This window comes from Agromyces molybdatiresistens, assembly GCF_052748445.2.
The window spans coordinates 850,751-905,422 of sequence record NZ_CM188258.1 but is presented as its reverse complement, the minus strand read 5'-3'; the positions used below and the strand labels follow the sequence as shown (position 1 = coordinate 905,422).

The 54,672-nt window shown below is 71.1% G+C and carries 57 protein-coding genes (2 of these 57 only partly in view); 30 read left to right on the top strand and 27 right to left on the bottom strand.

Features of this window, described 5'->3' with window-relative positions; translation table 11 throughout:
* From ACULK2_RS04120 to ACULK2_RS04110, 3 genes are all read right to left on the bottom strand, one after another.
* A protein-coding gene (locus ACULK2_RS04120) for a phosphotransferase (RefSeq protein ID WP_445968837.1) crosses the window boundary here: on the bottom strand, positions 1 to 88 show its beginning. The gene continues 386 nt to the left of window position 1, outside the view; 88 of the gene's 474 nt are visible here — the first part of the coding sequence; its start codon is at positions 86 to 88; the stop codon falls past the left edge of the window.
* Positions 85 to 450 carry a putative glycolipid-binding domain-containing protein gene (locus ACULK2_RS04115; RefSeq protein ID WP_445968838.1) on the bottom strand — a complete coding sequence of 122 codons (366 nt, stop codon included), beginning with the start codon at positions 448 to 450 and terminating at the stop codon, positions 85 to 87. The genes ACULK2_RS04120 and ACULK2_RS04115 overlap by 4 nt, the downstream gene beginning before the upstream one ends.
* 159 nt (positions 451 to 609) lie before the next feature.
* Positions 610 to 813: a hypothetical protein gene (locus tag ACULK2_RS04110; protein WP_445968839.1), complete on the bottom strand. Its 204-nt coding sequence runs from the start codon at positions 811 to 813 to the stop codon at positions 610 to 612.
* 212 nt (positions 814 to 1,025) lie between these two features.
* Here ACULK2_RS04110 and ACULK2_RS04105 point away from each other — a divergent pair, with 212 nt between their 5' ends.
* Together ACULK2_RS04105 and ACULK2_RS04100 are read left to right on the top strand one after the other, a co-directional pair.
* On the top strand, positions 1,026 to 2,597 hold the full coding sequence (locus ACULK2_RS04105) for a peroxidase family protein (RefSeq protein ID WP_445968840.1): 1,572 nt from the start codon (positions 1,026 to 1,028) through the stop codon (positions 2,595 to 2,597).
* Positions 2,598 to 2,680: 83 nt separating this feature from the next.
* Positions 2,681 to 3,082 (top strand): hypothetical protein, encoded by a 402-nt coding sequence (locus ACULK2_RS04100; RefSeq protein ID WP_445968841.1) that lies wholly within the window; start codon positions 2,681 to 2,683, stop codon positions 3,080 to 3,082.
* A 61-nt stretch (positions 3,083 to 3,143) separates the two neighbouring features.
* On the opposite strand, the gene ACULK2_RS04095 is transcribed toward ACULK2_RS04100, so the two are convergent.
* Together ACULK2_RS04095 and ACULK2_RS04090 are read right to left on the bottom strand one after the other, a co-directional pair.
* Complete coding sequence (locus ACULK2_RS04095) at positions 3,144 to 5,720, bottom strand: hypothetical protein (RefSeq protein ID WP_501044958.1); 2,577 nt, start codon at positions 5,718 to 5,720, stop codon at positions 3,144 to 3,146.
* A 276-nt stretch (positions 5,721 to 5,996) separates the two neighbouring features.
* Entirely contained in the window at positions 5,997 to 6,686 is a 690-nt protein-coding gene (locus ACULK2_RS04090; RefSeq protein ID WP_445968843.1) for an ArsR/SmtB family transcription factor, read from the bottom strand.
* A gap of 63 nt (positions 6,687 to 6,749) precedes the next feature.
* On the opposite strand from ACULK2_RS04090, the gene ACULK2_RS04085 reads away from it, so the two are divergent.
* Positions 6,750 to 7,151, top strand: coding sequence for a hypothetical protein (locus tag ACULK2_RS04085; RefSeq protein ID WP_445968844.1), 402 nt, complete (start codon positions 6,750 to 6,752; stop codon positions 7,149 to 7,151).
* On the opposite strand, the gene ACULK2_RS04080 is transcribed toward ACULK2_RS04085, so the two are convergent.
* Positions 7,127 to 8,080: a helix-turn-helix transcriptional regulator gene (locus tag ACULK2_RS04080; RefSeq protein ID WP_445968845.1), complete on the bottom strand. Its 954-nt coding sequence runs from the start codon at positions 8,078 to 8,080 to the stop codon at positions 7,127 to 7,129. The genes ACULK2_RS04085 and ACULK2_RS04080 overlap by 25 nt on opposite strands.
* Positions 8,081 to 8,147: 67 nt before the next feature.
* Here ACULK2_RS04080 and ACULK2_RS04075 point away from each other — a divergent pair, with 67 nt between their 5' ends.
* The 4 genes from ACULK2_RS04075 (at position 8,148) to ACULK2_RS04060 (ending at position 11,743) form a co-directional block, all read left to right on the top strand.
* Entirely contained in the window at positions 8,148 to 9,287 is a 1,140-nt protein-coding gene (locus ACULK2_RS04075; protein ID WP_445968846.1) for an epoxide hydrolase family protein, read from the top strand.
* A 137-nt stretch (positions 9,288 to 9,424) separates the two neighbouring features.
* The gene (locus ACULK2_RS04070; protein ID WP_445968847.1) at positions 9,425 to 10,054 is read left to right on the top strand and encodes a dihydrofolate reductase family protein; all 630 of its coding nucleotides are present in this window, start codon (positions 9,425 to 9,427) and stop codon (positions 10,052 to 10,054) included.
* Positions 10,055 to 10,079: 25 nt separating this feature from the next.
* Complete coding sequence (locus ACULK2_RS04065) at positions 10,080 to 10,415, top strand: YciI family protein (protein WP_445968848.1); 336 nt, start codon at positions 10,080 to 10,082, stop codon at positions 10,413 to 10,415.
* Positions 10,412 to 11,743 carry an RNA polymerase sigma factor gene (locus tag ACULK2_RS04060; protein ID WP_445968849.1) on the top strand — a complete coding sequence of 444 codons (1,332 nt, stop codon included), beginning with the start codon at positions 10,412 to 10,414 and terminating at the stop codon, positions 11,741 to 11,743. Before ACULK2_RS04065 ends, ACULK2_RS04060 begins: the two co-directional genes overlap by 4 nt.
* 81 nt (positions 11,744 to 11,824) lie before the next feature.
* Here ACULK2_RS04060 and ACULK2_RS04055 read toward each other — a convergent pair whose 3' ends face one another.
* Both ACULK2_RS04055 and ACULK2_RS04050 read right to left on the bottom strand, forming a co-directional pair.
* Complete coding sequence (locus ACULK2_RS04055) at positions 11,825 to 12,178, bottom strand: SpoIIAA family protein (protein ID WP_445968850.1); 354 nt, start codon at positions 12,176 to 12,178, stop codon at positions 11,825 to 11,827.
* A 92-nt stretch (positions 12,179 to 12,270) separates the two neighbouring features.
* Positions 12,271 to 12,846, bottom strand: a complete 576-nt coding sequence (locus tag ACULK2_RS04050; RefSeq protein WP_445968851.1) for a TetR/AcrR family transcriptional regulator — start codon at positions 12,844 to 12,846, stop codon at positions 12,271 to 12,273.
* Positions 12,847 to 12,941: 95 nt separating this feature from the next.
* On the opposite strand from ACULK2_RS04050, the gene ACULK2_RS04045 reads away from it, so the two are divergent.
* Positions 12,942 to 13,544, top strand: a complete 603-nt coding sequence (locus ACULK2_RS04045) for a dihydrofolate reductase family protein (protein ID WP_445968852.1) — start codon at positions 12,942 to 12,944, stop codon at positions 13,542 to 13,544.
* A gap of 25 nt (positions 13,545 to 13,569) precedes the next feature.
* Here ACULK2_RS04045 and ACULK2_RS04040 read toward each other — a convergent pair whose 3' ends face one another.
* Positions 13,570 to 14,583 (bottom strand): alpha/beta hydrolase, encoded by a 1,014-nt coding sequence (locus tag ACULK2_RS04040; protein ID WP_445968853.1) that lies wholly within the window; start codon positions 14,581 to 14,583, stop codon positions 13,570 to 13,572.
* A 117-nt stretch (positions 14,584 to 14,700) separates the two neighbouring features.
* On the bottom strand, positions 14,701 to 15,690 hold the full coding sequence (locus ACULK2_RS04035) for an acyltransferase family protein (RefSeq protein ID WP_445968854.1): 990 nt from the start codon (positions 15,688 to 15,690) through the stop codon (positions 14,701 to 14,703).
* Between the two features lie 207 nt (positions 15,691 to 15,897).
* Here ACULK2_RS04035 and ACULK2_RS04030 point away from each other — a divergent pair, with 207 nt between their 5' ends.
* Positions 15,898 to 16,407, top strand: a complete 510-nt coding sequence (locus ACULK2_RS04030) for a hypothetical protein (protein WP_445968855.1) — start codon at positions 15,898 to 15,900, stop codon at positions 16,405 to 16,407.
* Between the two features lie 27 nt (positions 16,408 to 16,434).
* Here ACULK2_RS04030 and ACULK2_RS04025 read toward each other — a convergent pair whose 3' ends face one another.
* The gene (locus ACULK2_RS04025) at positions 16,435 to 17,376 is read right to left on the bottom strand and encodes a LysR family transcriptional regulator (RefSeq protein ID WP_445968856.1); all 942 of its coding nucleotides are present in this window, start codon (positions 17,374 to 17,376) and stop codon (positions 16,435 to 16,437) included.
* Positions 17,377 to 17,449: 73 nt separating this feature from the next.
* On the opposite strand from ACULK2_RS04025, the gene ACULK2_RS04020 reads away from it, so the two are divergent.
* Complete coding sequence (locus tag ACULK2_RS04020; protein ID WP_445968857.1) at positions 17,450 to 18,403, top strand: EamA family transporter; 954 nt, start codon at positions 17,450 to 17,452, stop codon at positions 18,401 to 18,403.
* Positions 18,400 to 18,774, top strand: coding sequence for a cupin domain-containing protein (locus ACULK2_RS04015; protein ID WP_445968858.1), 375 nt, complete (start codon positions 18,400 to 18,402; stop codon positions 18,772 to 18,774). Before ACULK2_RS04020 ends, ACULK2_RS04015 begins: the two co-directional genes overlap by 4 nt.
* A gap of 28 nt (positions 18,775 to 18,802) precedes the next feature.
* On the opposite strand, the gene ACULK2_RS04010 is transcribed toward ACULK2_RS04015, so the two are convergent.
* On the bottom strand, positions 18,803 to 19,315 hold the full coding sequence (locus ACULK2_RS04010) for a CGNR zinc finger domain-containing protein (RefSeq protein ID WP_501044957.1): 513 nt from the start codon (positions 19,313 to 19,315) through the stop codon (positions 18,803 to 18,805).
* A 144-nt stretch (positions 19,316 to 19,459) separates the two neighbouring features.
* Here ACULK2_RS04010 and ACULK2_RS04005 point away from each other — a divergent pair, with 144 nt between their 5' ends.
* Complete coding sequence (locus tag ACULK2_RS04005) at positions 19,460 to 20,293, top strand: alpha/beta fold hydrolase (protein ID WP_445968860.1); 834 nt, start codon at positions 19,460 to 19,462, stop codon at positions 20,291 to 20,293.
* A 107-nt stretch (positions 20,294 to 20,400) separates the two neighbouring features.
* Here ACULK2_RS04005 and ACULK2_RS04000 read toward each other — a convergent pair whose 3' ends face one another.
* Together ACULK2_RS04000 and ACULK2_RS03995 are read right to left on the bottom strand one after the other, a co-directional pair.
* Positions 20,401 to 21,195 (bottom strand): SDR family NAD(P)-dependent oxidoreductase, encoded by a 795-nt coding sequence (locus ACULK2_RS04000; protein ID WP_445968861.1) that lies wholly within the window; start codon positions 21,193 to 21,195, stop codon positions 20,401 to 20,403.
* Positions 21,196 to 21,363: 168 nt separating this feature from the next.
* On the bottom strand, positions 21,364 to 22,596 hold the full coding sequence (locus ACULK2_RS03995) for an MFS transporter (protein WP_445968862.1): 1,233 nt from the start codon (positions 22,594 to 22,596) through the stop codon (positions 21,364 to 21,366).
* Between the two features lie 217 nt (positions 22,597 to 22,813).
* Between ACULK2_RS03995 and ACULK2_RS03990 the strand changes: the two genes are divergently transcribed.
* Entirely contained in the window at positions 22,814 to 23,392 is a 579-nt protein-coding gene (locus ACULK2_RS03990; RefSeq protein WP_445968863.1) for a PadR family transcriptional regulator, read from the top strand.
* Positions 23,393 to 23,397: 5 nt separating this feature from the next.
* Positions 23,398 to 25,173 (top strand): ABC1 kinase family protein, encoded by a 1,776-nt coding sequence (locus ACULK2_RS03985; protein ID WP_445968864.1) that lies wholly within the window; start codon positions 23,398 to 23,400, stop codon positions 25,171 to 25,173.
* A gap of 43 nt (positions 25,174 to 25,216) precedes the next feature.
* On the opposite strand, the gene ACULK2_RS03980 is transcribed toward ACULK2_RS03985, so the two are convergent.
* Entirely contained in the window at positions 25,217 to 25,576 is a 360-nt protein-coding gene (locus ACULK2_RS03980) for a nuclear transport factor 2 family protein (protein ID WP_445969068.1), read from the bottom strand.
* Between the two features lie 203 nt (positions 25,577 to 25,779).
* On the opposite strand from ACULK2_RS03980, the gene ACULK2_RS03975 reads away from it, so the two are divergent.
* Positions 25,780 to 26,688, top strand: a complete 909-nt coding sequence (locus ACULK2_RS03975) for an alpha/beta fold hydrolase (RefSeq protein ID WP_445968865.1) — start codon at positions 25,780 to 25,782, stop codon at positions 26,686 to 26,688.
* Between the two features lie 112 nt (positions 26,689 to 26,800).
* The gene (locus tag ACULK2_RS03970) at positions 26,801 to 27,352 is read left to right on the top strand and encodes a TetR/AcrR family transcriptional regulator (protein ID WP_445968866.1); all 552 of its coding nucleotides are present in this window, start codon (positions 26,801 to 26,803) and stop codon (positions 27,350 to 27,352) included.
* 34 nt (positions 27,353 to 27,386) lie between these two features.
* Here ACULK2_RS03970 and ACULK2_RS03965 read toward each other — a convergent pair whose 3' ends face one another.
* Positions 27,387 to 28,019 (bottom strand): TetR/AcrR family transcriptional regulator, encoded by a 633-nt coding sequence (locus ACULK2_RS03965; protein WP_445968867.1) that lies wholly within the window; start codon positions 28,017 to 28,019, stop codon positions 27,387 to 27,389.
* A gap of 190 nt (positions 28,020 to 28,209) precedes the next feature.
* Between ACULK2_RS03965 and ACULK2_RS03960 the strand changes: the two genes are divergently transcribed.
* The 6 genes from ACULK2_RS03960 (at position 28,210) to ACULK2_RS03935 (ending at position 36,071) form a co-directional block, all read left to right on the top strand.
* Positions 28,210 to 29,862 carry an ABC transporter substrate-binding protein gene (locus ACULK2_RS03960; protein ID WP_445968868.1) on the top strand — a complete coding sequence of 551 codons (1,653 nt, stop codon included), beginning with the start codon at positions 28,210 to 28,212 and terminating at the stop codon, positions 29,860 to 29,862.
* A gap of 89 nt (positions 29,863 to 29,951) precedes the next feature.
* The gene (locus ACULK2_RS03955) at positions 29,952 to 30,776 is read left to right on the top strand and encodes an ABC transporter ATP-binding protein (RefSeq protein ID WP_445968869.1); all 825 of its coding nucleotides are present in this window, start codon (positions 29,952 to 29,954) and stop codon (positions 30,774 to 30,776) included.
* Entirely contained in the window at positions 30,773 to 31,582 is an 810-nt protein-coding gene (locus tag ACULK2_RS03950; protein ID WP_445968870.1) for an ABC transporter ATP-binding protein, read from the top strand. The genes ACULK2_RS03955 and ACULK2_RS03950 overlap by 4 nt, the downstream gene beginning before the upstream one ends.
* Positions 31,579 to 32,694, top strand: a complete 1,116-nt coding sequence (locus ACULK2_RS03945; protein ID WP_445968871.1) for an ABC transporter permease — start codon at positions 31,579 to 31,581, stop codon at positions 32,692 to 32,694. The genes ACULK2_RS03950 and ACULK2_RS03945 overlap by 4 nt, the downstream gene beginning before the upstream one ends.
* A gap of 3 nt (positions 32,695 to 32,697) precedes the next feature.
* The gene (locus ACULK2_RS03940; RefSeq protein WP_445968872.1) at positions 32,698 to 33,750 is read left to right on the top strand and encodes an ABC transporter permease; all 1,053 of its coding nucleotides are present in this window, start codon (positions 32,698 to 32,700) and stop codon (positions 33,748 to 33,750) included.
* On the top strand, positions 33,747 to 36,071 hold the full coding sequence (locus ACULK2_RS03935) for an exo-beta-d-1,3/1,6-glucosidase (protein ID WP_445968873.1): 2,325 nt from the start codon (positions 33,747 to 33,749) through the stop codon (positions 36,069 to 36,071). Before ACULK2_RS03940 ends, ACULK2_RS03935 begins: the two co-directional genes overlap by 4 nt.
* Positions 36,072 to 36,089: 18 nt before the next feature.
* On the opposite strand, the gene ACULK2_RS03930 is transcribed toward ACULK2_RS03935, so the two are convergent.
* Together ACULK2_RS03930 and ACULK2_RS03925 are read right to left on the bottom strand one after the other, a co-directional pair.
* Complete coding sequence (locus ACULK2_RS03930; RefSeq protein WP_445968874.1) at positions 36,090 to 38,150, bottom strand: S8 family serine peptidase; 2,061 nt, start codon at positions 38,148 to 38,150, stop codon at positions 36,090 to 36,092.
* Positions 38,151 to 38,357: 207 nt separating this feature from the next.
* Positions 38,358 to 39,050 carry an SGNH/GDSL hydrolase family protein gene (locus tag ACULK2_RS03925; RefSeq protein WP_445968875.1) on the bottom strand — a complete coding sequence of 231 codons (693 nt, stop codon included), beginning with the start codon at positions 39,048 to 39,050 and terminating at the stop codon, positions 38,358 to 38,360.
* Positions 39,051 to 39,173: 123 nt separating this feature from the next.
* On the opposite strand from ACULK2_RS03925, the gene ACULK2_RS03920 reads away from it, so the two are divergent.
* On the top strand, positions 39,174 to 39,527 hold the full coding sequence (locus ACULK2_RS03920; protein ID WP_445968876.1) for a Fe-S protein: 354 nt from the start codon (positions 39,174 to 39,176) through the stop codon (positions 39,525 to 39,527).
* Between the two features lie 33 nt (positions 39,528 to 39,560).
* Here ACULK2_RS03920 and ACULK2_RS03915 read toward each other — a convergent pair whose 3' ends face one another.
* Together ACULK2_RS03915 and budA are read right to left on the bottom strand one after the other, a co-directional pair.
* Positions 39,561 to 39,911, bottom strand: coding sequence for a metallopeptidase family protein (locus ACULK2_RS03915; protein WP_445968877.1), 351 nt, complete (start codon positions 39,909 to 39,911; stop codon positions 39,561 to 39,563).
* 32 nt (positions 39,912 to 39,943) lie between these two features.
* A complete protein-coding gene (budA, locus tag ACULK2_RS03910) occupies positions 39,944 to 40,678 on the bottom strand; it encodes an acetolactate decarboxylase (protein WP_445968878.1) in 735 nt (244 codons plus the stop codon).
* Between the two features lie 85 nt (positions 40,679 to 40,763).
* Between budA and ACULK2_RS03905 the strand changes: the two genes are divergently transcribed.
* On the top strand, positions 40,764 to 41,249 hold the full coding sequence (locus ACULK2_RS03905; RefSeq protein WP_445968879.1) for an adenosine-specific kinase: 486 nt from the start codon (positions 40,764 to 40,766) through the stop codon (positions 41,247 to 41,249).
* Positions 41,246 to 41,443, top strand: coding sequence for a hypothetical protein (locus ACULK2_RS03900; RefSeq protein WP_445968880.1), 198 nt, complete (start codon positions 41,246 to 41,248; stop codon positions 41,441 to 41,443). The genes ACULK2_RS03905 and ACULK2_RS03900 overlap by 4 nt, the downstream gene beginning before the upstream one ends.
* 49 nt (positions 41,444 to 41,492) lie before the next feature.
* Here ACULK2_RS03900 and ACULK2_RS03895 read toward each other — a convergent pair whose 3' ends face one another.
* Together ACULK2_RS03895 and ACULK2_RS03890 are read right to left on the bottom strand one after the other, a co-directional pair.
* Positions 41,493 to 43,337 carry a glycoside hydrolase family 3 protein gene (locus ACULK2_RS03895; protein WP_445968881.1) on the bottom strand — a complete coding sequence of 615 codons (1,845 nt, stop codon included), beginning with the start codon at positions 43,335 to 43,337 and terminating at the stop codon, positions 41,493 to 41,495.
* A 1-nt stretch (position 43,338) separates the two neighbouring features.
* On the bottom strand, positions 43,339 to 44,709 hold the full coding sequence (locus ACULK2_RS03890) for an MFS transporter (protein ID WP_445968882.1): 1,371 nt from the start codon (positions 44,707 to 44,709) through the stop codon (positions 43,339 to 43,341).
* A gap of 115 nt (positions 44,710 to 44,824) precedes the next feature.
* Here ACULK2_RS03890 and ACULK2_RS03885 point away from each other — a divergent pair, with 115 nt between their 5' ends.
* A complete protein-coding gene (locus tag ACULK2_RS03885) occupies positions 44,825 to 46,132 on the top strand; it encodes a TetR/AcrR family transcriptional regulator (RefSeq protein ID WP_445968883.1) in 1,308 nt (435 codons plus the stop codon).
* Between the two features lie 63 nt (positions 46,133 to 46,195).
* Positions 46,196 to 46,804, top strand: a complete 609-nt coding sequence (locus tag ACULK2_RS03880) for a GNAT family N-acetyltransferase (protein WP_445968884.1) — start codon at positions 46,196 to 46,198, stop codon at positions 46,802 to 46,804.
* Positions 46,805 to 46,822: 18 nt separating this feature from the next.
* Here ACULK2_RS03880 and ACULK2_RS03875 read toward each other — a convergent pair whose 3' ends face one another.
* The 5 genes from ACULK2_RS03875 to ACULK2_RS03855 all read right to left on the bottom strand — a co-directional run bounded on the left by ACULK2_RS03875 (position 46,823) and on the right by ACULK2_RS03855 (position 51,002).
* Complete coding sequence (locus tag ACULK2_RS03875) at positions 46,823 to 47,365, bottom strand: GNAT family N-acetyltransferase (protein WP_445968885.1); 543 nt, start codon at positions 47,363 to 47,365, stop codon at positions 46,823 to 46,825.
* A 224-nt stretch (positions 47,366 to 47,589) separates the two neighbouring features.
* A complete protein-coding gene (locus ACULK2_RS03870) occupies positions 47,590 to 47,949 on the bottom strand; it encodes a putative quinol monooxygenase (protein WP_445968886.1) in 360 nt (119 codons plus the stop codon).
* The gene (locus ACULK2_RS03865) at positions 47,946 to 48,749 is read right to left on the bottom strand and encodes an ATP-binding cassette domain-containing protein (protein WP_445968887.1); all 804 of its coding nucleotides are present in this window, start codon (positions 48,747 to 48,749) and stop codon (positions 47,946 to 47,948) included. The genes ACULK2_RS03870 and ACULK2_RS03865 overlap by 4 nt, the downstream gene beginning before the upstream one ends.
* Positions 48,746 to 49,786, bottom strand: coding sequence for an ABC transporter permease (locus ACULK2_RS03860; protein ID WP_445968888.1), 1,041 nt, complete (start codon positions 49,784 to 49,786; stop codon positions 48,746 to 48,748). Before ACULK2_RS03860 ends, ACULK2_RS03865 begins: the two co-directional genes overlap by 4 nt.
* Before the next feature lie 121 nt (positions 49,787 to 49,907).
* Positions 49,908 to 51,002 carry a substrate-binding domain-containing protein gene (locus tag ACULK2_RS03855; protein WP_445968889.1) on the bottom strand — a complete coding sequence of 365 codons (1,095 nt, stop codon included), beginning with the start codon at positions 51,000 to 51,002 and terminating at the stop codon, positions 49,908 to 49,910.
* A 175-nt stretch (positions 51,003 to 51,177) separates the two neighbouring features.
* On the opposite strand from ACULK2_RS03855, the gene ACULK2_RS03850 reads away from it, so the two are divergent.
* From ACULK2_RS03850 to ACULK2_RS03840, 3 genes are all read left to right on the top strand, one after another.
* Positions 51,178 to 52,182, top strand: coding sequence for a LacI family DNA-binding transcriptional regulator (locus tag ACULK2_RS03850; protein ID WP_445968890.1), 1,005 nt, complete (start codon positions 51,178 to 51,180; stop codon positions 52,180 to 52,182).
* Position 52,183: 1 nt separating this feature from the next.
* Positions 52,184 to 53,182, top strand: coding sequence for a PfkB family carbohydrate kinase (locus ACULK2_RS03845; RefSeq protein ID WP_445968891.1), 999 nt, complete (start codon positions 52,184 to 52,186; stop codon positions 53,180 to 53,182).
* A 255-nt stretch (positions 53,183 to 53,437) separates the two neighbouring features.
* Positions 53,438 to 54,672 carry the beginning of a GH32 C-terminal domain-containing protein gene (locus tag ACULK2_RS03840; protein ID WP_445969069.1) on the top strand. 1,651 nt of this gene lie beyond the right edge of the window, so the window shows 1,235 of its 2,886 coding nt (coding positions 1-1,235); it begins with the start codon at positions 53,438 to 53,440; the stop codon falls past the right edge of the window.

The window sequence follows — 54,672 nt, the reverse complement described above, 5'->3', positions numbered from 1 at the left end:
CGTCGCCGACCAGGGGGCGGGATGCCGCGAACGCGGGCACCACCCACGACTCCGTCTCGCGCAGGCTGCCGCCGCGGTACCAGCTCAACTCCCCCGCCCGCTCGGCGCCCATGAGGTCGGCGCGGTGCAGCGCCGAGCCGGAATCACGTTGTCGCTGCCGCCACCGGCCGTCGTCGACGCGTAGGTCTGTTCGCTGCGGATGACGCGCAGGGACGGCACCTCGACCCATGCCACGACGAGCGGCGTCTCGGTCACGTCGGCGTCGAGCAGCCCCAGGCGGCGGATCGGCAACGTGTTCGTGAGCGGGCACAGTCCGAGGTCGCAGTCGAGCGCCCCGGCAACGCTCGCCGGGTCGCCCAGCCCCGCATCCGGCAGGCCGGCGTCACCGGTCTGCGTCGCCTCGGCGCGCCACTCCCCTGCGGCGAGCGCTCGAGGTCGAGGCTGCGCCACCGGCCGAAGCCGCGAGCGGTCACGTGCAGCTCGCGGGTGCGCCATCCGTCGCCGACCTCGAGCTCCCACGGCGGTCGCGTACCACGTGGTGCGGGCGCCGCCGATGGCGTGCATGCCGTCGGCGTCGAAGCGCACGGTGGGGTCTCGATGCGATCGGGGTCATCGCCGACCCAGGTCCGCACGCCGTGACGGCAACGCGTCCGCTGGCACGCGCCACTCCTCGGTCAGGGCGGCGAGGTCGCTCCCGCGCTCGGCGAGCGCGGCGTCGCCGCCGGCGGTGAGTGCGAGGTCGTCCCCGAGCCATCCGGCGACGCTCATCGACTCGGGACCGGTCCACGCGCGGCCGTCGCGACGGCTGCGCACCGGCGCCGCCGATCACCGCTCTTCGACGATCACCGGCCATCACACAAAGCCCCCGGATGAGGGACACGCCAATCCCTCGCGCGCCCCTATTCTGAGCATTGCTCATCTGACACGAGACAGCAGACTCGACGAGAACCACACCGCGCCCTACCGCCGTCGCGGATCCCCCAGCATTCATCGCACGCAATGGATCACCCTGGGAGGTCATCCTCATGTCGCCCGCAAAGGCCACGCCGAGCAACGCGTCCGGCAGCCGCAAGTCGAAGTCGGAGAAGCCCGATCGCAGCGCGTTGCCGAAGGCACCGCGGACCACGGAACAGCTCTTCGCCGCAGCGTCGACGGCGCATGACCTCGGGTACGTGCGCCGCGCGGCGCGCGGCCACGGCTACGAGCAACGCGGCCTCAACTACCTGCCGGGCTCGCGCCTGTTCGAGGGCAAGTTCGGCCGGATGTTCCGTCTCCCGCCGTTCGTGCCATCCGACGACCGCATCACGGAGATCGCCGACGTGATGACCGAGGGCGACGCCGGTCGCGACGACACTCTCGACAATCCCAGGATCCCCGCCGGGTACACCTACCTGGGCCAGTTCGTCGATCACGACGTCACCTTCGACACCGCGTCGAGCCTCGACCGGCAGAACGACCCCGACGCGCTGACCAACTTCCGCAGCCCGCGGTTCGACCTCGACTGCATCTACGGTCGCGGGCCCGTCGACGATCCGTTCCTGTACGACCTCGCCACCGGCCGCCTCAAGATGCTGATCGGCCGTCACGACAACGAGGACGACCTGCCGCGCAACAGCCAGAACACGGCGTTGATCGGCGACCCCCGCAACGACGAGAACACGTTCGTCAGCCAGTGGCAGCTCACCATGCTGAAGTTCCACAACGCGGTCGTCGACCTCGTCGGAGCGGACGACGGGATGAAGCGGGGCAGCGAGACCACGTTCGAGGCGGCGCAGCGCATCGTCCGTTGGCACTACCAGTGGATCGTGGTGCACGACTTCCTGCGACGCATCGTCGGCGATTCCATGCACGCGGACGTCTTCGACGAGTCGTACGCCGTGCCGAAGGTCGACCGCCGCTTCTACAAGTGGCACGAGAACCCGTACATGCCGGTCGAGTTCTCGGTCGCGGCGTACCGGTTCGGGCACTCGATGATCCGCGGCGGGTACAAGCTCAACACGCTCGTGCCAGGGCTGCCGACGTTCACTCCGGACCCGGTGTCGGGCAACCCGCTCGGCCATTTCGGCGGGTTCCGCATCCTGCCGCCGGGGTGGACCATCGAGTGGGCGCGCTTCTTCGAGGTGGACGGCGCTGGGAAGGACGCCCGCCAGGCCTCGCGACTCATCGACACCAAGCTCGCGGACGTGCTCACGAAGCTGCCGCCCGAGATCGGCGGCGACCGTCCCTCGCTCATCGAACGCAACCTGACACGTGGTGCGCGGCTGCTGCTGCCATCGGGGCAGGATGTCGCGCGACACATGGGCTTCGACGTGCTCACCGACACCGAGCTCGGGCTTCCCGGTGGCGGGCCGGCTCCCCTCTGGTACTACGTGCTCAAGGAGGCCTCGGTGCAGGCGAAGGGTCAGCACCTCGGCCAGACCGGCGGCCGCATCGTCGCCGAGGTGTTCCTCGGCCTGCTCGAGAAGGACCCGTCGTCGTACCTGCGCAACGACCCCGGATGGCGCCCGCCCCTGCCGTCGGTGACGGTCGGCGACTTCACGGCGGGCGACCTCATCACGGTCGCGGACCACGGGCTTGCCGTTACCGATCGACCGTGATCCGGGGTCCGATGCGGTGATCACGACCGCGATCGTGACGTCGCGTCGGAACCCGGCATGAACGTCAACCTTGGGAGGCGATCATGGCGAATGTACCCGGCGTCTCGGGTCGCTCGTTCCTGGATGGATTGGTCTACCCGTTGATCGTCCTGGTGACGGGTTTCATCCTCGCGGCATGGCTCACTCCTGTTCTCGTGCCGCTCTGGGACGGGAACGCGCGAGTGCCGAACGTCTACAACCAGAGTGAGAACGCCGGTCGTGCGCACCTCGAGGACGCAGGGTTCCGCAATCTCACGTTCCACTCCGATTGCTCGTCGTCCGTGGCGGCGGGCCAGATCCGCGAAGTACTCGTGGACAACGGCGCGCCGATCGAGGACGAGACCTCGCTCGTGAACAAGTACGTGAGCGGAGAGAACACGCCGGTCCTCGAGATTTCGAAAGCAACGCCCTTGGTGGTGAAACTGGGAAACGGCGAAGCGTGTTGATGCGCGGGGCGCGGATTCAACGCCGAGCGGTTCGACGCGTCGCCCGCCACCGCGGACGAACTCACGGTTTCACTGATTCGGACAGCCCCTTCAACCACGCTTCCACCGAACCCGCGGAGCCGGCGTACCCGTGGCTCCGCAGATCCGCATGCAGGGCGGCCGAAATCCGATGATCGCCTGCCGCGTCGCGCAATGCGGCCACGGTGAGCCTCTGCTTGTAGAAGAGCCACTCGAGGCCGGCCCACTCGAATCCATCCAGTGACTGCTGCGGCAGCAACTGTGCGATCTTCGCCGCTCGTACCAAGCTTCCCAGTCGCGCCTCGGACAGACCGAGCTTGGTGGCGAGCTCGTCGTCGGCGGTGACGCGTGCGAGCCCGTCCAATGTCGCAGTCCTCTCGTCCTTGCGAAGCTGGAAGGATGAGCGGAGGAATGGCTCGCGTGTGAGCCGGCCATCGCGTTCTCCGGCGAAGAGCCGTGAGAAGGTCGGATCGCCGCGCAGAGGCTCGAGTTCGGGGTCCTGCGTCTTGGCCCACTCCCGAAGATCCGAATCCGCGAACGCACGCATCAAGAGACGTGGTATCTCGTCCCGCAGCTTCAGGGACGGGTCGTGCTCGCTCGACTGTCCCTCAGGGAACTGCGCGTAGTGGCACGCCAATGAATAGGCCACTTTCGGTGCCTCATGATCTCTGCACTCACCTGGCCGCATGTTGAAGCGGTCCACGTCGATTGCCGCGAGGACTTTGCGTTTCCGGTCATCCGGTGCAGGGTCGACATCCACACGTCTGCCCAGCTTCCGTCGCCGTTCTTCGTCAAGCTCTTTCCGCACGTCGAGCAGCTTCACGAAGAATTCGGCGATCACAAGCGAGTCCGAACGCATGCTCGAGGTCGGGATGGTCTCCGACGGCCGTGGGACTGCCAGCATGTTCCTGCTCACCACCCCGAACATCGTGAGCGCGCGAACGATGAGGTCGTCTCGAACCCATGAGGCCGAACGAACCGCCGGCTCTCTCAGGTCGATGGGGTTGGCCTGCGTGGGCAGAGACCTTTCCATGGCTTCCTTGCAGAAGGCGCTCAGCCATGCGCGGTACTCCGCGAGCTTCTCCGGTGCCGTCTCGTCTCGGAACTCACGATGCTTCAGTGTGAAGATCGCTGCCCGGTTACCCAGATCAGCGTCGACTGCCTTGCCCAGCAGGTGAACCGCCGCGGCGCGATGCGCCGGCGACTGGTACCCCTTCGAGGCGATGTACTGGAGGGCGATCCCGGTCCCCACGGTCGCCCCGTGCAAGTCGGGCCTCATGTCCTCGTATCGCCCGGCCAGCGCCTCGACAAGTGCCGCCGCCGCGAACGCGGCGATGCGCGAGCCATCCCGGTAGTCGCCTTCGTCGGTCTTCTCACCCAAGCGGCCGTTCGCTGCCCGGATATCGCCGCTCGCCACCTGCCGACCATTGCGCTCGATCGAGTAGGAGGCCGTGTCGGCCGATTTCACAGACACGGTCAAGCGCCACGGTCGGATGTTCGTGAGGAACAACCACACCTTCTGAAGGAGCGCAGTCCACTTGTTGTCCGAGAGCTGTGTGAGAGCGTCGCTGACATCCTTGACGTCCGGCCCGATCGGGATCTCGAGACCGGTCGCCCCGGTTCCCAACATGTCGCGCACGGCTGCAGCGACGACGGAGCTGTCCACCGTCTTGTCACCGTTCGGTGGCACTTCGATGCTGAGCCGGGAGCTGGTGGCCAACGGCCACGCGATCGTCCACGCGCCGACTCCGCCGAGGCCGAGAAGTATGGCCGCGAACCAGAGGAAGCCGGCCCACGGATCGTCCGCCGTCGCGCTCGATGCGACCCAGGCCAGAGGTGGGGCGAGGATCAGCAGGATCGCTCCTCCGATCGCGCGGTCCTTGCGCCGCTCGGCGGTCGAGTCGTCTCGGTCACGGAGGTGGGGAAGGAAGGCGATCAAGCGTGCGAGCACGAGGAGCGCTGCCCAAGCTCCGAGGAGAAATGCTCCGGTCGATGCGAATGGCGTCAGCACATCCTCGACGAAGTCGTCCCACCTGGTCGCCGCGTCTTTCGGCGTAGGTGACGGTGCGGGGACGCTGTGTTCGGCGTCAGCCGATTCGAACAGGTCTGGGCACTGCTCGAATGCATCGTCCGATTCGCTCGAGCCCTCGAGGATCGCCTTTGCCTCCTCTGTTCGACCCGAGGCGATGAGCGAACCTGCGGCAGCGCACGCTCCCTCGGCGGAGAGCGCGAGATCGGTACCAAGGGCCACTGACGCGGCAGCATCGTCGAGCTGTGTCGAGCACGCGGTCCGCCTGGCCACCGTCGCACCTGGGATCTCCGACGCTCGCGCGGCGACGATGAGCTCGATAGCCGCCTCGGGATCGCTGTCCGTCAAGACCGCAGCCAGATCGCAGACATCCGCCAGGTCAGTGGGAGAGCTCGCGTTGGCTGCACTGACCGTCGCGGGCCACGTCAGCATCAATCCGACCACAGCGAGAACGATGCCTACGGCAAGGCCGCCGAATCGCGACCGTCGACCGCGGATCGACTCGAGTTTCGCCTCGGGATCCCCCGTTACCGTCTCGATGACGGTGAACACCCCGCTCTGCGCCTCGCCGGCCCCTCGTCCCTGGACCATGATCGTCTCTCCCTACCGGGTTCATCGATATGGGGCACTCATGGGGCGTGCCCTGTGCTGGGGTGGGTCCTCCTGGCTCGTCGTCACGGTAGCGACGGCCGGAGAATGTCGTCCGGGACTTCAGTCCTGCGACTAGGACCATCCGCCGGGTGGGGTTTGCGAGATGCGGCCCCCGGTCTCAGCGCGGTCACGTACAGCTCACGGCTGCGCCACCCGTCGCCGACCTCGAGCTCCCACGCGGTCGCGTACCGGGCGGGTCGGGCGCCGCGCCGCGCGTCATCGCCGTGACGGCAACGCGTCCGCCGGCACGCGCCACTCCTCGGTCAGGGCGATGCGGCCCGCGCGGGTGATCCGCACAGTACGCGGCAGCTCGCGCTCGATCCAGCGCTGCGCGAGGAAGCGGGCGGCGACGGCCGCGCCGAGCGACCCCGCCCGATGCGGTCGCCGCTCCGTCCAATCCGCGCACGGGCGGGTGAGCCGTCGACGCCCCGCCCGAAGCGCGGCGAGGTCGATCCCGCGCTCGGCGAGCGCGGCGTCGCCGCCGGCGGTGAGTGCGAGGTCGTCCCCGAGCCATCCGGCGACGCTCATCGACTCGGTCACCGCGACGCCGAGCCGACCGGCCAGGTGGTCGTAGCAGAAGCGGGCATCGGCGAGCCGCCGCGCGTCCCTCGCCCGGTAGTAGGTGAGGTCCTCGGTGGGCGGGCAGAGCAGGCCGAGCTGCTCGAGCGCGGCGGCGATCCCGCCGTCGGCGATCCGGTACAGGCGCCGACGCCCGTTCGCCTGCACGACGAGGATGCCCGCCTCGACGAGCACCGCCAGGTGCTCGCTGGCGGTCGAGGCGCTCACGCCCGCGACCGACGCCAACTCGCCCGCCGGCCGGGACGACCCGTCCATCAGGATGTTGACGATGTCCGAACGGGCGGGCGCCGACAAGGCGCGCCCGATCGTGGTGAAGTCCCGCGGCATGCCTCGACGGTACTCCTGGACACTTCGGCACGCACCGAAACGTTCCTGCGTAGCGTCACCCTCATGAGACACGACTCCCTCACCCACCTCGCCTGGTCGGGATCGACCGGGGCGGGCTACCGCGCCTACGCATGGACCTGTCGGAGAGCCCCGCGCGCGTGGGCCGCATCGTCCTGTCGCCGGTCATCGGCGGGCATCGGCCCGGTCACGGTCAGCGAGGTGGTCGCGCTTCGACTCGACCAGGACCGCCCCGGACAGCTCGGCGCGTTCACCCGACGGCTCGCCGACGCCGGCATCGACGTCCGCGTGCAGTACAGCGACCACGACCGCCGGCTCGTGCTCATCGTCGACCCGCAGCGGCACGCGGATGCGACCGACATCGCGGCGCGGTGGGACGCCGAGGAGGCGCCGCGGCGTGCACGGGCCTCGCGCGGCGTCCCTCAGCCTCCCGCCGCCCGGCGGTAGCGGTCGGCGTAGACGCGCAGCAGGTCGCGCAGCTCGGGCGGCGATTCGACGGTGAAGTCCATGCCGAGCATGCCGATGTACGCGGCGACCGTGTCCAGGCTGTCGGCGCCCGTGAGGAGCATCGACTCGTCGGCCGAGACCTCCTCGACGATGCCGACGGCGGGATGGATGCGGTCGAGCACAGCGGATGCCGCGGCCGCGACGCGCAGGCGGGCGTGCACGTTCCATCCGCTCACCGCGACCTGCCGCATGGTGAACGCGGTGTAGTCGCCGCCGGGCACGAGCCGCGGTTCGAAGCGCCGTCGCGTCGGCATGCGCGGCCGCATCCGGTCGGCGCGGAAGACGTCCCACTCCCCCGACTCGGGATCGCGTGCGACGAGGTACCACCGCCGCAGCCAGGCGAGCAGCCGGTAGGGCTCGACGAGGCGTGGCGCGCCGTCGTAGTCGAAGCGCAGCCACTCGACCGAGCGGATGGCGGTGGCGATCGCACGGAGCACGTCGGGGTCGACCTCGGGGTCGGGGGCATCCGTGTCGTTGTTCTCCGGGGCGCGGTCGATGACGCTCGCGACGGCCTCGACCGTCGGGCGGAGGCGGGGCGGCAGCACCTGCTCGAGCTTGGCGAGCGCGCGGCGGCTCGACTCGCCGACGCCCGAGACGCCGGTCGCCGCACGGAGGCCGATGGCCACGGCGACCGCCTCCTCGTCGTCGAGGAGCAGCGGCGGAAGGCGTCCGCCCGCGCCGAGCCGGTACCCGCCGACCGAACCGCGCGTCGCCTCGACGGGGTAGTCGAGCGCCCGGAGTCGTTCGACGTCGTTGCGGATGGTGCGGGTCGTGACGCCGAGCCGTTCGGCGAGCTGCGGGCCCGACCACGTCGGGCGCGACTGCAGCAGGCCGAGCAGGGCGAGCAGGCGGCCCGCGGTCTCGGTCACGACGGCCTCCGGCGAACGTCACGCATCAGGAACGATCCTTTCCGCTATCGACCGTACCGTCGGAGACATGAACACCACCACATCGCACACCGACATCCGCCCCTTCACCGTGGCCGTGCCGCAGGCCGACCTCGACGACCTCGCCGACCGCCTCGCCCGCACCCGCCTGCCCCAGGCCGCGCCGGGCGACGACTGGACCACCGGCACCCCGAACCACTACCTGCAGACCGCCGTCGAGCAGTGGAAGTCCTTCGACTGGCGGGCCGTCGAGGCGCGCCTCAATGCCGTGCCGCACTTCATCACGGAGGTCGACGAGCAGCCGATCCACTTCATCCACGTCGTCTCGCCGCACGCCGGCGCGACGCCGCTGCTGCTCGCACACACCTACCCCGGGTCATCCGCCGACTACCTCGACCTCATCGACCGCCTCGTCGACCCGGTCGCGCACGGCGGCCGCGCCGAGGACGCGTTCACGCTCGTGATCCCGGATGCCCCGGGCTTCGGCTTCTCGAACCCGGTCCGCGAGTCGGGCTGGGACATCCGGCGGGTCGCCCGTGCGTACGACACCCTCATGCGACGCCTCGGGTACGACAGCTACGGCATCCACGGCTCCGACAACGGCGCGCTCGTCGCCCGCGAACTCGGACTGCTCGAGCCCGAGGGCTTCCTCGGCCTTCACGTGCTGCAGCTGTTCTCGTTCCCCTCGGGCGACCCGAGCGAGTTCGAGCGGCTCGAGCCGGCCGACTACGCGGGCCTCGAGCACATGCAGTGGTTCCAGAAGGTCGGCGGCTACAACACCATGAACGCGTCGCGTCCGCAGACGATCGCGGCCGCGCTCAGCGACTCGCCCGTCGGGCTGCTGGCCTACAGCGAGCTGTTCGAGTCGTTCGGCAACGGCACGTCGAAGGTTCCGCTGCCCGCCATCCTCACGGCCGTCAGCATCGCCTGGTTCACCAACTCGGCGGCCGGCATGAGCCGGGCGTACTACGAGAACGCGCAGGACGAGACCGAGCCCGCCGTGAACCACTCGCCGACGGGTGTCGCCGTGTTCGCCGACGACTTCCAGACGATCCGGGTGTTCGCCGAGCGCGACAACGACGCGATCATGCACTGGAGCCGGTTCCCCGAGGGCGGGCACTTCGCTGCGCTCGAGGTGCCCGACGTGGTCGCGGGCGACATCGCGGCGTTCTTCGCGTCGCGGCGCTGACGCGGGCCATCACCCCGCTAACGAGGAACATGCGTCGATGGTACGGATGTCGCCGGAAGTGTCCGATCGCGGCCCCTCCGTTCGTAGCACCAGTGAGGGCCACCGCATCGGGGCCCGGCCACGAAGGGATTCCACCGATGAAGCTCATCACCAACACCCAGGTCACCGTCGACGGCATCATGCAGGCGAACGGCGGCAACGACCCCGACCTCGACCCCGGCTTCACGCGCGGCGGCTGGGCGATGCCGTTCGACGAGCCCGAGTCCACCGCCTCCATCGCCGAGACGTACCTGCGCGCCGACGCGTTCCTGTTCGGCCGCCGCACGTACGACCTGTTCGCCGCGTACTGGGGCGGGGTGCGAAAGGACGACACGGATGACCCGTTCGTGCGTTCGCTCAACGGGAGGCCGAAGTACGTGGCATCCGACAGCCTCACCGGGCCGAGCTGGGCCGGAACGACAGTGCTGCCGGGCATGGGCGCGGACGACGGCGCCGCGCTCGAGGCATCCGTTCGCGCACTGAAGGCAGGGCCGGGCGGCGAGCTGCAGGTGCACGGGAGCGGCCAGCTCATCCGCTGGCTCCTGGCGCGCGGACTCGTCGACGAACTGACGCTCATCGTGTTCCCGGTGGTCGTCGGCGGCGGAGGCATCCGCCTGTTCCCCGATGACGGGCCCGACGTCGCACTCGAACTGCTCGACGCGCGCACGTTCTCGAACGGGATCGTCGCGCAGACCTACCGGCCGGGCGGTCGCCCGGAGTATGCCTGAGGGAAGGCCAGGGGAAGGAAGCGCCATGCAGTACCTCGTCTCCGTGATCGACGACCGCACGAACTCCGGCACGCCGGAGGAGATGGTCGAGATCGCCGCGTTCAACCGGCGTCTCCGCGAGGGCGGCAACTGGGTGTTCGCCGCCGGGCTCGCGGCCCCCAGCACGGCGACCGTCATCGACGGGCGCGGCGAGCAGCCCGTGTTCACCGACGGGCCGTTCATCGAGTCGAAGGAGCACATGGCCGGCCTCTGGATCATCGAGGCGCCCGACCTCGACGCCGCCCTCGCACTCATGGCCGACGGATCGAGGGCGTGCAACCGGCGCCTCGAAGTGCGGCCGACGCTGCAGGTGAGTGGGTGAGCGGGGCCGTCGCCGACGAGGCATCCGCCGCCCTCGAACGGGCCCACCGCGACGAGTGGGCCCGCGTGGTCGCCTCGCTCGCCAGGCGCTTCGCCGACCTCGACCTCGCCGAGGAGTCGGCGGCCGAGGCCTTCGCGACGGCGGTCGAGCGATGGCCGCGCGACGGGGTGCCGCCGAATCCCGGCGCGTGGCTCACCACCACCGCCAACCGGAAGGCGATCGACCGCATCCGCCGCGAGCACAGGCGCGACGACAAGCACCGGGAGGCGATGATGCTGCGGGACGACTCGCCCGCCGAGCCGACCGGCGCGATCGACGACGACCGGCTCCGGCTGGTCTTCACGTGCTGCCATCCGGCGCTGTCGATGGAGGCTCGCATCGCGCTCACGCTGCGCCTGGTCGGCGGGCTCACGGTCGCCGAGATCGCGCGGGCGTTCCTCGTGCAGGAGGGTGCCGTCGCCCGGCGGATCACCCGCGCCAAGCACAAGATCGCGGCAGCGGGCATCCCGTACCGCGTGCCATCCGCCCACGACCTGCCGGTGCGCCTCGCCGGCGTGCTCGGCGTGCTCTACCTCGTCTTCAACGAGGGCTACCTCGCCACCGGCGCCGACACCGGCCCGGTGCGCACCGACCTCACCGGCGAGGCGATCCGGATGACGCGGCTCCTCCACGAGCTGCTGCCCTACGACGGCGAGGTGACCGGCCTGCTCGCGCTCATGCTGCTGATCGAGGCACGGCGGCCCGCCCGGGTCGCCGTCGACGGGTCGCCCGGGTCCCCCGGATCGCCCGAGTCGCCCGAGTCGCCCGTCGCGCTCGTACCGCTCCCGGAGCAGGATCGCGACACCTGGGATGCCTCGCTCATCACCGAGGGCCATCGACTCGTGCGCACTCGACTCGCGTCGGGCGAGGCGCCCGGCCGCTACCAGCTGCTCGCCGCGATCAACGCCGTGCACACCGACGCGCGCGACGCGCGCGACACCGACTGGTCGCAGGTCGTCGCGTTGTACGACCAGCTCGTGCCGCTCGATCCCTCGCCGGTCGTCGCGCTCAACCGCGCGATCGCGGTCGGCGAGGTCGACGGGGTGGATGCCGCGCTGACGATCATCGACGGCCTGGCCGGATCGCTCGACGGCTATCACGCGTTCCACGCGTCGCGGGCGGAGCTGTTGCGTCGGGTCGGCCGCGATGCGGAGGCGCGCGCGGCGTACGACCGGGCGATCGAGCTCGCGGGGAACCGGGCCGAGGTCGCCTACCTGCGGCGGCGTCGGGGCGGGACGGGAGCGGCTCCGACGATCGAGGGGACGGCCTCACGCAACCCGAGTCGGTGAGGCCGACGGCCGACTCGTCGCGAACGGATGCCGGCGATGCCGGTCGGCCCTCAGCTCACCGGGGCAGGCGCCCGTGTTGCCTCAGCTCCGCAGCCAGGCCCACGCGGCATCCTGATCGTCGAAGTACGCCGCCTCCTGGGCGTAGAACGGGGCGGCGAGATGCACGAGGCGCTCCTCCCACTTCCTGTTGCCGACGATCGCCATGCGGGCGATCTTCTCGTGGAACTCTCGGCCGAAATGCAGGTCGGCGCTCCAGGCGCCGACCTTCTCCCACCGGAAGTCGGTGAGGTCGAGCATCAGCTTCACCGTGCCGTGCTCCTCGATCGCGGCCTCGACCGCGGGCGTCAGGATCTCGTAGTCGGCCTTCGTCACGTCGCCGGACACGACGAAGCCCAGGATGTTCCCGCTGCCTCGGTCGGATTGCGTGATCGTCATCGGACTGCTCCGCTCTCTCGTGGACTTCCCTGCTCATCCTTCCGTGCAGCGCCATCGAGGTCGAGGGCCGGTTCCTTTCGGACTGCGCCCGATCAGCGCGCCGGAACGATCGCGCTGACGATCTGGTCGACGACGCCCGCCACCTCTTCGTCGCCGAGCAGATCGGGCATGGTCAGGTGCTCGAGGAGCAGACCGTTCATCGCCAGGTACAGCACCAGCACCGTCGAACGGTCGCCCGGGAAGCCCCCGCCGACGTGGTCGGCGGTCGCGGCCGCGAGGTTGCCCGCGAAGTGCCGGGTCACGGCCGGAGCGAGGCGCGGATTCCGGGTCGCCTCCAGGCGCAGCTCGAACAGCGCGAGGTGGGCGGCGCGGTCGGCCATCGCGCGCTCGACGAGCCAGTTCATGAGGTCGCGTTCGGTCTCACGGGAGTGCGGTCGCGCCATCCGCTGCTCGGTCTCGACCGGGTCGGGTGCGAGCCGCTCGAAGACGTGCGCCGCGAGCTCGTCGACGAGCTGGTCGCGCGACGCGAAGTAGTTCGACGCGGTGCCGGCCGGCGCACCGGACCCACGGTCGACGGCACCGAAGGTGAGCCCGCGGCTGCCGTGCCCCGCGAGCACCTCGACCGCGGCATCCAGGAGCTGTCGTCGTCGTTCCGGGTTGCGCACCATGGTGCCATCCTAACCACGATGGGTATAGTGGTTGCGGCGCCGTCCGCGGCGATTCCGCCCCGCCGACCCGACCTTCCCGCCGACAAGGAGCACCCATGCGCAAGCTCGTCTACTACATCTCCCTCTCCATCGACGGCGTCATCGCGGGCCCCGACGACGAGGTCGACTTCTTCCCCGGGTCCGACGACTACATGGCCTGGATGGTGGGCGACTACGGCGATGCCCTGCCCGGCCACGTTCGCACGCAGCTCGGAACGACGGATGCCGCGCCCACGCGCTTCGACACCGTCGTCATGGGGCGGCGCACGTACGATCCGGCGCTGCAGCTCGGCATCACCTCGCCGTACCCGCACCTGCGCCAGTACGTGGTCTCGCGGAACCTCGAGCAGCCCGACCCGGCCGTCACCGTCATCGCGGATGACCCGCTTGCAGCCGTTCGCGCGCTCAAGGCCGAGGATTCGCCGCTCGACATCTACCTCGCGGGCGGCGGCCGCCTCGCCGGACAGCTGCTCGACGAGATCGACGAACTCGTCATCAAGCGCTACCCGGTCGTCGCCGGCGCCGGCCTGCCGGCGTTCGGCCCCGGCTTCACGCCGACGGCGTTCGGGTTGGACGCAGTGCGGTCCTTCGATGGAGGGAACCTCGTCGAGTGGTACTCGCGGAAGACCGACGCCGCCGGGGAATCCGTCGGCGCCTGAGCGGCGGCCGCGTCGGCCGGCCCGATCAGCTCGGCGACTTCGCCGCGAGCCGCTCCCCCAGCCAGGTGCGCGCCCGAGCATGGAAGGCGCGCGTGACCTCGACGTCGCGCGCGATCGACTCGAAGCCGTGCGGGGCCCCCGGCACCACGTCGACCGTGCACTCGACTCCGGCGTCACGCAGCGCCGCGGCGTAGGCGAGGTCCTCGTCGTGGAACAGGTCGATGTCGCCGACGCCGATCCACGCCGGCGGCAGGCCGGCGAGGTCGGCGCGGCGGGCGGGTACGGCGAACTCGGGCACGGCGTCGGCGCCGGGCGGCGCCTGCAGGTACGACGACCAGCCGACCAGGTTGTCGCGGTTGGTCCAGGCGAAGTGCCGCACCGCGTCGAGCTCGCGGCGGGCAGCGGTGCGGTCGTCGAGCATCGGGCAGTACAGCAGCTGCGCGACGGGCTGCGGGCCGCCGGCGTCCAGCAGACGCTGCGCGAGCGCGGCCGCGAGCCCGCCGCCCGCGCTCTCGCCGCCGACCGCGACGCGGGCGGGGTCGATGCCACGCGCGGATGCGGCATCCTGCACCCACTGCCACGCCGCGAGGCAGTCGTCGAGCGGCACCGGGAACGGATGCTGCGGCGCGAGCCGGTACTCGACCGAGACGACGACGATGCCGAGGCGCTCGGCGAGCTCCGCGCAGAGCCGGTCGTCGGCCGCGGCGGCGCCGATCACCAGGCCGCCGCCGTGGATCCACACCAGCGCGGCTCGGCCCCGTGTGGCCGACCCGGTCGTGTCGACGGGCGTGAAGACCCGCGCTCCCGTGCCGCGGGCGTCGAAGTCGACCCGCTCGAATCGCACGCCCTCGGCGGTCCTCGGCGGCGGGATGAGCGCGAGTGCCGCCTGCGTCATCCGGCGCTGCCAGCCGCGCCGCACGCGCGGGCGGGGGAACCACCGGTAGGCACGGCGCAGGTCCGGGTGCAGGTCGGCGACGCGCATGCGCCTCGGCATCGGCGTCGGGGCGGAGTGGGCGTCATCCGCGCGGGGGCTCGTCATGGTGGTTCCGATTCTGGCCCAGGCGACCCGTCGGCGCGGGTCGCGGGCGGGGTCGCGGCGGCTGACCGACGCCCTGCGCGTATCGACGGATGCGCGCCAACCCCGCACCGCCCTCCGTCAGCGATCTCCGGCCGGAACCCGCTCGTCGCTCAGGGGCGCGCGAGGTCGACCGACCCGGACGACCGGGAACACGAACAGCGCGCTTCCGTTCAGGAACCGTCCGAGCAGAATGCAGCCGCAGAGCATTACCGCGATCACGAATGCGAACACCAGCGGGGACGGGACCACACCGACCGTCAGTCGAGCGGCCAGCACGATGAGCGGAACATGCGCGACGTAGAACACGATCGACCGCTCGCCGACCCACTCCACCCAACGCAGCCTCGGCAGGCGTGCGGCGAACCACACCACGCCGAGGACACCGAGCAGCGACAGCACGAGCGGCCGCCAGTGGGCGATCGGTACGTACCCGTTGACGGTCGCGGAATAGGCGGCCCACGCCGACGCGATGACCAGGAGTCCGGCCGCCATGAACCAGCGGGTTCGCAGCCACGGGCCGAGCCAGCGTGACAGTGCTGCGCCGGCGAAGAAGTAGAGCCCGAACCACAGCATGTTGTTCACGAACGCGATCTCGGTGCGGACCAGTTCCATCGCGAGGAATCCGGCGCCGAAGATCAGGATCGGCGGGACCCACCTCGTGAGCAGCCCGATCGCGTAGCAGGCGAGCAGCACGCCGAGGTACCAGAGGTGCGCTCCATCGCCGACCCAGAACCACGGGTTCGCAGCGTCAGCGGGCCAGCCGACGAGCAGCAGGATGGCCGACCACACGACGAGCGGCCAGGCGATGCGTCGCAGCTTGCCACCGACGTAGACCGTCGTCGGCTTGCGCAACGAATGATCCAGCAGGAGGCCGGACAGGAACATCAGCATCGGCACGCGATAGACGGCGAGGAAGTTGAACACCCACTCGACGCCGGTCGGCATCGCGACATCCGGAATCTCGAATGCGTGCCAGAGCGCGACGAGCAGCACGGCAGCACCACGCAGTGCGTCCATCCAGTGCTGTCGCGTCTGCAGCGACCAGTCCAGTTCGGCACGTCGAGTCACCCGACGAACCATATACGCCACGCGACCGGAGGGTGTACGCGGATGGCTCCGGCCAGGTTGCTCGACCTGTCCTGCACATGGCTCGTGGGGCTCATGTGCCCACGTTTCCGGCGAGGGGGCACCGTCGACGCGGCGGAGGAACGTCTCTTGCGCCCCGAACACGGACAATGCCAGCATGGCCGGGACCCTACGATCGCGGAGGCCCGCATGCCCGACACCGTGTCCCTGCCGCGGAGCGCGGCCCTCTCGACGCTTCCAGGGGCGGCGGTGCTGTGGCGGGTGCGGCGACTGCTCGGCTGGGCGATCGGCGCCGGCTTCGCGTACAGCCTGATCGGCTCGGCAGGGAAGTCGTACTGCCCGGGCGGGTTCACCGGGGACGGCGGGTACCTCGACGCGGCCGGGCAGGCGACGGATGCCGCGCCGCTGTGCGTCACGGTGACGCTCCAGCCGTCCGGCTTCGCGTACGCGGTGATCGCGATCGTCGTGTTCGTCTCGGTCACGAGGGTGCTGCGGTACGCGATCGACCAGGCGGACGCCATCCGTCGACTCGATCGCGCTGTGGTCGGGATCGTCGTCTTCGTGATCGTGTGGACGGTGATCACGCAGGCGTCGTTCGCGGGCATCGACCTCGAGTCGTGGGATGGCACGGGGTCGTTCTTCTCCGAAGGCACGTACTTCGGCACCATCGTGACGGACGTGTCGCCGATGCCCGAGTAGGGCACGAGCGCGAGCACACGGTCGCGCCTAGGCCGCGGCGCGCGCCCCAACGCGGTCGCGCACGGCATCCAGCACCGTCTGCAGCGCCGGCGAGTCGGCCTGGCTGCGCCGGTGCACCGCCGCGATCCCGCGCGTCGACGCGGGGTTCACGGTCGGGATCGCCACGAGATCGGGATGCAGCGGCGGCCGGCCGAGACGCGGGACGAGCGCGATCCCGAGCCCGGCGCGCACGAGGTCGAGGTGGTTCTCGAACTCCATCGACTCGTGCACGATGCGCGGCGCGTTCGAGACGCCGTCGAAGAGGCGCCGCAGCCACTGCCGGCAGATGGTGGAGTCGAAGGTCGCGATCCAGCGCTCGTCGGCGAGGTCGGCGGGCGTCAGTTCGGCGCGGTCGGCGAGCGGGTGCTCGCGGCGCAGGATCACGTCCGCGACATCCGTGAACAGGGGCGTCTCGACGAGGTGCTCGGGCATCGCGAGCGCGACGCCGCCCCACCGGTGCACGATGCCGAGGTCGCGCTGACCGGATGCAACGAGCGCGACGGTCTCCCACGGCTCGCTCTCGCGCAGGGGCACCCGCAGGCCGGGGTGCGCGTCCTGCAGGTCGGCCAGCACGTCGGCGAGCAGGCCGCGCACCGCGGTCGAGAACGCGCCGATGCGCACCTCGCCCGTGATGCGGCGTCCGGCCGCGGCATCCGATCCGGCGGCGCCGCCCGCGAGGTGCAGGTCGGCCTCGAGGCGCTCGAGGTCGGCGAGGACGCTCGACGAGGACGTGACGAGGTGGCGGCCGGCCTCCGTCAGCACGACGCCGCGCCCGGCGCGCTCGAGCAGGGCCACCCGGGTGCCGCGTTCGAGCCGCTTGATCTGCTGCGAGACCGCCGACGGCGTGAACCCGAGCGCGTCGGCCGCCGCCGCGACACTGCCGTTCGTGGCCACCGCGCGCAGCGCGACCACGGCTTCGAGATCGATCATGCAGCAATGCTACCGATTTCGGAGCAGAAATGATCGCTGGTGTTTCCGGATGCCGCGGGGCGAGAGTGAGAGCATGACGAGACGCGACATGCTCCTGGCGGCCACCGTGGCGACGCTCTGGGGCTTCAACTTCGTGGTGATCGACTGGGGCATGGCCGGCATCCCGCCGGTGTTCTTCGTCGCCGTGCGGTTCGCGGTCGTCGCCCTCGCGGTCGTCGTGGTGCCGCGCCCGCTCGCGAGCTGGAGGACCGTCGTCGGCGTCGGCCTCTTCATGAGCCTCGGCCAGTTCGCACTGCTCTACACCTCGATCGCGCTCGGCCTGCAGCCCGGCATCGCCGCGCTGCTCCTGCAGGCGCAGGTCGTGCTGACGATCGTCGTCGCCGCGCTCGCGCTGCGCGAGCGCCCGAGCCGGATGCAGACCATCGGCGTGCTCGTGGGCACCGTCGGGCTCGGCGTCGTCGCGTTCGGCCGCGGTGGCGACGCGCCCGCGGTCGCGGTCGTGCTGTGCCTGCTCGCCGCACTCTCGTGGGCGATCGGCAACGTCATCTCGAGGCAGGCCGGCCCCGTCTCCCCCGCTCGCCGGCTCGGGGCGCTCTCACTCACCGTGTGGTCGTCGCTCGTCGTGCCGATCCCCGCGCTCGGCCTGTCGATGATCATCGACGGCCCCGACGCGATCGCCGCCGGCATCGCCGCGTTCGGCTGGCGGCCCATCCTCTCGACGCTCTACACCGCCGGCCTCTGCACCCTCGTCGGCTACGCGATCTTCAACGGCCTGCTCGCCCGGAACCGCTCCGCGTCGGTCGTCCCGTGGGTGCTCCTCGCGCCGGTCGTGGCGATGGCCTCCGCGGCACTGCTGCCCGGGCAGGTGCCGAACGTGTGGGAGACCGTCGGCGGCGTCGTGCTCGTCGCGGGCGTGTTCATCGCGAACGCGCCCGCGCGTCGACGCGCGGAACGTACGAGGATGCCGGACTCGCCGCCGACTGCGGCGTTGCGGAAGCGCCGGGACCACGCCACGATCGAACGATGAGCGCTGAGGTCCGCAACATCCAGGCCGCCCTCGACTCGTTCTCGGAGCACTGGCAGCCCCGCCGCCTCGCGAGCGTCAACGACTACGACGTCAAGGTCGTGAAGCTTCTCGGCGAGTTCACCTGGCACTCGCACCCAGACACCGACGAGCTGTTCCTGGTGCTCTCCGGGCGGCTGGTGATCCAGTTGCGCGACGGCGACGTCGAGCTCGGCCCGGGTGACGTCTACGTCGTGCCGCGCGGTGTCGAGCACTGCCCGAAGACGGATGCCGCGGGCGGCGAGGTCGCGGCGATCCTCATCGAGCCCCAGGGCGTCGTGAACACCGGCGACACTCCGAGCGAGCGGACGACCGTGCTGCGCGAGCTCGACTGACGGGTCTCGCCCGCCCCGCCGGCCCCGCTCAGGATCGCCGCGCGCGGTCGTAGTGACGGCGCGCCTTGGCGCGGTTGCCGCAGGTCTCCATCGAGTGCCACTGGCGCGTGTTCGCCCGGCTCGTGTCGATGAAGAAGTGCTGGCAGTCGGATGCGGCGCACGGGCGGATGCGCGAGCCCCGGGCGCCCTGCAGGCCGGCCCACTCGAGCATCGCCCGACCGCCGATCGCGCGCGTCGGGTCGATCTCGTCGCGCCACCCGGCGCCGTCCGGCCCGAACGCGGGGCGGCGGGTGATCGCCTCGGTCCAGGGCGCCAACTCGTCGAGCATCGCCTGCCCGCGGAGGAAGCGGGTGAGCAGGGGCCGCACGGCGCGCGCATCGCGGATCTCCGCCGCGTCGCCCGTGCCGCCGTGCGCGATGAGCCAGGTTGATGCCGCGGCATCCGCCTCGAGTTCGTCCTCGACGTGGTCGTCGAACACCAGGCGGGAGTTCACGAGGTCCAGCAGCAGCGAGGGTGCGGCCCCGTTCGCGGCATCCGTCATCATCCGGCCGCTCCCCCCTCGATCGAGCCCTGACACCAATTCCAACCCCCTCGGAATACTTCGATGATTATCACGTTGCACTGATCAACGCCCTAACCGCCATCGACATTCCATCCGGTTAGGCCAACCTGAAGGAGCTGGCAGATGCCATTCATCACCGTCGGAACCGAGAACTCGAGCGACATCGACCTCTACTACGAGGACCACGGCGCCGGACAGCCCGTGGTGCTCATCCACGGCTACCCGCTGAGCGGCGAGTCGTGGGAGAAGCAGTCCGCCGCCCTGCTCGAGGCCGGATACCGCGTGATCACCTACGACCGCCGCGGGTTCGGCCGGTCGTCCAAGCCGACCGTCGGCTACGACTACGACACCTTCGCCGCCGACCTGAAGGTCGTGCTCGAGACGCTCGACCTCCGTGACGTCATCCTCGTCGGGTTCTCGATGGGCACCGGCGAGGTCGGGCGCTACATCGGCACCTACGGCACCGAGCGGGTCGCGAAGGCCGCGTTCCTCGCCTCGCTCGAGCCGTACCTGCTGCAGGCCGACGACAACCCCACCGGCGTGCCCGCCGACGTCTTCGCGGGCATCGAGCAGTCGGCCAAGTCCGACCGCTACGCGTGGTTCGACGAGTTCTTCCAGAACTTCTACAACCTCGACGAGAACCTCGGCACCCGCATCGGCGAGGCCGCGGTCCGCGCCAGCTGGAACACCGCGGCGTCGAGCGGATGGTTCGCCGCCTCCGCCGTCGTCCGGTCCTGGCTGACCGACTTCCGCGCCGACATCGAGAAGGTGGACGTGCCCGCGCTCATCGTGCACGGCACCGCCGACCGGATCCTGCCGATCGACGCCACGGCGCGCGAGTTCACCAAGCGCCTGCCGTCGGCCGAGTACGTCGAGATCGAGGGCGCGCCGCACGGCATGCTCTGGACGCACGCCGACGAGGTCACGCGCGTGCTCGTCGACTTCGTGCAGAAGTAGCAGCGGCGCCGCGACGCGCGCGGCCGCGACGCGCGCTCGCGGTTCGGAACGAGGGGCCCGGGACATCCGGGCCCCTCGTCGCGTCCGCGGGCTCGCTCGTGCGCTCGTCAATCGACGAGCGCCCCGGCGGTGAGGTTCGAGATCACGCCGGTCATCGATCCGGCCCGATCGGATGCCGCGAACGCGAGGTACTCGGCGACCTCGTCGAGCGTCGGCAGCCGGCCGAGCAGCGTCATGCGCACGAGCCCGTCCATCCACTCGTCGAAGTCGGTGCCCGAGGCCTCCGCGGTGCGACCGAACATCTGCCGGGTGTACGAGGTCTCGAGCGCGTCGGCCATCGCGTGCGGCCGCACGCACACGACGCGCACGCCGGCCGGGCCGAGCTCGCCCGCGAGCGCGCGTGAGAAGCCCTCGAGCCCCGCACTCTGCGCGGCGTTGCCGATGAGGCCGCGACCCGTGAGGCGCGCACCCGGCGTCGAGATCGTCAGGATCACCCCGCTCTCCTGCGCGATCATCGGCCGCGCGACGGCCTTCGCCGTCACGAAGTTCGTCTGCAGGTAGCCCGTGACCGGGTGCAGGTAGTCGGCGAGCGACGTGTCGCCGATCGCGAGGCCCTGCACGTGGTCGAAGCCGACGGCGTTCAGGGCGACGTCGATGCGCCCCGCGGCATCCGTCACCTCGTCGACGTGCCGGTCGACGGCGGCCTGGTCCATCGCATCGACGACGGCGACCGACACGTCGGCGCCGAGGTCGCGGGCGACGGATGCCGCGGCCTCGAGTCGCGGCGACGTTCGACCGGTGAGGAAGAGGCGTGCGCCCTCGCGGGCGAAGACGCGCGTCGCGGCGGCGCCGATCGATCCGCCGGCGCCGTGGATCACGGCGACCTTGTCGGTGAGCAGCATCAGATGGCCTCCTGTCGGGTGCGGATTCGCGTGGGTTGCGATGTGCGGGTCGGCTGGGTCATGGCAGTTCCTTTCGTGTGGTGGTGCGAGGTCGGCGGTCACGCCGTCCCGGCGCTCCGGGCGCGAGGTGCTCCCTTTCCGGCGGCCGAGCGCGCGATCGGGTGGCCATCAGGTGCTCCCCGCGTTCCCGAATCGAAGGACGGATGCCTCGGCGGCGGGCTTCAGGGCGCTCGTCGCCCAGGCCGCGGTGATCGCGAGCACCCCGATGACGGCCGCCGTGACCACCGCGAGCCCGACGCCGGCTGCGTCGATCGCCACGCCGCCCGCGAACGCGCCGATCGCGATGCCGACGTTCACGGCGGAGGCGGGCAGTGACGACGCGAGCGGCGCGCCCCGCCCTGCCAGCGAGACCACGCGGTGCTGGATCGACGGACCCGTGGCCATGCCGAACAGGCCGACGCCGACCACGGCGGCTGCAGCGAGCCACGGGTTCGAGCCGAGGAGCACGAGCGCGACGAGCGAGAGCGTCACCCCGATCGCGCCGACGACCAGCGACCTCGCCGCGTCGACGTCGGCGAAGCGGCCGCCGACGATCGAGCCGACGGCCGTCGCGACGCCGTAGGCGAGCAGGTAGACGGAGACGGCCGGCCCCGAGACATCCGTCATTCGATCGAGGAACGGCACGAGGTAGGTGATCGCCGAGAGCATCGCAGCGAACGTGAGGACGCCGACACCCAGCACGGCGAGCACGCGCGTGGCGAACGCATGGCGCGCCTGGCCGACGGCGCCGCTCCCTCGCGGCGTCGGCACGCCGGGCAGCACCACGGCCGCCAGGATGAGCACCGCGAGGCCGGCGCCGACGACGACGACGAACGCGCCGCGCCATCCGACCGCCTGGCCCAGCAGCGTGCCGAGCGGCACGCCGGAGGCGCTCGCCGTCGCGAAGCCCGCGATGACGACGGCCATCGCACGGCCGGCGCGCTCGGCCGGCACGATCGTCGTCGCCGTGACCATCGCGGCCGCGATGAAGAGCCCCTGCACCGCCCCGGACACGACTCGGACGACGAGGAACATCCCGTAGTCGGCGCCGACCAGCGCGGGAAGCGCGTTCGCCACGACGAACGCCGTCGTCGCGGCGAGCAGCACCGGGCGCCGGTCGAACCGCGTGGTCGCGAACGTGAGCAGCGGCCCGCCGACGGCGAGCCCGAGGGCGTTCGCCGTGAGCAGCGCCCCCGCATCGGGGACGGAGACCTCGAGATCCTCCGCGATCAGGTCGATCATGCCGACGACGAGCATCTCGGCGCAGCCCATGACGAACGCGCCGGCGAAGAGGACGGCGAGCACGGTGCGTGAGCGAGGCGTCGGGCTCGAGATGGAGGTGGTGTTGCGGGTCGTGGTCATCGTGCTCCCTTTCAATGCAACCTGCGAGTTGCAGTTGCATGGTCGCACGGCTTCGCCAGTAATGCAACTAATTGATTGCACTTTCTCGTGGGCCGCTTCCGAGAACTCGCCGGGAATCCGGGCTCGATCGGATGACCGGCCTACCGCCATCCGCGCGAACGACATATCGTTGATATATCGCCGATATGCGACGAGCACCCGACACAGGGAGGTCATCATGAGCGGTTCGTACATGGGAGACGGCTTCACCGGTTCGCCCGGCAGCTGGGGGCAGGGTCGGTCCGGCCCGAACCTGTGGGAGGCCATGGAGCAGTTGCGGGGCATGTTCGAGCAGAAGGTCGCGCCGCGCATGGGTCGCGGCGACGTCCGCGCGGCGGTGCTCGCACTGCTCGCCGAGAAGCCGATGCACGGCTACCAGATCATCAGCGAGATCAGCGAGCGCAGCGGCGGCGCGTGGAAGCCGAGCGCCGGCTCGGTCTACCCCACGCTCCAGCAGCTCGCCGACGAGGGGCTGATCAGCGCCGAGGAATCCAACGGTCGCAAGACGTACTCGCTCACCGAGGCGGGCAAGGCGGAGGCCGAGGCATCCGCCGACCGGCCCGCGCCCTGGCCCACGCCGAGCGGCGGCGGCCCGCGCGACTTCGGCCACGGCGGGGCCCTGCCGAAGGCCGGCATCGAACTCGCCCAGGCCGCGGCGCAGGTCGGGCGTTCGGGCACCCCCGAGCAGGTGCAGCAGGCGGTCGACGTGCTCGACGAGGCACGACGCCGGCTCTACTCGATCCTCGCCCAGGACTGACCTCGGTGGCCTCGGCCGACCGGAGCGCGGGCGAGCACGCGCCCGCCCCCGGCATCCTGCGCGCCCGCTACCGGCGCATCCTGCGGTTCGCCGCGCGCTACATCGTCCAGACCTGGTGGTTCGAGCTCGTGCTGCCGCGCTTCGGGTTGGCGCGGTTCGCGGCGCGTGGGCGCACCGCCCGGCTGGTCCGCATCGCGCAGCGCTTCCACGTGCTCGCCGTCGACCTCGGCGGCCTGATGATCAAGGTCGGACAGTACCTCTCGTCGCGCCTCGATGTGCTGCCGCCCGAGATCACGCAGGAACTCGCCGGGCTGCAGGACGAGGTGCCACCCGTGCCGTTCGACCAGATCCGGCGCCTCGCCGAGGCCGAGCTCGGCGTCTCGCTCGAGCACGCGTACGCGTCGTTCGACCCGACCCCGCTCGCCGCGGCATCCCTCGGCCAGGCGCACCGCGCGCGCCTCGCGCCGGTCGACGCGGGCGACATGGGCTACGACGAGGCCGTCGTGAAGGTGCTGCGACCCGGCATCGAGCAGGTCGTCGACGTCGACCTGTCGGCGCTCCGGCGGGTGGCCGGATGGCTCAGCCGCGTGCAGTTCGTCGCGAGGCGCGTCGACCTGCCCTCGCTCGTCGAGGAGTTCGCGACCACGAGCCTCGAGGAGATCGACTACCTGCACGAGGCCGGCAACGCCGAGCGCTTCGCCGCGAGCTTCGCCGGCGACCCGCGCGTCGCCGCGCCCGAGGTCGTCTGGGAGCGCACCACCCGCCGCGTGCTCACCCTCGCCGACGTGACCGCGATCAAGATCAGCGACCGCGCGGGCCTCATCGCCGCCGGCATCGACCCGAAGGCCGTCGCGACCGAGTTCGCCGCCGTCATGTTCGACCAGCTCTTCCGCGACGGCTACTTCCACGCCGACCCGCACCCCGGCAACATCTTCGTCACGCCGGTCGCGCCGGTCGCGCCGGTCGAGCCGGGCGCGCGGGTCGGGCCGGCAGCAGTGGCGACGGATGCCGCGGGGCCGGCCTGGACCCTCACGTTCATCGACTTCGGCATGATGGGCGAGGTGCCCGACGGCCTCCGCCGGGGTCTGCAGCAGCTCATGATCGCGGTCGCCGCCCGCGACGCCAAGCGCATGGTCGAGGCGATCCGCGGCGTCGGCTTCCTGCTGCCGACGGCCGAGACGGCCGAGCTCGAGCGGGCCATGACCGAGCTGTTCGCACGGTTCGGCGGCATGGGCTTCGCCGAGCTGGCGCAGGTCGACGAACGCGAGCTGCGCCGCTTCGCGATCGAGTTCGGCGAGGTCGTGCGATCGCTGCCGTTCCAGCTGCCCGAGAACTTCCTCCTCATCATCCGGGCGATGTCGCTCACCTCCGGGATGTGCAGCTCGCTCGACCCCGCGTTCAACCTCTGGGACGCCGTCGAGCCCTACGCCGCCGGCCTCCTGCGCGACGAGCGCGGCAACATCGCCCAGACGATCGGCCGCGAGGCGCTGTCGGTCGCCGGCACCGCCTGGCGACTGCCGGGCCGCCTCGACGCGCTCGCCGACCGCATCGAACAGGGACGCCTCGTCGCGAACTCGCCGCGCATCGAGCACCGGTTGGCGGGCCTCGAACGCACCGCCGGCCGGATCGTGTCGGCGGTCGTCTTCGTGGGGCTGTTCGTCGGCGGCATCCTGCTGCGCGTCGACGAGCCGTTCTGGGGTGGCGCCCTCCTCGCGGTCTCGGTGATCCCGTTCCTGCACGCCGTGTTCGCCGGGGTCTTCGGGCGGCGCGGGCCGCGCTGAGCGCGGCGGAACGCTGCGCCGGCAGGCCGGGGCTCGTCGCGGGCTACTGCGGCAGCTCGGCCGTGTAGGAGACGATCTCGGTGATGCATCCGTCGCCGTCGAAATCGTAGACGTCGCAGGATGCCACGATCGAGACCTCGCCGTCCGAGCCCGTGTAGCGGGCGAGGCTGTCGACGACGACGCTCTCCTCGCCGACGACGGTGCGGAAGCGCTGGAACTCGGTCGTGACCGTGGCGAGGCCGTCGGCGGTTCGCTCGATCGCCTTCTTCACGGACTTCCGTCCGATGAGCGGCGGTTCGCCGACCACGGTCCAGATGATGTCCTCGGCGAGATGCGGTTTCGCGAGGTCGAACCGGTGGCTCGAGAACGCGCGAGCGATCTTCTCCGGGCTGAGGTCGGTCATGGTGTCCAAGCGGTCATCCCCCTCGCGCGGCATCCCGCGCCATCGCGTCATGTCGTGCGATCAGCCTGTTCCGGTCGGGCGCGTGCGTCAAGACCACGAGAGATCGGGCACTGGGATCCCGGTCCGTTCACGTCGGCCATGGACTCCCGGTCCATGCGGATCTACTATGAACATAGTATTCCAGTACGGACGAAGGAGTCAGAATGTCCGCGCACCATTCACACCGCGTCTCGATGATCGAGGTCGAGAACTGGTCGCCTCCGCTCCCCGACGCTCCCGGCTTCGAACATCACGTCGTCGAGAGTCCCGGTCTCCGCAGCCACGTCGCCACCATCGGCGAGGGCGACCCCGTCGTGCTGCTGCACGGCTTCCCGCTGCACTGGTGGCAGTGGCACGAGGTCGCCCCGAAGATCGCCGCGCAGGGCTACCGCGTGATCTGCCCCGACCTCCGCGGCGCCGGGTGGACCGCGGCCGACGAACCGGGAATCGCCCGCGAGACACGGCTGCACGACCTGCTCGCGATCTTCGACGCGCTCGACGTCGGGCGCGCCCACCTGGTCAGCCACGACATGGGCGCGATCACCGCGATGCAGCTCACCTACGCCTACCCGGAGCGGGTCCGTCGCGCCGTCCAGCTGTCGGTGCCGCCGGCGTTCATCGCGTTCAGCCCCAGGCTCGTGTCCGCATTCCGGCACCTGCCGAAGCTGATCTGGTACCGCCCGGGGAGCTTGCTCCGCGGCGTGTGGAGCGATCAGTACTGCGCGAAGCCCACGCCCGAGGCGATCATCGACGCCCACCTCGCGCCGATGCGACGGCCCGAGATCGACGGCGCCGTCCGCGCCCTCTACCGCGGCATGGTGGTCCCCGTGTCGATGCAGCTGAGCCGAGGCACCTTCAAGCGGATGGTGCTGACCGTCCCGACGCGGTTCGCCTTCGGTCGGGCGGACACCCGGTTCGCCGAACCGCTCGTGCGACGCCTCTGCGCCGATCTCGAGCGCTTCGCCGACCGGGTCGACTTCGCGTTCGTCGAGGATGCCGGCAAGCTCCTGCCCGACGAAGCGCCCGACGCCGTCGTCGAGCTCACGCTCGACTGGATCCGTCGGACCGACTGAGGCGTGGTCAGCCGACCTGACCGCGCCCGGCCGTCGCCGGCATCCGTCGCGGTCGGCGACGGTCCCCGGGGGATACGTTGGTCGCACCGACGGGTCTGCAGGGAAGGACGGCATGGCAGCGACGAAGGAACGAGCGCTCGACGCGGCGGTCGATCTGCTCGGCACCGACGGCGTGCGTGCGCTCAGTCACTCGCGCGTCGACGAGCGGGCCGGGCTGCCCCCCGGGTCGACGTCGAACTGGTTCAGGACGCGGCGGGCACTGCTCGCGGGCATCATCGAGTGGATGGCCGAACAGGAGCGCGCCGAGTTCGACCCGGCCGTGCTCGATCGGCCCACTCCCGACACGCTCGTCGAGGGCCTCTGCGCCGTCCTCGAACTGCAGACCGGTCCGTTCGCCACCCGCACCCGCGCGCGCTACGCGCTCTTCCTCGAACTCGCCGCCGATGCTGAGCTCCTCGCGCCGCTGCTCGAACAGCGCCGCGAGTTCGAGCGGTGGACCGACCGACTCATCGCCGACGCCGGCATCCCCGACCCGGTGCCTGCGGCCCGCACCCTCATGGCCCTCGGCGACGGACTGATCCTGCACCGGCTCACGGTCGACCCGCAGCTCGACCTCCGCGGACCGATCGAGCGCGCAGTGCGAGCGCTGGCGGCGGTCGCCTGACGCGGCCGACGGGGAGGCGACGCGCGGACGCGCGCTAGGCCAACGGCGACGGCGACGGCGAGATCACCGAGTCGACGATCGCCTCGATCGCGAACTCAGATGCGCGCCCGAGATCGACCACCTCGGGGTCGAGCAGCCACTGCACCTGCAGCCCGTCCATGACGGCGAGGATGCTCGCCGCGGCGAGGTCGACGGTCTCCGGCGCGTCGACGCCGCGCTCGGCGCACACGACCCGGAAGGCGCGGTCGACCTCGCCTCGCAGGGTCTCGTACCGCTTCTGGAAGAACTCGCGCCCGGGGTGGTCGTGGGTCACCGACTCGGCCGACAGCACGACGTAGGCCTGGACGATGCCGGCGCGGTGCGCGTTCACGAACGCCGTCCGCACCAGGTGACGGAACAGCGCCATGCCGTCGGGGATGTGCTGCTCCTCGAGGTCGGCGACGTCGGTCTCATCGCGATGACGCAGGACCTCGAGGAGGAGCGCGTCCTTCGAGCCGAAGTGGTGGAGGATCCCGGCATGGGTCATGCCGACCTGATCCGCGATCTCCTGAAGAGTTCCGGCCGCGAATCCCCTGCTCCCGAAGATCTCGACCGCCGCGTCGAGGATGTCGCGCCGCCGCGCGAGCGTCTCCGGCCGTGAACGCGGTTGCCGACGCTGACCGGTCATCGATTCCGTCATCGGTCGGCACCCCCTCCACTCGCCCGCCGGATGAGAGTCTACGCAGCCCCGCAGCGGGAAGTCGGGACACGCATTGCTTTACTTACTGACTTGATTGTAAGTTAACTCCGCAATCACTCGACGACGGCGTCGCCCTTCGGGCAGGCGCGCGGTCGTGCACCGACACGAAGGAGAAGCAATGAGGCTCACCACGTCCCTCGGCGCCGTCGGCATCGCCGCGGCGCTGGCACTCACCGGCTGCGCCGCCGGGAGCGACAGCGAACCGGCCGCAAGCGGTGCCGCGCTCACGATCGCCAAGCCGGATGGCGCGATCACCACCGAATCGCACAACCCGTACCTCGGGGACTCGTCGGCATCGAAGTACGGCTACGCGAAGGTCATGTTCGAGCCGCTCGCGCTCGTGAACCCGACGGGCGACCTCGGCACGACGCCGTGGCTCGCGGAGTCGGTGGAGTGGAACGAGGACTACACCGAGCTCACCGTCGTGCCTCGCAGCGGCGTCACCTGGAGCGACGGCACCGAGTTCACCGGCGACGACATCGTCTTCACCTTCGACCAGTTCCTGAGCGGCAGGCTGACCGACACCTCGGGCCTGAAGTACGAGGGTGCGACCGTCGACGGCGACGCGATCACGCTGAAGTTCGCCGACTCGAAGTACGTCTCGCAGTCACGCGTCCTGCACACCCCGATCGTCCCCAAGCACATCTGGGAGGGCATCGACGACCCCAACACCGACCCGCTCACCGAGGAGGGGCTCGCGGTCGGCACCGGCCCGTACGTGCTCGACACCTGGTCGACCGAGTCGGTCACCCTCACGGCGAACGAGGACTACTGGGGCGGCGAGCTCGCCGTGCCCGAGCTGCACTACGTCTCGTACGGCGACAACGCCGCCCTCACGACCGCCCTCGTCTCGGGCGAGGCCGACTGGGCGCAGGCGTTCATCCCGCAGATCGAAGACAGCTACCTGGCCGCCGACGAGGACAACCACTTCCTCGCCTCCCCCACCGCGGGCGCCGGCACGCTGTTCATGAACCTGCAGACCAAGCCGTTCGACGACCCGGCACTCCGCGAGGCGCTCGCGTGGACGATCGACCGCGACGCCTACGTCGACATCGCCCGCGAGGGTGCGAGCACCGCGATCTGGAGCGCGACGGGCCTCAGCGGCCTGCTCGAGGACGAGATCCTCCCCGAGTACGCCGACCAGGACTACGCGGTCGACGTCGACAAGGCCAGGACGATCCTCGAGGACGCGGGCTACACCTGGAAGGACGAGAAGCTGATCGACCCCGAGGGCGAGGCCGTCTCGTTCTCCATCTCGGTGCCCGCCGGCTGGAGCGACTGGAACACCGAGCAGGCGCTCATCGCCGAGGAGCTCGACGCGGCCCTCGGCATCGAGGTCACGGTCGACCAGCCCGACTGGGGCGGCTGGGACGCCGCCCGTCAGGAGGGCACCTTCCAGGCGATCATCCACTGGCTCGAGGACACCGGCAACGCCTACGGCCTGTACACCTCGACGATGGACACCAAGTGGATCGTCGACGACCGGGCCCAGTTCAACTTCGGCCGCTTCGACGACCCCGCCGTCACCGACGCGCTGAACACGTACGCCAACGCGGCATCCGACGCCGACCGCCAAGCCGCGCTCGAGGTCATGCAGTCGGCGTTCGTCGAGAACGTGCCGGCCATCCCGCTCGGTTCGCACCCGTTGCTCGGCGAGTACAACACGCGCAACTACGTCGGATGGCCGACCGAGGACGACCAGTACGCCTCGGCCGACCCGACGCAGCCCGGGATCGTCCAGATCCTGACGCAGCTGCAGCCGTCCGACTGATCCGGACCGGGTGGGGCGGGTGCACCCGGTGCATCCGCCCCACCCGGCGCCGCCCGCCCCACGCGGCATCACGAAGGGAACCCCCACGCATGAGCGACACCCTGCTCTCCGTCCGCGACTTCTCGGTCGTGTACGACGTCGATCCGGCCGTGGAAGCGGTCAGGAACGTCACCCTCGACCTCAGGCGCGGCGAGATCCTCGGCCTCGCCGGCGAGAGCGGATGCGGCAAGACGACCCTCGCCTACGGAGTGCAGCGCCTCCTCAAAGCGCCGGCCGTCATCACGAGCGGCTCCGTCGTCTTCCACGACGCGGCGGGCGAGGACATCGACATCAGTCGCCTCGACGCCGACGAGATGCGGCGGTTCCGTTGGGACCGGATCTCGATGGTCTTCCAAGGGGCGATGAACTCGCTGAACCCGGTCGCGACGATCGGCTCGCAGCTCGAGGACGTCTTCGAGGTCCACCGCCCGCGACTCACGCGCGCGGAGCGTCGGGCGGCCGTCGTCGAGCTCCTCGAGATCGTCAAGGTCGGCGCGCAGCGGTATCGCTCGTTCCCGCACGAACTGTCGGGCGGGATGCGCCAACGCGTCATGATCGCCATGGCGCTCGCGCTGCGCCCGCAGCTCATGGTGATGGACGAACCCACGACGGCGCTCGACGTGCTGGTGCAGCGCGAGATCCTCCGTCAGATCTCGGCGCTGCGGCACGAGTTCGGCTTCTCGGTGATCTTCATCACGCACGACCTCCCCCTGCTCCTCGAGATCAGCGATCGCATCGCGATCATGCGCGACGGAGCGATCGTCGAGCTCGACACCGCCGAGCGGATCTGGAACGACCCGCAGGACGACTACACGAAGACGCTGCTGTCGTCCTTCCCCCGCCTGACCGGAGAGAGAGGGGTGGTCCTGCGATGACCGTCCTGGAGTTCGATGCCGTCACCAAGGTGTACTCGGTGCGCGGCGCAGGCCAGATGAAGGCGCTGGACGAGGTGAGCTTCACGCTCCGGTCCGGCCGGACGATCGGACTCGTCGGCCAGTCCGGGAGCGGCAAGTCGACGATCGCGAAGATCCTGACCCAGCTCGAGACGCCGACGAGCGGCGAGGTGCGACTGGACGGCTCGCCCGTGCCCCGCCGCGGCGCCGGCTTGCGCGCCTACCGCCAGCAGCTGCGGATGGTCTTCCAGGACCCGTTCGCATCACTGAACCCGTACCACTCGATCCGGTACCACCTCCAGCGACCGCTCCGGCTCGACCACGTCGTGCCGAAGGCGGACGAGGAGGACGAGGTGCGGCGCCTGCTCGAGCGCGTGCGCCTCGACCCGGACGCCGTCATCGACCGGCGGCCGCACGAACTCTCGGGCGGCCAGCGGCAACGCGTGGCCATCGCGCGCGCCCTCGCCTCCCGGCCGAAGCTCCTCGTCGCCGACGAGCCGGTCTCGATGCTCGACGTCTCGATCCGCCTGGGCGTGCTGAACCTGCTCGCCGACCTGCAACGCGAGGAGGGCCTCGGCGTGCTGTACATCACCCACGACCTCGCCACCGCCCGCCATTTCAGCGACGAGATCCTCGTGCTCAACCAGGGACGCGTCGTCGAGCGCGGCTCCGCGGACGACGTGATCCTCCGCCCCCGGCACCCCTACACGCAGTCGCTCCGTGCGGCCTCCCCCGATCCCGACGCGCACTTCGCCACGGCATCCGCCACCGATGGAGGTGCACGATGACCACCGTCCAGCCCCGACTCTCCCCCCACGACGCATCCGACGAGATCGAGGACGGAGGCGGCGACGTCACCGACGCCGTCGAAGCCGGCACCACCGCGACGATCGCGGTCAGGGGCCGATCGCGCGTCCCGTGGCGGTTCCTCGGCGGGCGCGCCGCGTTCTACCTCTTCACGCTGTGGGCCGCCATCACGATCAACTTCTTCCTGCCCCGGATGATGAAGGGCGACGCCGTCACGCAGTACCTCTCGCGCAACCGGAACGTCAGCCCGGAGGCGGCCGAGGCGCTGCGTTCCCTGCTCGGCCTCGACACCGACACGAGCCTGTGGCAGCAGTACCTCGACTACTGGGCGCTCCTGCTGCGGGGCGACCTCGGCGTCTCGCTGCTGCACGGCCTGCGACCCGTGACCGAGGTCATCGGCGGGGCGCTCCCGTGGACCGTCGGCCTCGTCGGCTTCGCGACGCTCGTCTCGTTCGCGATCGGCACGATCGGCGGCGCGATCGTCGGATGGCGGCGCGGCAGCCGCCTCGACGCGCTCATCCCGATCACCACGTTCCTCAGCACCATCCCCTACTTCTGGCTCGGACTGCTCGCGATCGCCCTGTTCTCGGTCAATCTCGGCTGGTTCCCGATCGGCAAGGCCTACGGCGTCGGGATGGCGCCCGAGTTCACGCCCGAGTTCATCGGCCAGGTCGTCCACCACGGCACGCTCCCCGCCGCGACGATCATCATCGCGTCCCTGGGCGGCTGGATGCTCGGCATGCGCAACATGATGCTCACCGTTCTCGACGAGGACTACGTCATGGTCGCCGAGGCGAAGGGGATGCCGCAGCGACGGGTGCTGTGGGGCTACGCCGCGCGCAACGCCGTGCTCCCGCAGATCCAGAGCTTCGCCCTGTCGATCGGCTTCATCGTGGGTGGCACCATCGTGATGGAGATGGTGTTCAGCTACCCGGGCGTCGGAAAGCTGCTGCTGGACGCCACGAACGCGAAGGACTACGCCCTGATGCAGGGCGTCTTCCTCGTGATCACGCTGTCGGTGCTCGTGGCAAACCTGCTGGCCGACGTCGCCTACGCGTTCCTCGACCCGCGCACGCGCCAGACGGAGGCCTGAACCATGGACGCCATCGTGAACGACCGCATGACGAACCGCCCGGCCGGGGCCCCGGCGACCGCGACGATCCGCACGGCCGGGGCGCCGGGCGGCGGGCCCGCGCGCGAGCGCGCGACGTTCCGGTCGAAGCTCGGCTCCGCCTTCGCGATGTTCCGCAACGGCAAGTCCATCGCCGGCCTCTCGATCCTCGGGTTCTTCGTGCTCGTGGCGATCTTCGCCGACGTTCTGGCGCCGTACGCGCCGACCGCCGTCGACGACACGGCGCGCTTCCAGCCGCCGTCGGCCGAGCACTGGCTCGGCACGACGCACATCGGCGAGGACGTGCTGAGCCAGGTCATCCACGGCACCCGAGGCGTGATCGTGGTCGGCTTCCTCGCCGCGATCATCGCCACGATCATCGCCATCGTCGTGGGCGTGATGTCCGGCTACCTGCGCGGATGGCGCAGCGAGAGCCTGTCGGCCATGACCAACGTCTTCCTGGTGATCCCGGGCCTTCCCCTGATCATCATCGTGGCCTCGATGTTCGAGGACCCGCCGCTCGCGGTGATCGCCGCGGTGCTCGGCCTCATCGGGTGGGCCTGGGGCGCACGAGTGCTGCGCGCCCAGACGATGTCGCTGCGCAATCGCGACTTCATCCAGGCCGCGCGAGCGAACGGCGAGCCCCTCCGCCGCATCATCACCGTCGAGATGCTCCCCAACCTCATGGCGCTCATCGCCGCGAGCTTCGTCGGCACGGTGACCGCCGCGATCCTGGCGCTGACCACGCTGTCGTACATCGGCATGATCCCCGTCACGACCTACAACTGGGGCACCATCCTGAACTGGGCGAGCGCCCAGGGCGCGTTCCGCCAGAACCAGTGGTGGTGGTACCTCCCCCCGGGACTGTGCATCGCCGCGATCGGCGTCGCCCTGTCGCTGATCAACTTCGGCATCGACGAGTACGTCAATCCGCGTCTGCGGTCGGCCGGAGAGCGGGCCCGCGCGATGAAGAAGAAGGGCCTGAACGTCAACGACACCGTGACCGCCGTGCGCCCCGCGACCGAGGAGACTCCGTGACCACCGCTGAACTCACCACCCCCGCGTACCTCGACTCGCGACGCTCCATCGCCACGCGGATCGCCGATCTCCTCGAGCGGATGACGGTCGAGGAGAAGGTGGGGCAGATGATGCAGCTCGATGCCCGCGAGGACCTCGAGGACCAGGTGCTGCGCCGGCATGTCGGATCGATCCTGCATGCGTCGCCCGAGCGCATCGAGCGCGCGCACGAGCTGGTCGATGCGACGCGACTGCGCATCCCCCTGCTCGTCGGGGAGGACTGCATCCACGGGCACTCCTTCTTCGAGGGCGCCACGATCTTCCCCACGCAGCTCGGGATGGCCGCGTCGTGGGACGCCTCCCTGCTGGAGCGCGTGGCCCGCGCGACCGCCGAGGAGGTCTCTGCGACCGGCGTGCACTGGACGTTCTCCCCCGTGCTCTGCATCGCCCGCGACCTGCGCTGGGGACGCATCGACGAGACCTTCGGCGAGGATCCGTTCCTCATCGGCGAACTCGCCTCGGCGATGGTGCGCGGCTACCAGGGCGGCGGCCTGGACGACGACACGGCGATCCTGGCGACCGCCAAGCACTTCGCCGGATACTCCGAGACGCAGGGCGGCCGCGACGCGAGCGAGGCCGACCTCTCGCGACGCAAGCTCCGATCGTGGTTCCTGCCTCCGTTCGAGCGCGTGGCGAAGGAGGGCTGCCGCACGTTCATGCTCGGGTACCAGACCACCGACGGCGTGCCGATCACGGTCAACGACTGGCTCCTGAACGACGTCCTCCGCGGCGAATGGGGCTACACGGGCACGCTCATCACCGACTGGGACAACGTGGGCCGCATGGTGTGGGAGCAGAAGGTGCAGCCCGACTACGCGCACGCTGCCGCGGCCGCGGTCAAGGCCGGCAACGACATGGTCATGACGACGCCAGGCTTCTTCCGCGGGGCCCTCGAGGCGATCGAGCGCGGCCTCCTCGCGGAATCCGATCTCGACCGCGCCGTCGCGCGCATCCTGCTGCTGAAGTTCGAGTTCGGGCTCTTCGAGAATCCGCGCCGGCCAGACCCTGCGCGCGTCGAGGCGATCGTCGGCAGCACGCCCCACGCATCGCTCAACCTCGAGGTCGCTCGGCGGTCCCTCGTCCTCCTTCGGAACGACGGCCTCCTCCCGCTGCTCCCGGGGCGGGTTCCGGATGCCGCGGGCCGCGCCGTCTCGGACGGTGCACCCCGCCGCGTCGCCGTCCTCGGCCCGCTGGCCGACGACGCGCAGACGCAGCTCGGCGACTGGGCCGGATCCTCCGGCCAGGCGGACTGGCTGCCCGACGGCCACCCTCGCGAGATGATCACGACGGTCCTCGACGGTCTTCGGCGGACGGCGCCGATCGACTGGACGGTCGAGCATGCCGAAGGCGCCCGCATCCTGACCCTGGAGGAGGACCCGGCCGGGGCGTACTTCCCCGACGGCCAGCCGCGACCGCAGGTGGTCGTCCCCTGCGCGCCGGATGCGGAGCTCATCGGAGCGGCCGCCGACGCCGCGCGGGACAGCGACCTCGCCGTCGTGGTCGTCGGCGACCGGATCGAGCTCGTCGGCGAGGGGCGATCCACCGCGACCCTCGAACTCGTCGGCGATCAGGTCGCGCTCATCGACGCGGTCGCCGAGTCGGGCACGCCGTTCGTGATCGTGCTGCTCGCCTCGAAGCCCCTCGTGCTGCCGCCGTCGGCGGAGCGCGCGTCGGCCCTCGTGTGGGCGGCGAACCCGGGCATGCAGGGAGGACGGGCCATCGCCGAGATGCTCCTCGGGCTCACCGAACCGAGCGGACGCCTGCCGATCTCGTTCGCACGTCACGCCGGGCAGCAGCCGACGTACTACAACCAGGTCCGTGGCCAGCACGGCAGCCGGTACGCCGACCTCACGCAGAGTCCGGCGTTCGCGTTCGGCGAGGGTCTGACGTACACGACCGTCGAGTACGACGACCTCCGCATCCTCGACGACCCCGACGGTCTCGACGGCGTCGTGCGTGCGGAGGTCAGGGTCACGAACACGGGCGCACGGCCGGCGCGCGAGGTGGTGCAGGTGTACGTGCGCGACCGGGTGACCTCGGTGAGCTGGGCCGACAGGGAGTTGAAGGCGTACCGCCTCGTCGATCTCCGCCCGGGCGAGACGCGCATGGTGTCGATCGAGCTTCCCGTCGCCGACTGCACGATCGTCGACGCGCACGGCGTGCGAGTGGTCGAGCCCGGGACGTTCGAGCTGCTGGTCGGGCCCTCCTCGCGCGACGAGGTGCTGCTCGCCGCTCCGTTCGAGGTGGTGCTCGAGCGACTGGTGCCGACGTCGCAGGGGTGATCGCGCGGATCCTCCGCCCTACGAGATCCGCCACGCGAACGCGTACGGCTGCGCGAACTGCGTGATGCGGAAGGCGCGGACGACGACCGTGGCCGTGCCGGGCGGCATCCCCACCCATCGCACCTGCTCGACGTTGTTGGCACGGTCGAAGTCGTCGGCGGTGCCGACGTTGCCGTGGCGCTCGGTGCCGTCGGCGGCGATCACGACGAGGTCGAGGTCGTTCTGCAGCAGCGCGCCGGGCGGGTCGGTCCACACGAGTGAGATCTTGAACGTCGCAGCTCCGGCGGCGTGGAGGCCGGCGTCGCCGCCGCCCCGCGACTCCTCCGGGATCTCGACGGTGAACGACTCCTCCTCCCCCTGCTCGAGCGGTCCGCCCTCGCCGAAGCCGGCGTCGTCGCCCGCACCCGGCAGGATGATCGAGCCGGCGAGATCCACCCGCCCCCAGCCCGAGTTCGAGTTCGGCGAGGCGCCCGCCTCGGAGGGGTTGTACTGTCCCGGCAGCTCGACGGCGCCGTTCACGAGCAGCGCCTTGACGAGTGCGGCGCTCGGCGTCGCCATCCCGTTCTTGACCAGGCTCTCGCGGAGCACCGCGACGCACCCCGCGACGAGGGGCGTCGCCATCGAGGTTCCGGTGTCGAAGAAGAACAGCGGGTCGCTCGAGACGCCGAAGTCGGTGCCCCCGGGGGCGTTGCGCGAGAGCGTCGAGAGGATGCACGTGCCCGGGGCGATGACGTCGGGCTTGATGCGCCCCTCCTGGGTCGGCCCGCGGCTCGAGAACGCCGCCATGCCGACCGCGGAGTCCGCCTGCAGGTCGCCGCCGACCGGGTCGGCGGGATAGTCGGAGGGCCAGTAGTCGCGGTAGGTGAAGCCGAACTCGCGCACGCTCTCGGACGCCCCGACCGTGATGCAGTTCTTCGCCGCGGCCTCCGACCCGATCTGCCCGGCGTCGATCGCGCCGTCGGCATCGCCGTCGACGCCGTCGTTCCCGGCCGCGAAGCAGATCACCTGGTCGGGGTTGTCCCACACGAACGCGTCGATCTCCCGCGACGACGGGCTGTACGGCAGTCCCGGAACCGACGAGCCCCACGAGTTCGTGTGCACGCGCGCCCCGTCGTCGTACGTCGGCTGGAAGAGATCGGTCAGGTCGGCCGGGATGCCGCCGAGTCGGCCGCGAGAGTCGAGCAGGCTCTGGAGGATGAGGTGCGCCTCCGGCGCGGTGCCCTCGATCGCACCGCCCATGCTGGCCGAGTTCCCGAGGCCGAGCACCGATCCGGCGACGTGCGTGCCGTGGCCGTGCGGATCGTCGGCGCGAGCCGGAGAGGGGCGCCCGAGCGCGTGCAACTGCACGACCCGTCCGGCGAAGGCCGGGTGCGGGTCGGCAGCGTCGCCCGTGTCGAACCCCGTGTCGGCGACCGCGACGACCTCGCCGTCGCCACGGTACGTCGTCCCGTTCACGGTGACGTCGGCGTTCAGGATGCCGCGGGCGACGTTGTTGAACAGGCGCCGCTCCGGCACGGGCTGGATCTCGCGGATCTCGTCGATGGCCGCGAGGCGGGGCAGGCGGCCCTGCTCGGTCGTGACGCGGAGCTTGCCGGGGGTCACCTCGACCTGCTCCGGGTTCACCTTGGCGGCGCTCGCGACCCGCTCCACGAGATCGTCCGTCGGCGTGACGTCGGGGTGCAGCAGCAGGTCCACCGGGGTGAAGGCCCGGGCGGGATGCGGCGTGTCGAACCCGAAGTCGCCGGGTCTCGCCGGGTCGACGTTCGGGCCGAGCAGCGGCGGCGGGATCTTGAACGCCCGCGCGTACGGCCCGGCCCAGTCGACGAACGGCAGGTCGGACACCGGCGAGATGTCGCTCGGCGGATACGTCGCGAGGTAGGTGTTCTCGTCGACGTACTCCTGCACGTCCGCTCCCGCCTCGGCGACCGCGGCGCGCTGCTCGGCCGTCATGGGTCCGGTCGTGTGGATGAGGATGTGGTCCGAGGCGGCGACCACCTCGGCATCCAGGCCGAACGCCTGCAGATCGCGCTTCGGCGCGGTCGTGTCGACGGTGATTCCGTTGATCGTGATCTGCGGCATGGCGCGCCCTCGCACTCTCGGTCAAGGGACCGGGCCAAGGACGGGCGGCGATCCCGACGGCACCTGAAGTTCGGCGGCGCGAGTCTAGTCCTGCGGGCTGCGGGCGGCAATGCGCGAGCGGCACGACGTGGCGGGGGGATGCCCCGACCGGCCGAGCGCCCCTCGTGATCCGCCGCGTGGCACCGCGGGCGGCCCGCGGCGGGCGCCTCACCCCTCGCGCAACGCCTCCGCGATCGCCTCGCCGAGCACGCGCGCACCCTCGACGGACGGGTGCAGGCCGTCCGAGCTCATGCCGTCGGCGAAGCGGCCGTCCGGCGTGCGCAGACCCGCGGACGCGTCGACGAAACGCCATCCGCGGTCCTCCGCGAGCTGCTCGAGCCGCGCGTTGTAGTCGTCGGCGCCGCCGGGGTTCGCAGGGAACGGCGGGATCGACGAGACGAGCACGTCATCGATGCCGACGGTGTCGACGATCCGGTCGAGGTTCGCCGTCGACACCTCGAACGGGAGGCCGAAGGCGAGGTCGTTCGTGCCGGCGAGCACCACGAGCGCCTCCGCCTCGACGGGCGCGACCGACGCGGCCATCAGCTCCGTCGTCGCGCCCCACTCCGCCCAGCCGCCGGCGAACGCGACCCCGTCGGCGACCACGTACGTCGCCCACGACGCGGCGCCCAGGTCGCCCGCGGCGAAGTCGACGCTGTCGGCGTCGGTGATCGAGTCGCCGACCGCGGCGAACGTGCCGCGAACGCCGGGGTCGGTGGCGGATGCGTCGGGCGCACCCGAGCGGTCGACGGGATCGGTCGCAGCGCATCCGACCCCCAGGGCGACGCCGGCGAGGGCGACGAGCGATGCGGCGAGCCGGCGGGCGCCGGCGCACTCGATCGGGATCGTCACGGTTCCCATGCGTTCCAGACTGCGCCGAACGCGAGCGGATGTCACGGGGTCGCCGCCGAAGCCCGTGCCGCACCGCCGCCGGACCCGCGGCGGTCGAGCGCCGCACCCGCGCACCCGAGTAGCCTGCAGACCATGGAAACCCTTCGCGGCATCGTCCTGCTCCTGCACCTCGTCGGTTTCGCCGTGCTCTTCGGCGCGTGGGTGGTCGAACTCGTGAACCGCAAGCGCGGCATCACGCGCGTCATGCACTGGGGCCTCGCCATCGCGGGTGTCGCCGGACTCGCCCTCGCCGCTCCGTGGGGCATCGAGTACGACCTGAACTACGCCAAGATCGGCACGAAGCTCGCGATCCTGATCGTCATCGGCGCGCTCCTCGGCATCGGCGCCGGGCGTCAGCGCAAGACCGGATCGGTGCCCCCGGCGATCTTCTGGCTGATCGGCATCCTGACGCTCGCGAACGCGGCGATCGCGGTGCTCTGGCGCTGATCGCGCCGGGCCGCCCCGCGCCCCGATCGGGCGCTACGCCCACCCGAGCTCGCGCAGCTTCGCGTCGTCGAGCCCGAAGTAGTGGCCGATCTCGTGCACGAGCGTGATGCGCACCCGGGCGCGGAGCGCGCCGACGTCGGCGCTGTGCTCCTCCAGGTTGTTCTTGTAGAGCGTGATGCGGTCGGGCAGTTCGCCGAAGCCGTACACTCCGCGAGTCGTCAGGGGGTGGCCGCGGTACTGGCCGAACAGCCGGGGTCGCTGCGCGATGGGCTGGTCCTCGAACGAGATCGCGACGTTCTCGAGGCCGCGGACCATCTCGTCGGGCAGCGCGTCGAACACCTCCCCCAGCAGCCGCTCGAAGTCGTCGTCCGAGATGCGCACCATCCGCCCCACCCGGTTTCAGCCTGATCCGGCACTCACGACGTCGCTCCGCCGCCCTCGACGGCGACGATGCGGTGGTCCTCGGCGTGCGTGAGCTCGGTGCGCAGGAACAGCTCGTCGGTCGGCAGCCGCAGGTCGAAGCGAGCGAAGGCCGCCACGCGCAGCCGCCCCGCCTCGACCGCGACGTCGAGCACGTGACCGCCGAGCGTCCGATCGTCGCTGAGGAAGTGGAGGTGCAGCCCGGCGACCGCGATGCCCTGGTAGATCGCGGGCGTCCAGAACCCCACGAGCGTGCCGCGGATGCCGGTCGCCACCGTCTCGACCTGGTGCTCGGCGACCTCCGCGAGCGGCGGGAGCGGATGCCGCTGGCGCGGCGTCACCCGGACGCGGACCTCCGAGAGCACTCCGTCGAACCGGACGGCGTGGAACAGGTTCCGGCTCGTGAGCGCGTCGTCGACGGATGCCGCGAAGCCGGCCGGGTCCCGGTCGCGCACGTCGACCGCCGCCACGTCGGGGAACCGGCAGACGATCGCGAACGGGAGGGTCTCGTCCATGCGCATCACGGCCGGCGGTCCGTCGAGCGTGCACTCGATCGCCGCCGCGTCGAGGATCACGACCTCGCCGCCGAGCTGCTCGACGCAGCCGAGCCCGAAGTCGCCGAGCGCGCACGCGTCGCCGACCCGCAGGCCCGACTCGTAGGCCCCCGCGAGCAGCGCGTCGAGGACCGCGAACTGCGTCACGGCCGCGCCGGGCACTGGTGTCGGGGCCACGTGTGGAGCGTACCCCCGGGGCCGGTCGGAGGCTCGCCGGAACGCTGTGCCGGGTCTATGCTGACGGCGTCGAAGGGGGTCGGCGATGATCGACATCGAGGTCGTGCCGCTGGAGAAACCGGATGACGTCAACGTCATCGTCGGTCAGTCCCATTTCATCAAGACCGTCGAGGACCTGCACGAGGCGCTCGTCGGCGTCGGCGGCACCCTGAGGTTCGGGATCGCGTTCTGCGAGGCCTCTGGCGCACGGCTCGTCCGGCGCACCGGCAACGACCCCGCCCTGGAGGATCTGGCGGTCGCGGCGGCGACGGCGGTCGGCGCCGGGCACTGCTTCGTGATCATGCTGCGCGAGGGGTTCCCGGTGAACGTGCTCAACCAGGTCAAGGCGGTGCCGGAGGTGTGCTCGATCTTCTGCGCCACGGCGAACCCGGTGCAGGTCCTCGTGGCCGTCACCGCGGCCGGACGCGGCGTGACCGGGGTGATCGACGGCGAGCCGCCGGTCGGCGTCGAGACCGAGCAGGACATCGCCGAACGCCGGGACCTCCTGCGCGCGATCGGCTACAAGCTGTGAAGGGTCACCGGGCCTTCATCGTCTCCGGCGCGGTGGTCAGCGTGGTCGGGCTGGTCTGGACCCTGCAGGGGTTCGGCATCCTGGGCGGGTCGGTGATGAGCGGCTCATCGCTGTGGGCGACGATCGGTCCCATCGTCGTCGTCGCCGGGCTCGTGCTCATCGGCGTCGGCATCGCGCGGCGACGACGGGGCTGAGCGCCGGCGGGGCACCGCAGCGGTCCCAGCTGCGGCGCCCGCCCGACGCTCAGCCCAGGTCGAGGCCGTGTCCGAAGCGGAACAGCGGATCCTCCGTGTCGAACGGCACGTCGGGCCGGTTCGCCTCGACGGCGGCCATGCTGCGCGGCAGGTCGAACGGCAGGCGACCCTTCGGCGTCGCCTCGCCGAAGAGCACGTCGAGCACCGCGCGCGGGTTCGCGCCGTAGTTCGCGACGAGCGCGGCGACGTCGTCGGCGAACGGCGTCAGGATCGCCGGACGGTCGAGGAACACGTCGACGACCGTCGGCACGTTGGCCGCGACCTCCCGGACGTGCGCCACGAACTCCTCGGCGTAGTCGAGCGAGCCCGCGTGGAAGAAGTTCTCGAACATCGTGGCGCGCTGCTCGAACGGGGCCTGGATGCGCAGGATCGCGACATCCGCCTCGGCCGGGGTCGCGACGACGGTGCCGTACTCGGCGGCGATCGACTCGTCGACCCCCTCGACGTAGACGCGCACGCCGCGCGCGAGCGGAAGGGTCGGCGCGGCATCCGCACCCGCGCCCGGCTGCGTCGTGTTCGTCAGCACCGTGAGGGACAGGCGCTGCGCCTGCTCGCCCGCTGCGACGAACTCGGGCGCACCGACGACGCGCGTCGCGCGCTCGACGTCGACGTAGCGTCGGTCGTCGAAGAGGCCGAGCGCGAACTTCTCGCGAAGGATGCGTCTCGCCGAGACGTCCAGCCGCTCCTCGGCGATCTCGCCCGAGCGGACCAGGTCGACGAGCAGTTCGGGGTTCGCCTCGCCGCCGAACTGGTCGGCACCGGCCTCGATGACCGTGACCATGCGCTCGCGCGGGCTCAGGTGCTCGACGCCCCACGCGCGAGCGGGGAACGGCTGGCCGAAGATCTCGCCGTCGGTGATGAGGCCCCAGTCGGTGCACACGATGCCGTCGAAACCGTAGCGTTCGCGCAGCAGCCCGGTGATGACGGACCTGTTGAAGCCGAAGCCGACCTCCTCGTGCTCGGTGCCGACGGGCATGCCGTAGTACGGCATGATCTGGCGGGTTCCGGCCTCGAACGCCGCCTCGAAGGGCTTCAGGTGGGTCTCGAACGCACCGCCCGGGTAGACCTGCTCGCGCCCGTACGCGAAGTGCGGGTCCTCGCCGTCCAGCTGCGGCCCGCCGCCCGGGAAGTGCTTCGTCATCGTCGAGACCGAGTCCTCGCCGAACTCGGCGCCCTGGAAGCCGCGGACGTACGCGGCGCCGAGGCGCGAGGTCAGTTCCGGGTCCTCGCCGAACGTCGCGAGCTGCCGCGACCAGCGCGGCTCGGTCGCGAGGTCGACCTGCGGGTGCAGCGAGACGCGGATGCCGACCGCCGTGTACTCCTGGCGCGCGATGTCGCCGAACTGCTCGACGAGCTCCTCGTCGCGGATCGCCGCGAGCCCGAGCGTCTCGGGCCAGGTCGAGAACGCGCCGGTGAGCAGGCCGGCGAGCGGGTTGTCGCTGTACGAGTGCCGCGGATCGGTCGAGATCGTGACCGGGATGCCGAGGCGGGTGCCCGCCGCGAGCTCCTGGAGCCGGTTGTGCCACTCGGCCATCGCCGCGGGCGTGGAGGCCGCCTGCAGGATGTTGAAGTGGTTCATCAGGCGGGCCTCGACGTACTCGACGTTCGACGGCAGGCCGAACGCGGGGTCGGCCTCGGCGAGGGAGCCGTCCTCGCCCATCGTGATCATCGTCTGGAAGAAGAGTCCCGCCTTCTCCTCGAGCGTCATCTGCGCGAGCAGGATCTCGACACGGTCGGCGACCGGGAGGTGGCGATCGAGGTAGCGGCGATCGACGGCGTCATCGGGGACGGCCGCGGCCGCGGCATCCGCTGTGGTCTCGACGAGGTCGGTCATCTCACTTCACCCCCGTGATGCGGTAGACGAGGACGGCACCGGCGAGGGCGACCGCAGCACCCACGAGGTAGAACGTGGCGTAGCCGCCGATCGCCGTGCTCGCGCCCGCCGCGATGATCGCCGGCGCGATCGCGGGGGCGATCGACTGCGGCAGCGCGTTGGCGATGTTGAGCACGCCGAGGTCCTTGGCGGTGTCGTCGGGGTTCGGCAGCACCTCGGTCGCGAGGGCGAGGTCGACCGAGAAGAAGGAACCGGCGCCGAGGCCGATGATCGCCTGGCCGAGGATGAGCACCTCGATGCTGGGGGCGAACGCGAGCATCACGAGGCCGACGACCATCACGACGCCCGCGAGGGCGACGAACGGGCGTCGCTTGCCGATGCGGTCGGAGAGCATGCCGCCGATCGGGCCGGAGACGGCCATCGCCCCCATGGCCGCGAGGTTGCTGATCAGGATGGTGGTGATCGCCTCCTGCTCGGCGAGCTGGAACTTCTCGGTGAGGTAGAGCGGGAGGAAGGTGGCGACGCCGGCGTAGCCGAACATCACCATGAACTTGGTGAGCCACGTCCAGCCGAAGTCGGGGTGCTTCGCGGGGTTGAAGACGAACGAGCCGAGGAACTGGCGCATGGTGTAGCGCTCTGCGGGCTTCTCGGTGAGCACGCGGTCCTTCAGGACGAGCGCGAAGAGCACGGCGAGCAGCGTCGCGATCGCGGCGGGCACGACGAAGCGCGTGAAGTCGTCGGCGAGGAAGTTCACGAGCACGCTGCCGCCGAGGATGCCGAGCGGGGTCGTCAGGCCGATGATGCCGGAGACGCGGCCGCGCCGGTCGGTCGGCACCTGGTCGGGCAGGGTCGCGTTCGCCGCGGCGAGCACGGCGTTCATCGAGACCTGCACGAGGCACCAGCCGAGGAAGACCATCCACACGTCGGTGGCGGCGCCGATGAGCGCGAAGGAGAGGAGGCCGACCAGCGAGCCGCCGACGATCCACGGTCGGCGCATGCCGAAGCGCGAGGTCGTGCGGTCGGAGAGGCGCCCGACGAGCGGGTTCGCGATCATCGCGAACAGCGCGCCGACGCCCATGATCAGGCCGAGCGAGGCGGTCGCGGCCTCGGCCGACGGCGAGATGTGCTGGATCTTGAACGCCATCGACACGAGCACCGGGGTCAGCAGCGCCAGGTAGATCCCGAAGTTCGCGCCGGCGAGGGCGGGGGTGTAGCCGCGGGGCGTGCGCTGCGGGGCGGAGGTGCCGGCCGGGGTGCCGGCGGGGGTGCCGGCGGGGGCGCCGGCGGCACCTGCGGCGAGCGCCTGGGCGGATGCCGCGGGGGCGGCGGTCGCGTCGAGCGGCGACCGGGCGGCGGTGGACGACTCTGTCATGCGTACTCCTTCGTACCGAGCCGATCGGCTCTCGGCAGACACCGTAACTCAAAATCAAACGATTGGAAAGTCAAATTCGAATGACTGGTAGATTGAGTGCCGGGAAGGGGGCGAGGTGGCCATCGAACACGCGACCCGCGCCGGTCGGGCGGCGACGACGCGGCGCCGGGTCCTGGCGTCGGCGCGCGACCTCTTCGCCTCGCGCGGGTTCGGCGCGGTCTCCATGCGCGACATCGCGGCCGCCGCGGGGGTGAGCCATCCCACCGTGCGGAACCTCTTCGGCTCGATGGACGCCCTGCTCGACGCGGTCGTCGAGGACTTCGAGAACGACCTCCGGGAGGCGCTCGAGGGCAGGGACCCCGACCTCGACCTCATCGACGAGATCGCCCGCGCGGGCCGCGACATCCCCGGATACGTCGAGTTGTTCACCGTGCTCGCCGGCGCCGCCACGCTGCCGGAGCACCCGGCCCACGAGCGTTTCCGCGCCCGCGACGCGGAGTTGCAGTCCGTCGCGGCCTCGATGCTTCGAGAGGCGCGCGACCGCGGCGAACTCGTCGCCGACCTCGACGTCGACGGCGAGGCGCGACGCCTCAACGCGGCGTGGGACGGGCTCCAGGTCATCTCGCGCTACCTGCCCGACGAGGTCGACGTGCCAGAGGCGCTCGCCCGTCGCATCGCCCGCCTTCGCGGCCGCGCGCCGGTCGCGGGCCCGGTCGACGACGTCGCGGCGATCCCGCTGTCCACCGTGTTCGTCGAGGAATCCGTCGACGAACACGGGTACGCGGTCGGACGCCGGCGCCGTGCCGCCATCATCGAGCAGGCCACGGCGATCTTCGCTCGCGACGGCTACCACGGCGCGAACCTGCGCGACATCGCTGCCTCCGTCGGCGTGAACGCCTCGACCCTGCTGCACCACTTCGGCAGCAAGGAGGCGCTGCTGGCCGCCGTGCTCGCGCACCGCGACGCGACGATGGCGGCGCGCGAGGCCGACGCCGACGACGACCCGGTCCGCGCGCTCCGCGGCATCGGCCCGACCGCGAGCCGCGACGCGCGCACCGAGCCCGGCCTCATCAGCATCTACGCGGTGCTGTCGACCGAGGCGGTCGTGCCGAGCCATCCCGCCCACGAGTACTTCCGCGAGCGGTTCTCCCGCGCCGTCCGCGTCTTCGAGAACGTGGTGCAGCGCGCCGCCGCCCGCGGCGCGACGCTCCCCGACGTGGACCCGCACGCCGAGGCGATCCACCTGGTCGCGCTCTGGGACGGCCTGCAGCTGCAATGGGGCTACGACCCCGACGCGATCGACATCGGGCTCGAGCTCGACGCACACCTGGCGAGCGTGCTGCGGGCGCCGATGCCCGCCGGATCCGGGCTCGACGAGTCCGACATCCCGCGGCGGCACCCGGGCCGGCCCCGTCCGAGGTGATCCGGACCGCCCAACGGACGCGAAGGCCTCGCCGAACCGGCCGGATCGGGCCAGACTCGACCCATGGAACCCGACGGCATCGTGTGCATCCCCGCGAACGAGGCACCGTGGGCCGACCTCGAGGCCGTGCTCGGCAGCGTGGGAGCGTCACGTCGGTGCTGGTGCCAGCGGTACAAGCTGGATCGCGGTGAGGCGTTCGCGAGGTTCCCCGCCGAGGAGCGGGCGGAGCGGTTGCGCGAGCAGACGCACGCGGGCGAACCGGGGGCGCCCGAGACATCCGGCCTCGTCGCCTACCTCGACGGCGAGCCCGTCGGGTGGTGCGCGGTCGAGCCGCGGCCGGCCTACCACGGCATGGTGCGCAACCAGCGGGTGCCGTGGGAGGGGCGCGACGAAGACCCGGCGGATGCCACGGTGTGGGCGATCACGTGCCTCGTGACGCGGCGCGGCCACCGGCGGCAGGGCATCGCGAGCGCCCTCGCGCAGGCGGCCGTCGACCACGCCCGCAGCCGCGGGGCCCGGGCGCTCGAGGCGTATCCGATCGACCCGGCGAACACGATCTCCGACGAGCTGCATGTCGGCACGGCGGAGATGTTCGTCGGCGCGGGCCTCGCGGAGGTGCTGCGCCCGACGGCGCGACGCGCGGTGATGCGGATCGACTTCGACGGGGCCTGAGTCAGCTCAGGGCAGGGTCTACCGCTGCTCCACGAGGTCGGAGTACTCCGGGTTGTGCTCGATGAACGCGGACACGACCGGACACCGGACGACCAGACGCTCGCCGCGCTCGCGGAGATCGTCGAGCACATCGGCGATGAGGTCGGTGGCGATCCCTCGGCCGCGGAACTCGGGCTCGACCGACGTCGAGACGATCACCGTGCGATCGTCGTCGACCGTGAAGCGGACCCTCGCCAACTCGACGCCCTCGAGCGTCGCGGCGTAGACGCCCCGAGCGTCGCGGCGGTGCACCTCGATCTCCGACTCGGAGTCCACCGAGGGGCGATCGACCTGGCGCAGCGCGTCGGCCCGCACCTCCTCGACCAGGGCTCGGTTGTCGTCGTCGGTCGGCTCGGCGGGTCCGCCGGATGCCGCGCGCCGGCCGCCACCGCCGCCCGACGTGCGGTCGGTGTCCTCCGTGCCGCCTCCGGCACCGTCGGTGCCCTCGTCGAGCGTTCCGCTGCCGTCCGGATAGCCCGCGGCATCCGGGTACTCGAACTTCGACTCATCGCCTGCGTGCATGGTGCCCTCCATCCCGTCGCCGGCCGCGGTGGCCGCTCACGGCGCCGGACGCCACGAGCACCCGACGCTCGCCAGCAGAGACCGACCGCGCCCGATCGTTGTGACCGAGGGTACGACCGTCGCGCACGTGCCGCGACCGTGCGACGACGCGATCCGCTCCGTTGCCCGGGTGCCGGTCGGACGCCGGGGTCGCCGCGCCCGCGCGGCGACCCCGGCCCGACCCGCTACGCGGCGATCGGTCGGAGGAAGCGGAGCACCGACCCGTTCGGCTCGAGGATGAGCGGGGCCAGCGCGGCGTTGAACCGTGCTCCGTGCGGCTGGGCGAGGTGCGCCTCGAAGGCGGCCCCGTCGCGGTAGGCCTCGACCACCACGAAGCGCGTCCCCCGGGGCATCGGCGCAGCGGCCGACTCGGCGACGACCGGCGGCGCGGTCACCGCGTACGAGTCGAAGACGAGGCATCCGGGTTCCGACCGCACCGCGGTCGTCAGCTCGGCCAGCAGCGCCTCCACCTCGGCCTCGGCGCCGGGGCGGGCGGTGAACTCCGCCACCAGCTCGACCCGGCCGGCCCCCGTCGACCAGCTCATCCCGTGCTCGCCCCGGTCATGATCGCCACGGCGTCGGTCATCGAGTGCGTCTGCGGCGTGATCGTCGCGGCGCGCTTGCCGAGACGCTGCACGTGGATCCGGTCGGCCACCTCGAACACGTGCGGCATGTTGTGCGAGATCAGGATGACGGGGATGCCGCGGTCGCGCAGGCTCATGATGAGCTCGAGCACCTGGTTCGACTCGCGGACCCCGAGCGCGGCCGTCGGCTCGTCGAGCACGACGACCTTCGACCCGAACGCTGCGGCCCGCGCGACGGCGACGGCCTGGCGCTGGCCGCCCGAGAGGTTCTCGACCGCGACCGAGACGTCCTGGAGCGTCGAGATGCCGAGCGAGGTCAGCTCCTGCCGCGCGCTCTGGCGCATGCCCTTCTGGTCGACCATCCGGAACACCGAGCCGAGAATGCCCTTCTTCCTGATCTCGCGCCCGAGGTAGAGGTTCGAGGCGACGTCCAGCGCCGGCGAGACGGCGAGGTTCTGGTAGACGGTCTCGATGCCGGCGGCCCTGGCATCCTGCGGGCGCTTGAAGTGGACCTCCCGTCCGTCGAGCCAGATCTGACCCTCGTCGGGGATCTCTGCGCCGGTCAGGCACTTGATCAGCGTGGACTTGCCGGCGCCGTTGTCGCCGATCACCGCGAGCACCTCGCCCGGGTACAGCTCGAGGCTGACCCCGTCGAGGCCGACGACGCGGCCGAAGGTCTTCACGAGGCGGCGGGCTCGGAGGATCGGCTGCCGGCCGTCCTCGGTCGTCGCAGCCTGCGCGACGGACTCGTCGATGGTCATGCTCGTACCTTCCTGATCCACTGGTCGACCGAGACGGCGACCACGATGAGCACGCCGACCGCGAACGTCTGCCACAGCACGTCGAGCCCGGCCAGCGCGAGCCCGTTGCGGAACACGCCGACGATGAGGGCGCCGAGGAGGGTGCCCCAGACGGTGCCGCGGCCGCCGAAGAGGCTCGTGCCGCCGATCACGACGGCGGTGATCGAGTCGAGGTTGAGGTCGGCACCAGCGTTCGGCGATGCGGCGTTGGAACGGCCGATCTGGATCCACGCGCCGATCGCGATGATCGCGCCCGCCGCGAGGTAGACGCTCATGAGCACCCGGTTCACGCTGATGCCGGCGAGGCGCGCCGACTCGCGGTCGTCGCCGACCGCGTAGACGTGACGACCCCACGCCGTCTTGTGCAGGACGAACGACACGACGACGTAGAGCAGGAGCATCATGAGCACGCCGACCGTGATGTTCACGCCGAACACCGGGAAGATCGCACCCGTCCAGGTCAGCAGTTCGGGCATCTCCCCGCCGCGGACGGTCGCGCCGCCCGAGTAGAGGAGCGTGAGCGCGATGAAGATGTTCAGCGTGCCGAGCGTCACGATGAACGGCGGCAGCTTGAGCCGAGTCACGAGGGCGCCGTTGAGCGCGCCCGCCGCCATGCCGACGACCAGGCCGAGGAACAGTCCGAGGACCGCGGGCAGGCCCATCTGCACGGTGGTCTGCGCGATCACCATGGAGCTCAGGACCATGACCGCGCCGACCGACAGGTCGATGCCGGCCGTGAGGATGATCAGCGTCTGCGCGACGGCGAGCGTGCCGACCACCGCGACCTGCTGCGTGATGAGCGAGAGGTTGGTGGGGTTGAGGAATCGTTCGTTCAGCAGGCCGAACACGATGACGGCGACCACCAGGACGATGGCCGGGCTGATCGCCGGATGCCGGTGCAGCGTGTTGCGGATGCGGCTGAGCGGTGTGCTGCGGTCGAGGAACTCCTCGGCCAGGTCGAGCGCCGATGTGGGCGGCTCGGTCGTGTGCTGAGTCACGTGGGCTCCGTTCGGATGGATCTGAAGAGGCGGATCGAGGGGTGGGCGGTGCGGGCCGGCGTCCGGCCGACGAGGGGGCGCGTCATCCGTGCCGGCCCGCACCGCTCACGCGGTCACCGGGTCAGCCCCAGCAGATCTCGCTCGCCTCGGCGGTGTCGATCGACTCGACCCCGTCCTGCGGGTCGTCGGTGACGAGCGCGACGCCGGTGTTGTAGAAGTCGAGGCCCTCGCTGACCTCGGGGGTCTCGCCGGTGGTGACGAGGTCGTAGACCGCCTGCACGCCGAGTTCGGCCATCTTCAGCGGGTACTGCTGGCTCGTCGCGCCGATGATGCCCTCGGTCACGGCGTCGACCCCGGCGCATCCGCCGTCGACCGACACGACGATCAGGCCGTCGGTGCTGCCGGCGGCCTTGAACGCCTCGTAGGCGCCGTACGCCGCGGGCTCGTTGATCGTGTAGACGACGTTGATGTCGGGGTTCTGCGAGAGCAGGGTCTCGGCCGCGGTGCGGCCGCCGTCCTCGGCGCCCTGCGACGCCTCGTTCCCGACGATCTCGTACTCGCCGCCGGAGTACTCGCCGGTCGCCGCCTCGTCGCCGTTCTTCGTCTCGTCGGCGAGGTCGATGCCCATGCCGTCGAGGAAGCCCTGGTCGCGGGCGACGTCGACCGAGACGACCTTGTCGTCGAACAGGTCGATCATCGCGATGGTCGCCTTCTCGCCGCCGAGCTTCGCCGCGGCCCACGTGCCGATCTCCTGGCCGGCGAGGTAGTTGTCGGTCGCGAAGGTGATGTCGACCGACTCCGGGTCGGACGGCGGCGTGTCGAGCGCGATCACGTAGAGGCCGGCGTCGCGGGCCTTGACGAGGGCATCCTCGACGGCCGGGCCGTTCGGCGTGATCAGGATGCCGGCGTCGCCGCGCGAGATCGCGTTCTCGATCGCCTGGATCTGCGAGTCCTCGTCGCCGTCCTCGGAGCCGGCCGCGAGCGTCAGCTCGACGCCGAGCTCGTCGGCGATCTCCTCGGCGCCCTGCTGCATGGCGACGAAGAACGGGTTCGTGTCGGTCTTGGTGATGAGCGAGACGCTGATCGTCTCCTCGTCGCTCGCGCCGCCGGCGTCGCCCGGCGAGGCGCATCCGGTGAACGCGAGGGCGGCGGTCGCGGTGATCGAGCCGGCGACGAGCAGTCGGCGACGGAACGCGCCGGGGCGTGCGTGATTCATCGGTGAATCTCCTCCTGGTGTGGGGGCCATCGTCGCCCGTTTGACAACGATGTCAGAGCAGGTCTAGCGGAAGTCGATGTGTATAGTCAAGATCAACCCGCTCATTGGAGATCGAATCGTGACACCGTTGTCAGCCGGTGGTCCGGCGCCGGATCCTGCTCGCGCCCGACCCACCATGCGGCACGTCGCCGCGCTCGCCGGCGTCGGCATCAAGACCGTCTCGCGCGTCATCAACGGAGAGCCGAACGTCGCGCCGGCCACCGCCGCCAAGGTGCTCGCCGCGGCACGCACCCTGGACTACGAGCCCGATCTGCACGCCGGCAACCTGCGTCGGGCTGACGGCCGCACGCGGACGCTCGGGCTGCTCGTCAGCAGCGTCGACAACCCGTTCGCCGGCGCGATGCACCGCGCGATCGAGGACGCCGCACTCGCACGGGGCGTCGCGGTCTTCGCATCGAGCCTCGACGACGACCCCGAGCGCGAACAGGAGGCGGTGTCCGCGTTCCTGCGCCGGCGCGTGGACGGGCTCATCCTCACCACGATCTCCGAGAGCCAGCACTACCTCGCGCCCGAGCTCCGCCGCGGCACCCCGGTCGTCTTCGTCGACCGGGAGCCCGCCGGCGTGAGCTCCGACACGGTCGTGAGCGACAACCGCGAGGGCGCGGCGGTCGCGACCCGTCACCTGCTCCGGCACGGGCACCGGCGGCTCGCCTTCCTGGGCGACCGCGCGGGGATCCAGACCGCTCAGGAGCGCCGGCGCGGGTTCCTCGAGGAGCTCGGCGGTTCTGGCGTCGCGACCCGCGACATCCCGATGGCCGACGGCCTGCACGACGAGGAGTCGGCGCGTCTCGCCACGCTCGGGCTCTTCGCATCCGACCAGCCGCCGACCGCGATCTTCTCGAGCCAGAACCTCGTGACCATCGGCGCGATCCGCGCGCTGCGCGAACTCGGCCGGCATCACGACGTCGCGCTCGTCGGATTCGACGACGTCCCGCTCGGCGACCTGCTCGAACCCGGCGTGACCGTGGTCGCGCAGTCCCCGCAGGAGATCGGCCGCATCGCCGCGGACCGGGTCTTCTCCCGCCTGGACGGCGACGACTCCCCCGCACGACGCACGATCGTCCCCACCCACCTCATCGAACGCGGGTCGGGCGAGATCCCGCCCCGCCAGGAAGGCTGAGATGTCGCACTCCGCACCCGACCGCACCCACGTCGTCGTCGTCGGCGACGCCCTCATCGACGAGCTCCGCGACCCGACCGGATCGCGCGAGTTCGTGGGCGGCGCGGCGCTCAACGTGGCGGTCGGCCTCTCGCTGCTCGGCGAACGGACCACGCTCGTCGCCATGCTCGGCGACGACGAGCCGGCGGCCCGCATCCGCGCCTTCCTCGCCGGGTTCGGCGTCGCCCTCGTCGAGAGCCCGTCGGCGCTCGGCACCTCGCGAGCGGTCTCCGACCGCTCCGACGGCGAACCGCGGTACGAGTTCAACGCGGCGGCGCAGCATCGACGGCTCTCGTTCGCCGAACCGACCCGCACCGTGCTCTCCGACGCCGACCTCGTGGTCGTCAGCTGCTTCCCGTTCGACGACGACGATCAGGTCGACGCCCTGCTCGGCGCGATCGACGACTCCGAGCGCCGGCTCGTCGTCGACGGCAATCCGCGAGCGGGCATGCTGCGCGATCGCGAACGATTCCTCGCGAACTTCGAGCGGGTGGCGGGGCGCTCGCTGCTCGTGAAGGCCGGCGACGAGGACGCAGCGCTGCTCGCCGGCGAATCCCTGGCCCGGTTCGTCGACCGGCTCCGCGCCTCGGCCGGACCCTCGGGCGGCGGCGACGACCACCGGGCCGACCGGGCCGACCGGACCGCCGTGGCGTACGGCGCCGACGCCGAGGGGCCGGCGGTGCTCGCGACCGCGGGGCGCGAGGGCGCCGCCGTGCATCACCGCGATCTCGACGTGCGCGCCGGCATCGTGCAGCTGCCGGGCCCGGTCGTCGACACGATGGGGGCGGGCGACGCCACCCTGGCCGCGGTCGTCCATCGCGTCGCGCAGGACGGCCTTCCCGGAACGGCGGCGGAATGGACGCGTGCCCTCGACGAGGCGATGACGATCGCCGCCGCGACCGTGCGGCACGAGGGCGCCCTGCTGCGCACCGTCGAGGAGGCACCTCGGGTCGTCGCGTAGCGGGAGGCGGGCGTAGCGGAGCCTGCACCCGTCACCGGCGCGCCATCCACCCCCCGGAAGGCTCTCCGGCCTGGCCCTTTCGCGCCTCCGATCTCGGGGCTTGAATTGTCCGCCGGACACTGCGTAGCATCCACGGCAGTTCACATGACAACGATGTCACTGCCACTGGCGTGACGCGCGCGATGAAGGGCGAACCAGTCGATGACGACGGTATCAAGATGGAGGGGCTGGGCGGCCGTGGCGGCCGTCGCAGCCATGGCGACAGTCGGCAGCGTCTCTGCCGTGGCGGCCGAACCGGCGACCGATCCGGCCGACGAGCCGTACCGGCCGTACCTGCACTTCTCCCCCGAGGAGAACTGGATGAACGACCCCAACGGCCTCGTGTACGACGACGGCACGTGGCACCTGTTCTTCCAGCACAACCCGTACGGCACCCGGTGGGGCAACATGAGCTGGGGCCACGCGACGAGCAGCGACCTCGTGCACTGGGAGGAGCAGCCGGTCGCGATCCCGCAGACTTTCGATGAGGACGGCGTCGCGATCGAGGACATCTTCTCGGGCTCGGTCGTCGTCGACGAGGACAACACGAGCGGATTCGGCACGGCCGACGACCCCGCGATGGTCGCGATCTACACGAGCGCGTACACGCCCGCGCACCCGACGCACGCCGGCATCCAGGCGCAGTCGCTCGCCTACAGCACCGACGACGGGCAGACCTGGACCAAGTACGAGGGCAACCCCGTGCTCGACCGGAGGTCCGCGAACTTCCGCGACCCGAAGGTGATCCGCTATATCGACCCCGAGACGGGCGAGTCGTACTGGGTCATGGTCGCGGTCGAGGCGCTCGAGTACAAGGTCGTGATGTACCGCAGCGACGACCTGAAGAACTGGACCCACCTCAGCGACTTCGGCCCGGCGAACGCGACGGGCGGCATCTGGGAGTGCCCCGACCTGTTCCCGATGGCGGTCGACGGCGACCCGGAGAACGTCAAGTGGGTGCTGGTCGTGAACCTCAACCCCGGCAGCGTCGCGGGCGGCTCGGGCGGCCAGTACTTCGTCGGCGAGTTCGACGGCACGACGTTCACCTCCGAGAGCACGGTGACGGATGACGCGCTCCCGCCGGGCGACGTCTTCGCCTCGTTCGACGACGGCACCTGGGGCGACTGGACGGTCGGGAACGAGGCCGGCAACGGGAAGGACGGCCCGTGGGGCCTCGCCCCCGCGACCGGCACGCTCCCCGGCCAGAACCCGGTCTCGGGCTTCGTCGGCGCCGGGCTCGTGAACGGCTTCAACGACGGCGACTGGCCCGTCGGCACGCTCGAATCCCCCGCCTTCACAATCGAGCAGGAGCACGTCAACCTCCTCGTGGGCGGCGGCAACCACCCGCACGTCGACGGCACGCAGCTCGGCAACGAGCCGCCCGCCGGTCGCCTGCTGTTCGACGGGTTCGAGTTCGCCGACGGCACGACCCTCGCCGACACCGGCTGGGA

Excerpts from the sequence above, each read along its gene's own strand:
- ACULK2_RS04105 (WP_445968840.1), top strand. The coding sequence starts at position 1,026 with ATGTCGCCCGCAAAGGCCACGCCGAGCAACGCGTCCGGCAGCCGCAAG.
- ACULK2_RS04100 (WP_445968841.1), top strand. The coding sequence starts at position 2,681 with ATGGCGAATGTACCCGGCGTCTCGGGTCGCTCGTTCCTGGATGGATTG.
- ACULK2_RS04095 (WP_501044958.1), bottom strand. The coding sequence starts at position 5,720 with ATGGTCCAGGGACGAGGGGCCGGCGAGGCGCAGAGCGGGGTGTTCACC.
- ACULK2_RS04090 (WP_445968843.1), bottom strand. The coding sequence starts at position 6,686 with ATGCCGCGGGACTTCACCACGATCGGGCGCGCCTTGTCGGCGCCCGCC.
- ACULK2_RS04085 (WP_445968844.1), top strand. The coding sequence starts at position 6,750 with ATGAGACACGACTCCCTCACCCACCTCGCCTGGTCGGGATCGACCGGG.
- ACULK2_RS04075 (WP_445968846.1), top strand. The coding sequence starts at position 8,148 with ATGAACACCACCACATCGCACACCGACATCCGCCCCTTCACCGTGGCC.
- ACULK2_RS04070 (WP_445968847.1), top strand. The coding sequence starts at position 9,425 with ATGAAGCTCATCACCAACACCCAGGTCACCGTCGACGGCATCATGCAG.
- ACULK2_RS04065 (WP_445968848.1), top strand. The coding sequence starts at position 10,080 with ATGCAGTACCTCGTCTCCGTGATCGACGACCGCACGAACTCCGGCACG.
- ACULK2_RS04055 (WP_445968850.1), bottom strand. The coding sequence starts at position 12,178 with ATGACGATCACGCAATCCGACCGAGGCAGCGGGAACATCCTGGGCTTC.
- ACULK2_RS04050 (WP_445968851.1), bottom strand. The coding sequence starts at position 12,846 with ATGGTGCGCAACCCGGAACGACGACGACAGCTCCTGGATGCCGCGGTC.
- ACULK2_RS04045 (WP_445968852.1), top strand. The coding sequence starts at position 12,942 with ATGCGCAAGCTCGTCTACTACATCTCCCTCTCCATCGACGGCGTCATC.
- ACULK2_RS04040 (WP_445968853.1), bottom strand. The coding sequence starts at position 14,583 with ATGACGAGCCCCCGCGCGGATGACGCCCACTCCGCCCCGACGCCGATG.
- ACULK2_RS04030 (WP_445968855.1), top strand. The coding sequence starts at position 15,898 with ATGCCCGACACCGTGTCCCTGCCGCGGAGCGCGGCCCTCTCGACGCTT.
- ACULK2_RS04025 (WP_445968856.1), bottom strand. The coding sequence starts at position 17,376 with ATGATCGATCTCGAAGCCGTGGTCGCGCTGCGCGCGGTGGCCACGAAC.
- ACULK2_RS04020 (WP_445968857.1), top strand. The coding sequence starts at position 17,450 with ATGACGAGACGCGACATGCTCCTGGCGGCCACCGTGGCGACGCTCTGG.
- ACULK2_RS04015 (WP_445968858.1), top strand. The coding sequence starts at position 18,400 with ATGAGCGCTGAGGTCCGCAACATCCAGGCCGCCCTCGACTCGTTCTCG.
- ACULK2_RS04010 (WP_501044957.1), bottom strand. The coding sequence starts at position 19,315 with ATGACGGATGCCGCGAACGGGGCCGCACCCTCGCTGCTGCTGGACCTC.
- ACULK2_RS04005 (WP_445968860.1), top strand. The coding sequence starts at position 19,460 with ATGCCATTCATCACCGTCGGAACCGAGAACTCGAGCGACATCGACCTC.
- ACULK2_RS04000 (WP_445968861.1), bottom strand. The coding sequence starts at position 21,195 with ATGCTGCTCACCGACAAGGTCGCCGTGATCCACGGCGCCGGCGGATCG.
- ACULK2_RS03995 (WP_445968862.1), bottom strand. The coding sequence starts at position 22,596 with ATGACCACGACCCGCAACACCACCTCCATCTCGAGCCCGACGCCTCGC.
- ACULK2_RS03990 (WP_445968863.1), top strand. The coding sequence starts at position 22,814 with ATGAGCGGTTCGTACATGGGAGACGGCTTCACCGGTTCGCCCGGCAGC.
- ACULK2_RS03980 (WP_445969068.1), bottom strand. The coding sequence starts at position 25,576 with ATGACCGACCTCAGCCCGGAGAAGATCGCTCGCGCGTTCTCGAGCCAC.
- ACULK2_RS03975 (WP_445968865.1), top strand. The coding sequence starts at position 25,780 with ATGTCCGCGCACCATTCACACCGCGTCTCGATGATCGAGGTCGAGAAC.
- ACULK2_RS03970 (WP_445968866.1), top strand. The coding sequence starts at position 26,801 with ATGGCAGCGACGAAGGAACGAGCGCTCGACGCGGCGGTCGATCTGCTC.
- ACULK2_RS03965 (WP_445968867.1), bottom strand. The coding sequence starts at position 28,019 with ATGACCGGTCAGCGTCGGCAACCGCGTTCACGGCCGGAGACGCTCGCG.
- ACULK2_RS03960 (WP_445968868.1), top strand. The coding sequence starts at position 28,210 with ATGAGGCTCACCACGTCCCTCGGCGCCGTCGGCATCGCCGCGGCGCTG.
- ACULK2_RS03955 (WP_445968869.1), top strand. The coding sequence starts at position 29,952 with ATGAGCGACACCCTGCTCTCCGTCCGCGACTTCTCGGTCGTGTACGAC.
- ACULK2_RS03950 (WP_445968870.1), top strand. The coding sequence starts at position 30,773 with ATGACCGTCCTGGAGTTCGATGCCGTCACCAAGGTGTACTCGGTGCGC.
- ACULK2_RS03945 (WP_445968871.1), top strand. The coding sequence starts at position 31,579 with ATGACCACCGTCCAGCCCCGACTCTCCCCCCACGACGCATCCGACGAG.
- ACULK2_RS03940 (WP_445968872.1), top strand. The coding sequence starts at position 32,698 with ATGGACGCCATCGTGAACGACCGCATGACGAACCGCCCGGCCGGGGCC.
- ACULK2_RS03930 (WP_445968874.1), bottom strand. The coding sequence starts at position 38,150 with ATGCCGCAGATCACGATCAACGGAATCACCGTCGACACGACCGCGCCG.
- ACULK2_RS03925 (WP_445968875.1), bottom strand. The coding sequence starts at position 39,050 with ATGGGAACCGTGACGATCCCGATCGAGTGCGCCGGCGCCCGCCGGCTC.
- ACULK2_RS03920 (WP_445968876.1), top strand. The coding sequence starts at position 39,174 with ATGGAAACCCTTCGCGGCATCGTCCTGCTCCTGCACCTCGTCGGTTTC.
- ACULK2_RS03915 (WP_445968877.1), bottom strand. The coding sequence starts at position 39,911 with ATGGTGCGCATCTCGGACGACGACTTCGAGCGGCTGCTGGGGGAGGTG.
- ACULK2_RS03905 (WP_445968879.1), top strand. The coding sequence starts at position 40,764 with ATGATCGACATCGAGGTCGTGCCGCTGGAGAAACCGGATGACGTCAAC.
- ACULK2_RS03895 (WP_445968881.1), bottom strand. The coding sequence starts at position 43,337 with ATGACCGACCTCGTCGAGACCACAGCGGATGCCGCGGCCGCGGCCGTC.
- ACULK2_RS03890 (WP_445968882.1), bottom strand. The coding sequence starts at position 44,709 with ATGACAGAGTCGTCCACCGCCGCCCGGTCGCCGCTCGACGCGACCGCC.
- ACULK2_RS03880 (WP_445968884.1), top strand. The coding sequence starts at position 46,196 with ATGGAACCCGACGGCATCGTGTGCATCCCCGCGAACGAGGCACCGTGG.
- ACULK2_RS03875 (WP_445968885.1), bottom strand. The coding sequence starts at position 47,365 with ATGCACGCAGGCGATGAGTCGAAGTTCGAGTACCCGGATGCCGCGGGC.
- ACULK2_RS03870 (WP_445968886.1), bottom strand. The coding sequence starts at position 47,949 with ATGAGCTGGTCGACGGGGGCCGGCCGGGTCGAGCTGGTGGCGGAGTTC.
- ACULK2_RS03865 (WP_445968887.1), bottom strand. The coding sequence starts at position 48,749 with ATGACCATCGACGAGTCCGTCGCGCAGGCTGCGACGACCGAGGACGGC.
- ACULK2_RS03855 (WP_445968889.1), bottom strand. The coding sequence starts at position 51,002 with ATGAATCACGCACGCCCCGGCGCGTTCCGTCGCCGACTGCTCGTCGCC.
- ACULK2_RS03850 (WP_445968890.1), top strand. The coding sequence starts at position 51,178 with ATGCGGCACGTCGCCGCGCTCGCCGGCGTCGGCATCAAGACCGTCTCG.
- ACULK2_RS03845 (WP_445968891.1), top strand. The coding sequence starts at position 52,184 with ATGTCGCACTCCGCACCCGACCGCACCCACGTCGTCGTCGTCGGCGAC.